This window comes from Streptomyces ipomoeae 91-03 (assembly GCF_000317595.1).
Lineage (GTDB): Bacteria > Actinomycetota > Actinomycetes > Streptomycetales > Streptomycetaceae > Streptomyces > Streptomyces ipomoeae.
The window spans coordinates 1-54940 of sequence record NZ_AEJC01000022.1 but is presented as its reverse complement, the minus strand read 5'-3'; the positions used below and the strand labels follow the sequence as shown (position 1 = coordinate 54940).

At 68.1% G+C, this 54940-nt stretch carries 59 protein-coding genes, 1 tRNA gene and 1 pseudogene (1 of these 61 cut by a window edge); 29 read left to right on the top strand and 32 right to left on the bottom strand.

Annotated elements, in window-relative coordinates; genetic code table 11:
- Together STRIP9103_RS01470 and STRIP9103_RS01465 are read right to left on the bottom strand one after the other, a co-directional pair.
- Positions 1-669, bottom strand: the 5' portion of a protein-coding gene (locus STRIP9103_RS01470) for a dienelactone hydrolase family protein (RefSeq protein ID WP_009294530.1). 117 nt of this gene lie to the left of the window's left edge; 669 of the gene's 786 nt are visible here — the first part of the coding sequence; the start codon lies at positions 667-669; the stop codon falls past the left edge of the window.
- Positions 670-751: 82 nt separating this feature from the next.
- Positions 752-1510, bottom strand: a complete 759-nt coding sequence (locus STRIP9103_RS01465; protein WP_009294496.1) for an NADPH-dependent F420 reductase — start codon at positions 1508-1510, stop codon at positions 752-754.
- A 102-nt stretch (positions 1511-1612) separates the two neighbouring features.
- Here STRIP9103_RS01465 and STRIP9103_RS01460 point away from each other — a divergent pair, with 102 nt between their 5' ends.
- The 4 genes from STRIP9103_RS01460 (at position 1613) to STRIP9103_RS01445 (ending at position 3644) form a co-directional block, all read left to right on the top strand.
- Positions 1613-2230 (top strand): TetR family transcriptional regulator, encoded by a 618-nt coding sequence (locus STRIP9103_RS01460; RefSeq protein WP_009294532.1) that lies wholly within the window; start codon positions 1613-1615, stop codon positions 2228-2230.
- Positions 2231-2492: 262 nt separating this feature from the next.
- Entirely contained in the window at positions 2493-2687 is a 195-nt protein-coding gene (locus STRIP9103_RS01455) for a hypothetical protein (protein WP_009294448.1), read from the top strand.
- A 170-nt stretch (positions 2688-2857) separates the two neighbouring features.
- Entirely contained in the window at positions 2858-3064 is a 207-nt protein-coding gene (locus STRIP9103_RS01450) for a hypothetical protein (RefSeq protein ID WP_009294524.1), read from the top strand.
- Positions 3065-3158: 94 nt separating this feature from the next.
- On the top strand, positions 3159-3644 hold the full coding sequence (locus STRIP9103_RS01445; protein WP_009294460.1) for a carboxymuconolactone decarboxylase family protein: 486 nt from the start codon (positions 3159-3161) through the stop codon (positions 3642-3644).
- Positions 3645-4001: 357 nt separating this feature from the next.
- Here the strand turns inward: STRIP9103_RS01445 and STRIP9103_RS01440 are convergent, their stop codons facing one another.
- The 6 genes from STRIP9103_RS01440 to STRIP9103_RS01415 form a co-directional block, all read right to left on the bottom strand.
- Positions 4002-4601: a 3'-5' exonuclease gene (locus tag STRIP9103_RS01440; RefSeq protein ID WP_009294504.1), complete on the bottom strand. Its 600-nt coding sequence runs from the start codon at positions 4599-4601 to the stop codon at positions 4002-4004.
- Between the two features lie 74 nt (positions 4602-4675).
- Positions 4676-6064 carry a serine hydrolase domain-containing protein gene (locus STRIP9103_RS01435; RefSeq protein ID WP_009294515.1) on the bottom strand — a complete coding sequence of 463 codons (1389 nt, stop codon included), beginning with the start codon at positions 6062-6064 and terminating at the stop codon, positions 4676-4678.
- 193 nt (positions 6065-6257) lie between these two features.
- A complete protein-coding gene (locus STRIP9103_RS01430; RefSeq protein ID WP_009294462.1) occupies positions 6258-6593 on the bottom strand; it encodes a GatB/YqeY domain-containing protein in 336 nt (111 codons plus the stop codon).
- A 188-nt stretch (positions 6594-6781) separates the two neighbouring features.
- Positions 6782-7804, bottom strand: a complete 1023-nt coding sequence (locus STRIP9103_RS01425; RefSeq protein WP_009294494.1) for a hypothetical protein — start codon at positions 7802-7804, stop codon at positions 6782-6784.
- Between the two features lie 115 nt (positions 7805-7919).
- Positions 7920-8474 (bottom strand): GNAT family N-acetyltransferase, encoded by a 555-nt coding sequence (locus STRIP9103_RS01420; protein ID WP_009294438.1) that lies wholly within the window; start codon positions 8472-8474, stop codon positions 7920-7922.
- Positions 8471-9265 (bottom strand): class I SAM-dependent methyltransferase, encoded by a 795-nt coding sequence (locus STRIP9103_RS01415; RefSeq protein ID WP_009294544.1) that lies wholly within the window; start codon positions 9263-9265, stop codon positions 8471-8473. The genes STRIP9103_RS01420 and STRIP9103_RS01415 overlap by 4 nt, the downstream gene beginning before the upstream one ends.
- A gap of 145 nt (positions 9266-9410) precedes the next feature.
- Between STRIP9103_RS01415 and STRIP9103_RS01410 the strand changes: the two genes are divergently transcribed.
- Both STRIP9103_RS01410 and STRIP9103_RS01405 read left to right on the top strand, forming a co-directional pair.
- Positions 9411-9890, top strand: a complete 480-nt coding sequence (locus STRIP9103_RS01410; RefSeq protein WP_048819496.1) for an Lrp/AsnC family transcriptional regulator — start codon at positions 9411-9413, stop codon at positions 9888-9890.
- A 382-nt stretch (positions 9891-10272) separates the two neighbouring features.
- Positions 10273-10695: a hypothetical protein gene (locus STRIP9103_RS01405; protein ID WP_141569528.1), complete on the top strand. Its 423-nt coding sequence runs from the start codon at positions 10273-10275 to the stop codon at positions 10693-10695.
- Positions 10696-10989: 294 nt separating this feature from the next.
- Here STRIP9103_RS01405 and STRIP9103_RS01395 read toward each other — a convergent pair whose 3' ends face one another.
- Positions 10990-11286: a GYD domain-containing protein gene (locus tag STRIP9103_RS01395; protein ID WP_009294503.1), complete on the bottom strand. Its 297-nt coding sequence runs from the start codon at positions 11284-11286 to the stop codon at positions 10990-10992.
- A 533-nt stretch (positions 11287-11819) separates the two neighbouring features.
- On the opposite strand from STRIP9103_RS01395, the gene STRIP9103_RS01390 reads away from it, so the two are divergent.
- Entirely contained in the window at positions 11820-12260 is a 441-nt protein-coding gene (locus STRIP9103_RS01390; RefSeq protein ID WP_009294523.1) for a hypothetical protein, read from the top strand.
- A gap of 463 nt (positions 12261-12723) precedes the next feature.
- On the opposite strand, the gene STRIP9103_RS01385 is transcribed toward STRIP9103_RS01390, so the two are convergent.
- Both STRIP9103_RS01385 and STRIP9103_RS01380 read right to left on the bottom strand, forming a co-directional pair.
- Positions 12724-13974 carry a transcriptional regulator gene (locus STRIP9103_RS01385; protein ID WP_234022083.1) on the bottom strand — a complete coding sequence of 417 codons (1251 nt, stop codon included), beginning with the start codon at positions 13972-13974 and terminating at the stop codon, positions 12724-12726.
- 10 nt (positions 13975-13984) lie between these two features.
- Positions 13985-15292 carry an RNA-guided endonuclease InsQ/TnpB family protein gene (locus tag STRIP9103_RS01380; protein WP_009294540.1) on the bottom strand — a complete coding sequence of 436 codons (1308 nt, stop codon included), beginning with the start codon at positions 15290-15292 and terminating at the stop codon, positions 13985-13987.
- 28 nt (positions 15293-15320) lie between these two features.
- Between STRIP9103_RS01380 and STRIP9103_RS45750 the strand changes: the two genes are divergently transcribed.
- The 3 genes from STRIP9103_RS45750 to STRIP9103_RS01370 all read left to right on the top strand — a co-directional run bounded on the left by STRIP9103_RS45750 (position 15321) and on the right by STRIP9103_RS01370 (position 16296).
- On the top strand, positions 15321-15524 hold the full coding sequence (locus STRIP9103_RS45750) for a toxin-antitoxin system HicB family antitoxin (protein WP_100243811.1): 204 nt from the start codon (positions 15321-15323) through the stop codon (positions 15522-15524).
- A gap of 140 nt (positions 15525-15664) precedes the next feature.
- Complete coding sequence (locus STRIP9103_RS01375) at positions 15665-15916, top strand: tetratricopeptide repeat protein (RefSeq protein WP_181800542.1); 252 nt, start codon at positions 15665-15667, stop codon at positions 15914-15916.
- A 14-nt stretch (positions 15917-15930) separates the two neighbouring features.
- On the top strand, positions 15931-16296 hold the full coding sequence (locus STRIP9103_RS01370) for a hypothetical protein (protein WP_009294486.1): 366 nt from the start codon (positions 15931-15933) through the stop codon (positions 16294-16296).
- 148 nt (positions 16297-16444) lie between these two features.
- On the opposite strand, the gene STRIP9103_RS01365 is transcribed toward STRIP9103_RS01370, so the two are convergent.
- On the bottom strand, positions 16445-16822 hold the full coding sequence (locus tag STRIP9103_RS01365; protein ID WP_048819489.1) for a beta/gamma crystallin domain-containing protein: 378 nt from the start codon (positions 16820-16822) through the stop codon (positions 16445-16447).
- 173 nt (positions 16823-16995) lie between these two features.
- The gene (locus STRIP9103_RS01360; protein ID WP_009294439.1) at positions 16996-17880 is read right to left on the bottom strand and encodes a DMT family transporter; all 885 of its coding nucleotides are present in this window, start codon (positions 17878-17880) and stop codon (positions 16996-16998) included.
- Positions 17881-18164: 284 nt separating this feature from the next.
- Between STRIP9103_RS01360 and STRIP9103_RS01355 the strand changes: the two genes are divergently transcribed.
- The 4 genes and pseudogenes from STRIP9103_RS01355 to STRIP9103_RS01340 all read left to right on the top strand — a co-directional run bounded on the left by STRIP9103_RS01355 (position 18165) and on the right by STRIP9103_RS01340 (position 26648).
- Complete coding sequence (locus tag STRIP9103_RS01355) at positions 18165-22067, top strand: glycoside hydrolase family 2 TIM barrel-domain containing protein (RefSeq protein WP_009294472.1); 3903 nt, start codon at positions 18165-18167, stop codon at positions 22065-22067.
- A 258-nt stretch (positions 22068-22325) separates the two neighbouring features.
- Positions 22326-23941 (top strand): annotated as a pseudogene (locus tag STRIP9103_RS01350) (subtype B tannase).
- A gap of 551 nt (positions 23942-24492) precedes the next feature.
- Complete coding sequence (locus STRIP9103_RS01345; protein ID WP_009294490.1) at positions 24493-25080, top strand: DUF485 domain-containing protein; 588 nt, start codon at positions 24493-24495, stop codon at positions 25078-25080.
- Positions 25077-26648 (top strand): sodium/solute symporter, encoded by a 1572-nt coding sequence (locus tag STRIP9103_RS01340; protein ID WP_009294507.1) that lies wholly within the window; start codon positions 25077-25079, stop codon positions 26646-26648. Before STRIP9103_RS01345 ends, STRIP9103_RS01340 begins: the two co-directional genes overlap by 4 nt.
- Positions 26649-26829: 181 nt before the next feature.
- Here the strand turns inward: STRIP9103_RS01340 and STRIP9103_RS01335 are convergent, their stop codons facing one another.
- Complete coding sequence (locus STRIP9103_RS01335) at positions 26830-27864, bottom strand: glycoside hydrolase family 5 protein (RefSeq protein ID WP_048819488.1); 1035 nt, start codon at positions 27862-27864, stop codon at positions 26830-26832.
- Positions 27865-28103: 239 nt separating this feature from the next.
- Here STRIP9103_RS01335 and STRIP9103_RS01330 point away from each other — a divergent pair, with 239 nt between their 5' ends.
- A complete protein-coding gene (locus STRIP9103_RS01330; RefSeq protein WP_009294475.1) occupies positions 28104-28553 on the top strand; it encodes a hypothetical protein in 450 nt (149 codons plus the stop codon).
- Between the two features lie 33 nt (positions 28554-28586).
- Here the strand turns inward: STRIP9103_RS01330 and STRIP9103_RS01325 are convergent, their stop codons facing one another.
- The 10 genes from STRIP9103_RS01325 to STRIP9103_RS01270 all read right to left on the bottom strand — a co-directional run bounded on the left by STRIP9103_RS01325 (position 28587) and on the right by STRIP9103_RS01270 (position 38755).
- Entirely contained in the window at positions 28587-29060 is a 474-nt protein-coding gene (locus STRIP9103_RS01325; RefSeq protein ID WP_009294488.1) for a DUF6174 domain-containing protein, read from the bottom strand.
- Positions 29061-29416: 356 nt separating this feature from the next.
- The gene (locus tag STRIP9103_RS01315) at positions 29417-30019 is read right to left on the bottom strand and encodes a hypothetical protein (RefSeq protein ID WP_009294458.1); all 603 of its coding nucleotides are present in this window, start codon (positions 30017-30019) and stop codon (positions 29417-29419) included.
- A gap of 170 nt (positions 30020-30189) precedes the next feature.
- The gene (locus tag STRIP9103_RS01310) at positions 30190-31635 is read right to left on the bottom strand and encodes a glycoside hydrolase family 43 protein (protein WP_009294436.1); all 1446 of its coding nucleotides are present in this window, start codon (positions 31633-31635) and stop codon (positions 30190-30192) included.
- Complete coding sequence (locus STRIP9103_RS01305; protein WP_009294484.1) at positions 31632-33641, bottom strand: RICIN domain-containing protein; 2010 nt, start codon at positions 33639-33641, stop codon at positions 31632-31634. Before STRIP9103_RS01305 ends, STRIP9103_RS01310 begins: the two co-directional genes overlap by 4 nt.
- Positions 33642-33979: 338 nt before the next feature.
- Entirely contained in the window at positions 33980-34483 is a 504-nt protein-coding gene (locus tag STRIP9103_RS51085; protein WP_009294526.1) for a putative lipoprotein, read from the bottom strand.
- A gap of 239 nt (positions 34484-34722) precedes the next feature.
- Positions 34723-35481, bottom strand: a complete 759-nt coding sequence (locus STRIP9103_RS01295; protein ID WP_009294450.1) for a hypothetical protein — start codon at positions 35479-35481, stop codon at positions 34723-34725.
- Complete coding sequence (locus STRIP9103_RS01290; protein ID WP_009294440.1) at positions 35478-36992, bottom strand: hypothetical protein; 1515 nt, start codon at positions 36990-36992, stop codon at positions 35478-35480. The genes STRIP9103_RS01295 and STRIP9103_RS01290 overlap by 4 nt, the downstream gene beginning before the upstream one ends.
- Before the next feature lie 8 nt (positions 36993-37000).
- The gene (locus tag STRIP9103_RS01285) at positions 37001-37465 is read right to left on the bottom strand and encodes a hypothetical protein (RefSeq protein ID WP_009294538.1); all 465 of its coding nucleotides are present in this window, start codon (positions 37463-37465) and stop codon (positions 37001-37003) included.
- A 601-nt stretch (positions 37466-38066) separates the two neighbouring features.
- Entirely contained in the window at positions 38067-38546 is a 480-nt protein-coding gene (locus tag STRIP9103_RS01275) for a hypothetical protein (protein WP_009294517.1), read from the bottom strand.
- The gene (locus tag STRIP9103_RS01270; protein WP_009294464.1) at positions 38543-38755 is read right to left on the bottom strand and encodes a hypothetical protein; all 213 of its coding nucleotides are present in this window, start codon (positions 38753-38755) and stop codon (positions 38543-38545) included. The genes STRIP9103_RS01275 and STRIP9103_RS01270 overlap by 4 nt, the downstream gene beginning before the upstream one ends.
- A 172-nt stretch (positions 38756-38927) precedes the next feature.
- Between STRIP9103_RS01270 and STRIP9103_RS01265 the strand changes: the two genes are divergently transcribed.
- The 3 genes from STRIP9103_RS01265 to STRIP9103_RS01255 all read left to right on the top strand — a co-directional run bounded on the left by STRIP9103_RS01265 (position 38928) and on the right by STRIP9103_RS01255 (position 41569).
- Positions 38928-39683, top strand: a complete 756-nt coding sequence (locus tag STRIP9103_RS01265) for a DUF6879 family protein (RefSeq protein ID WP_009294482.1) — start codon at positions 38928-38930, stop codon at positions 39681-39683.
- Between the two features lie 15 nt (positions 39684-39698).
- Positions 39699-40550 carry a helix-turn-helix domain-containing protein gene (locus STRIP9103_RS01260; protein ID WP_009294478.1) on the top strand — a complete coding sequence of 284 codons (852 nt, stop codon included), beginning with the start codon at positions 39699-39701 and terminating at the stop codon, positions 40548-40550.
- 248 nt (positions 40551-40798) lie between these two features.
- Complete coding sequence (locus tag STRIP9103_RS01255; protein ID WP_009294467.1) at positions 40799-41569, top strand: IS5/IS1182 family transposase; 771 nt, start codon at positions 40799-40801, stop codon at positions 41567-41569.
- Between the two features lie 108 nt (positions 41570-41677).
- On the opposite strand, the gene STRIP9103_RS01250 is transcribed toward STRIP9103_RS01255, so the two are convergent.
- Positions 41678-42091, bottom strand: a complete 414-nt coding sequence (locus tag STRIP9103_RS01250) for an NUDIX hydrolase (RefSeq protein ID WP_009294527.1) — start codon at positions 42089-42091, stop codon at positions 41678-41680.
- A 2-nt stretch (positions 42092-42093) separates the two neighbouring features.
- Positions 42094-42747 (bottom strand): NUDIX hydrolase, encoded by a 654-nt coding sequence (locus STRIP9103_RS01245; RefSeq protein WP_009294500.1) that lies wholly within the window; start codon positions 42745-42747, stop codon positions 42094-42096.
- Between the two features lie 408 nt (positions 42748-43155).
- On the opposite strand from STRIP9103_RS01245, the gene STRIP9103_RS01240 reads away from it, so the two are divergent.
- Positions 43156-43665 (top strand): nucleoside-diphosphate kinase, encoded by a 510-nt coding sequence (locus tag STRIP9103_RS01240; RefSeq protein ID WP_009294519.1) that lies wholly within the window; start codon positions 43156-43158, stop codon positions 43663-43665.
- A gap of 21 nt (positions 43666-43686) precedes the next feature.
- Here the strand turns inward: STRIP9103_RS01240 and STRIP9103_RS45740 are convergent.
- Positions 43687-44561 (bottom strand): IS5 family transposase gene (locus tag STRIP9103_RS45740; protein WP_374005668.1). Its coding sequence is split into 2 segments (ribosomal slippage): positions 43687-44169 and positions 44172-44561, totalling 873 coding nucleotides; the frame shifts between segments, so codons are not numbered across the junction.
- Between the two features lie 128 nt (positions 44562-44689).
- Between STRIP9103_RS45740 and STRIP9103_RS01225 the strand changes: the two genes are divergently transcribed.
- The 7 genes from STRIP9103_RS01225 (at position 44690) to STRIP9103_RS01195 (ending at position 49746) form a co-directional block, all read left to right on the top strand.
- Positions 44690-44989 carry a hypothetical protein gene (locus STRIP9103_RS01225; RefSeq protein ID WP_048819487.1) on the top strand — a complete coding sequence of 100 codons (300 nt, stop codon included), beginning with the start codon at positions 44690-44692 and terminating at the stop codon, positions 44987-44989.
- 158 nt (positions 44990-45147) lie between these two features.
- Positions 45148-45732 carry a CYTH domain-containing protein gene (locus tag STRIP9103_RS01220; RefSeq protein WP_009294513.1) on the top strand — a complete coding sequence of 195 codons (585 nt, stop codon included), beginning with the start codon at positions 45148-45150 and terminating at the stop codon, positions 45730-45732.
- A gap of 39 nt (positions 45733-45771) precedes the next feature.
- A complete protein-coding gene (locus tag STRIP9103_RS01215) occupies positions 45772-46536 on the top strand; it encodes an HD domain-containing protein (protein ID WP_009294470.1) in 765 nt (254 codons plus the stop codon).
- 2 nt (positions 46537-46538) lie between these two features.
- Positions 46539-47933 (top strand): hypothetical protein, encoded by a 1395-nt coding sequence (locus STRIP9103_RS01210; protein WP_009294477.1) that lies wholly within the window; start codon positions 46539-46541, stop codon positions 47931-47933.
- Positions 47934-47996: 63 nt separating this feature from the next.
- Positions 47997-48734, top strand: coding sequence for a class I SAM-dependent methyltransferase (locus STRIP9103_RS01205; protein WP_048819486.1), 738 nt, complete (start codon positions 47997-47999; stop codon positions 48732-48734).
- A 121-nt stretch (positions 48735-48855) separates the two neighbouring features.
- Entirely contained in the window at positions 48856-49383 is a 528-nt protein-coding gene (locus STRIP9103_RS01200; protein ID WP_009294446.1) for an ATP-binding protein, read from the top strand.
- Between the two features lie 289 nt (positions 49384-49672).
- A tRNA-Met gene (locus STRIP9103_RS01195) sits at positions 49673-49746 on the top strand.
- Between the two features lie 48 nt (positions 49747-49794).
- Here STRIP9103_RS01195 and STRIP9103_RS01190 read toward each other — a convergent pair.
- From STRIP9103_RS01190 to STRIP9103_RS01180, 3 genes are all read right to left on the bottom strand, one after another.
- Complete coding sequence (locus STRIP9103_RS01190) at positions 49795-50655, bottom strand: restriction endonuclease subunit S domain-containing protein (RefSeq protein WP_048819485.1); 861 nt, start codon at positions 50653-50655, stop codon at positions 49795-49797.
- Between the two features lie 128 nt (positions 50656-50783).
- Positions 50784-52454, bottom strand: a complete 1671-nt coding sequence (locus STRIP9103_RS01185; RefSeq protein WP_009294525.1) for a restriction endonuclease subunit M — start codon at positions 52452-52454, stop codon at positions 50784-50786.
- A gap of 184 nt (positions 52455-52638) precedes the next feature.
- Positions 52639-52872, bottom strand: coding sequence for a hypothetical protein (locus STRIP9103_RS01180; protein ID WP_009294452.1), 234 nt, complete (start codon positions 52870-52872; stop codon positions 52639-52641).
- Between the two features lie 73 nt (positions 52873-52945).
- On the opposite strand from STRIP9103_RS01180, the gene STRIP9103_RS50505 reads away from it, so the two are divergent.
- Positions 52946-53197 carry a hypothetical protein gene (locus STRIP9103_RS50505; protein ID WP_181800308.1) on the top strand — a complete coding sequence of 84 codons (252 nt, stop codon included), beginning with the start codon at positions 52946-52948 and terminating at the stop codon, positions 53195-53197.
- Positions 53198-53426: 229 nt separating this feature from the next.
- Here STRIP9103_RS50505 and STRIP9103_RS01170 read toward each other — a convergent pair whose 3' ends face one another.
- Positions 53427-53717: a hypothetical protein gene (locus tag STRIP9103_RS01170; protein ID WP_100243810.1), complete on the bottom strand. Its 291-nt coding sequence runs from the start codon at positions 53715-53717 to the stop codon at positions 53427-53429.
- A 50-nt stretch (positions 53718-53767) separates the two neighbouring features.
- Positions 53768-54070 carry a GntR family transcriptional regulator gene (locus tag STRIP9103_RS01165; protein ID WP_063747249.1) on the bottom strand — a complete coding sequence of 101 codons (303 nt, stop codon included), beginning with the start codon at positions 54068-54070 and terminating at the stop codon, positions 53768-53770.
- A 160-nt stretch (positions 54071-54230) separates the two neighbouring features.
- Here STRIP9103_RS01165 and STRIP9103_RS01160 point away from each other — a divergent pair, with 160 nt between their 5' ends.
- Both STRIP9103_RS01160 and STRIP9103_RS01155 read left to right on the top strand, forming a co-directional pair.
- Positions 54231-54548 carry a hypothetical protein gene (locus tag STRIP9103_RS01160; protein WP_009294506.1) on the top strand — a complete coding sequence of 106 codons (318 nt, stop codon included), beginning with the start codon at positions 54231-54233 and terminating at the stop codon, positions 54546-54548.
- Positions 54548-54856, top strand: a complete 309-nt coding sequence (locus STRIP9103_RS01155) for a hypothetical protein (RefSeq protein WP_009294505.1) — start codon at positions 54548-54550, stop codon at positions 54854-54856. Before STRIP9103_RS01160 ends, STRIP9103_RS01155 begins: the two co-directional genes overlap by 1 nt.
- Positions 54857-54940 lie beyond the last annotated feature (84 nt).

Sequence of the window (54940 nt, the reverse complement as noted above, 5' to 3'; positions counted from 1 at the left end):
GCCCCGGTGGCGGACGCCGGCCGCGGTGAGGGCCTTGTCGAGGCGGTCGATCTGCTCGGCGGGGTTGGTGGCGTCGTTGTCGGCGTGGCCGAAGTACAGCTCGGCGGTGATGCGGTCGGCGAGCAGATGGGGGCTGTCCGGCGCCTCGGTCGCGAGGTACGCCCCGTGGAACCCGGCCGCGGCGGCCACCCGCTCCGGATACGTCCCGGCCGTCCGCAGCGCCAGCCCCGCGCCCATGCAGTAACCGGTGATCCCCACCGGGCCGCCGTTCGTCAGCGGCGAGGCCTCCAGCCAGTCCAGATAGGCGCCGGCGTCCCGCATCGCCGCCTCCGGCGTCAGCTCCCGCATGATCGGACGGATCCGCTCGAATATCTCCGGCCGCTCCGCCGGGTTGATGAACTCGGGCAGCTCCACCAGCGGCGCACGACCGCTGCGGTACATCACGTTCGGCAGCAGTACGACATAACCGGCCGACGCCAGCCGCTCCGCCATCCCCTTCAGATGCGGCCGTACCCCGAAGGCGTCCATGTACATCAGCACGGCGGGACGCGGGACGCCGTCGGCGGGCCGGACGAGATGGGCGTCGACGGTTCCGTCCGGGGTGGGGATGTCCGTCGAGGACGCCTGCACGGGGAGGGGAGTGAGGGCCGGGTTCGAGGTCGAGGTCATGGGCTCGTTTCCTTGCGCGGGTGAGGGTGAGAGAGGGGGTGGGGGTGGCGGCGGGTCGGCCGGCGGGTGGGGAGCCTTCGGCTCAGTCGTCGGCGAGGCCCATGCGCGCGCTGCCCGCCGGGAGTCGGACGGCCGCGTCGATCAGCTCCTTCACCCGGGCGACGGGCAACGGCACCCCGGGCGTCTCGAAGAACCAGCGTCCGGCCTCCTCCTGGCTGAGCCCGGCGGGCCGTTCCGCCAGATACGGCTGGACGTACACCGGCGTACCGGGCTCGCTGCGCCAGCTGTCGGCGAGCGTGCCGAGGTCGACGGCGTCGTAGCCGAGGACGTCGAGGAGCCGGGTCACCTCCGCCTTGGCCGCCGCGTGGTCGCCCGCGATCGGCAGGGCACTGCGATCGGCGGCACCTGCGGGCCGGGCGCTGGTGAACAGCCGCCGGAAGTCGATGTTGTTGAACGCCTTGACCACGTACGACTCGGCCAGGTGCCGTTGCACCAAGGCGCTGGAGGTGAGGTCGCCCGCGTCCAGCTCGGCGAGGCGGCCGTCGCGGTCGGGGTAGTAGTTCATGGTGTCGATCACCGTCTTGCCGGCCAGATCGGCGGCGGACAACCGCTCGTACGCGTGCAGCGGGATCGTCGCCACGACCAGGTCACCGGTCCGGGCGGCCTCGGCGGGGGTGGCGGCGCGGGCGCGGTCGCCGAGTTCCTCGACCAGCTCGGCGAGGGTCTCCGGGCCGCGCGAGTTGCTCAGTACGACGTCCAGCCCGGCGGCGACGGCGAGCCGCGCCACAGCGCCGCCGATCATGCCGCTGCCGATGAGTCCGAGGGTCTGTGGCTTGGCCATGGTATGGGGGTCTCCATGAGAGGGAGTGCCGTATGTGAAACCAAGTGTCACGCTAGCCACTGAGATCCACGCCTGCAAGCCGCAGGGAGGTAGCATCACGGCGTGAGCGGAGCAGCACGGACGAGCGCGACGAGCGCGGCTCGGACGAACACCAGGGACATCGCACGGGCCGCCGTACGGGCCCAACTGGCTCAGGTGGCCTTCGAGTTGTTCCGCCGTGAGGGCTTCGACAAGGTCACCCTGGACGACCTGGCGGCAGCCGCCGGGGTGTCCCGGAGCACCTTCCTGCGCTACTTCGGCACCAAGGAGGACGCCGTCATCGGCGCCTTCGACGCCCACGGCAACCTGGTCGCCGACGCCCTGCTCACCCGCCCCGCCGACGAGGACGACTGGACCGCGCTGCGGCGCGCGCTCGACACGGTCATCGAGCGCTACCACCAGGACCCGGCCGGTTCCCTCGCCACCACCCGCCTGGTCCAGGAGACCCCGGCGCTGTGCGCACGCCAGCTGGAGAAGCAGAGCCGCTGGCGGCCCACCCTGGCCAGGGCCCTCGCCGAACGCCACGGCACGTCGGGGGAGCCGACGCTCGCCGAGTCCGTCCTGGCCGCCGCCGCCATCGACTGCCTCAGCATCGCCGTCGACCACTGGAGCGCCTCGGACGGCCACCTCGACCTCGTAGCCCTCCTGGACGAGGCCTTCGCGACGCTCGCGCCCCGCTGAACGGGGAGTGGGCGTCTGGGGAGTACGCCCTTCCGGGGTAGTAGCAGGCCGCGCCGAGAGCGGCGGGGTGTACCTGGCTACACCCCCGTTCCGGGAGAGCACTCCCTCGTGGCGGCGCCCGCCGAACGGGATCGTCGATGTCACGAGGTCACGCCGACCTCGCAGGTCAAGCGGCCACACGAGGCACGCAGGACCGCATCAGTCAGCGGCTCCCCCGCCGGGGAGGTCCATGGCTCCCCGATCCTCCCCGAAAGGAAACCCCATGAAGGCGCTGCTCGGTTCGAAGCCGGTCCTGTGGTTCCTGTTCCTGTTCAACCTCGCCGTCGCCGCGGTCGCCCCGTTCGTCGTCGACGGCAGCCAGGGCATGGCGACCGGCGTCGGCATGGGCGTCGTCTCCCTCGGCGCGGGCGTCAGCCTCCTCCGCGGCCGGAGCCAGGGCCGGACCCACCGGGCCTGACCCACCAGGCCGTACGCATCGGGCCTGACCCACCGCCGGGGACAGCGCACCCCGGCCCGCCCCGGCTCACCCCCGGCCCACCCCGGGCCCGGCGGCCGGACTCCCCCACGTCCGACCGCCGGGCCCGTTCGGCTCCCGCGTCACCCCCCGCAGAGGGGAAGATGACGAGCGTGATCACACCCATACTCGTCCTCGTCGGCATCCTCGTCCTGGTCATCGGCGGCTGCGTCTGCGTCTTCCTGGCCGCCCGGGGCAACGCCCCCCGCTGGGTACGCGCCGTCTCCACCGTCACCCTGACCGTCGGCGAACTGACCCGCATCGCCAGCCGCAGTTCCGGCAGGTCCGGCAGTTCCGGGCAGAGCGGTGACGACGGCTGAACGAGACGCAGGTCACATGCGGCGCTGTCACATCGCTCCGAGCCGTTCCGTCGTAGGTGTGTAGCCATCGACCACAACGGCAGAGGAACACACCATGACCACGGAAGCCCGTCTGAACCTCTTCGCCAACGCGACCGCCGGCAAGCTCATCAAGCACTTCAGCTCTGCCGGCAAGGTCATCACGGACTCGGCGCTGCCCCTCGCGACGCAGGAGTTGGTGAAGATCCGCGCGAGCCAGATCAACGGCTGCGGTTTCTGCCTCGACATGCACACCAAGGAGGCCGCCGCAGCCGGTGAGAGCCCGACGCGGCTCCACATGGTCGCGGCATGGCGTGAGGCCACGGTCTTCACCGAGGCCGAGCGCGCCGCCCTGGAGCTGACCGAGCAGGGCACCCGCATCGCCGACGCCTCCACCGGCGTCACGGACGAGGCCTGGGAGAACGCCGCCAAGCACTACGACGAGGACCAACTCGTCGCCCTGGTCTCCCTGATCGCCGTCATCAACGCCTTCAACCGCCTCAACGTCATCCTCCAGCAGCCGGCGGGCGACTACCAGCCCGGCCAGTTCGCCGCCATCTGACATGAACGGCATCTGACATGTCCGGCATAAAGGAGAGGCCCCGGACGTGTCCGGGGCCTCTGCGCCGCTGCCGGCCCGTCCGGGCTACCGAACACTTGCCCAGTGCTCCACCCTTCAGGGGGGAGGCGTAGGGCATCCTGCCCACAGCGGCCTGAAGGGCCGCAGCGGCACGGATAGAATCGCCTTGTCCGACAACGGAGTTGTCGGACCTACCGCCGGACGGGCGGGAAGTCAGGCCTGCGGAGGCCGTGTAAGACCGACCCTCACCGGTCGGCAGTGGCCAGTGAAACAGGAACCCAAGGGGGTACCGCGTAGCGGTACGGACCGGAATCTCCTGCTCTCGGGCAGGAGAGGACGTCAAAGCAGTCCCTTCGGCAACGTGACCCCCGCCCCGGCCAGATGCCTCAACACCGCCGCGATCGAGTGGCAGTCGAAGAGGGCCGAGTGTTCGCCGCCGGATCCGCCTGTGGGCCGGGGCAGGTCCAAGGCCTGCCACAGGCGGCCCGAGTTGATGGAGACCGTGGTCGGAGCAACGGTGTTCAGCCAGGGGCGGATGTTCAGGAAGGTGGGGGCCAACGGGTTGTTCTTGACTTCCTCGCCTCGGGACCGCGCCCAGCCGATGTTCTCGCCCAGGACGAGCATGTCGTTGCCGTAGGAGAGGACGGGGTCTTCCTGGCAGAAGCCCAGGAAGTCGCCCAGGGCCTGGGCCGGGGGGACGCCGTCGCGGTCCAGGGTCTGCTGGTCGATACCGGTGAGGGTCGTGAAGAAGGGGCTGAGGCGCGGATTGACCACCGGGTGGACCAGCGTCTCGTACCCCTCGATCACCGAGCAGTCCTCGGCCAGGCGCAACGCCCCGATCTGCACGATCTCGCGGAGCTGGCCGGGGGCGGACCAGTTCTGCTCGTACGCCCCCGGCCAGGTCGTGAATTCGAGGTCGAAGACAACGAAGGTGGACAAGACGGCACGCTCCCTGTGATGCGTCGGCGGTCGGCTCCAGCGGTTACAGGAGCGTTCTACCCACCGAGGGTTCGTCAGTTCGGGGTAATCGCACGGCTCCCGGTGGACAGGTCCACTCCGAGCAGGCCGTCGGGGAGGACCCGCCGGGCCTCCGCCGCTGCGGCCGTGTCTGCCGTCGCCTCGGCGGTCCGTAGCGACTCCGGTGACTTCGGCGTCTCCGGCGACGCCTCCGGTGTCGGACACAGCGCCTCGACGATGTGCGTGTTCAGGGCATCGTCGATCGGGCTCGGCTCCAGGGCCGTGCCGTCCTCGTTCAGGCGCTGGTACTTCATGAGGTTCCAGCCGATGGAGATCTGGCGGTCGCCGTCGGCGCGGGTGAGGCTGATCGTGCCGGCGCCGAAGACGGCTCCGTCGTGGCCCCAGAAACGTCCGCAGTCGGGGAGTTCGAGGGTGTAGATGCCGAGGCCGTAGTCGATCGTCGCGCCTCCGCCCGCGGCGACCGCGACCGGAACCGTGCGCTGCATCTCGGTCAGGGACGCCTCGCCGATCAGCTCACCGGCCAGCAGTCCGCGGTAGAAGCGGTTCAGGTCGTCCGTCGTGGAGACGATCGCGCCTGCGGTGTAGGCCCAGGACATGTCGTAGACGCTGTAGTCGCGGGGCGGGTCGATCAGGCCGTAGAAGGACTCGTACATCCTGGGGTGCGGGCCCTTGATGTACGGGGTCCTCGCGTACGTGGTGTGACGCAGGCCGGCGCGGTCGATGACGTTGCGGGTGATGTACGTCGACGCCTTCTGACCGGTGACCTTTTCGAGGAGGAGGCCGGCGATCACGTAGTTGGTGTTCGAGTACGAGCCGGGTTGTGCGCCGGGGCGGCCGGTGGCGGGGGCCGCGAGGCCGAGGCGTACGAGTTCCTCGGGGCCGATCGAGCGGAAGCGGTGCTCGTCGAGGCTGGAGGTGGAGTTCTGGGCCAGGGAGGGGAAGGCGCCGAGGATGTAGTCGCCGATGTGGCTGGTGTGGTTGAGCAGCATCCGTACGGTGATGGCGTCACCGCGGGCCCGGTCGGCTCCGGGCGCGGTCCCGTCGAAGAGGTCCGGGAGGTAGTCGGTGACCGGGGCGTCGAGGCTGATGCGACCGCGCTCCACCTGCTGGAGGATCGCCACCGACGTGAACGTCTTGCTGATGCTGCCCACCCGTTGACGCATGTTCGGCGTGACCTCGCGACCGGTGTCGACGTCGGCGAGCCCCGAGGCACCGGCCCAGCGGTCGCGGCCGTCGCGCACGGCGGAGTACGTGCCGTACATGCCCGCCGAGTGCACGGCGTCCAGGGTGGTGCGCAGGCCGGCCCGGTCTAAGGAGGTGGGGGCCGGAGCCTTGGCCCTGGGCGCGGCGGACGCCGTGGGCGCGGCGGCGACCAGCAGAAGTGAGGTGCCGAGTGCTACCCCGACAAGGCTCTTGATACGCACGACTTGTTCGTCCCTTCCTCGTGTCCGGTCAGGCGATTGTCACGAGGAATCGCTGCGCCTTACATCGTTCCCTTGGACGATCATGTTCACGGCGCGGCCATGACAGATGTCATGCGCCATGTGTCAGGTGTCATGCGCCAAGTGGCATGTGACATGTCTCAGGTCTCAGGTCTCAGGTCTCCGCCGAGGCGTCCTACGAGGTGCCGTCACCGTAGGCGCCGTCACCGTCGAGGAACCCGAGCAGCACCGCGGCCTCCGCGCGGAGCCGCGCGACGCGGTCGGCGTGTGCGGGTGCCGTCAACTTGGCGGCCACGTCGAGGCGTTCGGCGGCCTCCGCCCGCACGATGTCCACCACGCCGCGCTCGCTCAGCTCCCGCCGCGCCGCCTCGGTGGCACCGGCGCCGGCCGGCGACTGTTCGAGGGCCACGCCACGCAGCTCGGCTTCGCCGACGGGCACCGCCTCGGCGTTGTCGAGCGCGGCGAGCGTCGCGCGCAGGGCGCTCACCGCGGCCTGGTCGCGGGCGCGCATCGCTTCCGGCAGGGCCTGACGCATACGGACACGTAGGGACATGGGCCGGACCCTACGATCACGCGCCCGGCCCCACAACGGGATATCCCCGAACTCAGGGGGCCGCGGTCGGCCTCGTCGAGCGTGCTCGACCGCGGCCCTGTCGGACGGTGGACGGTGGACGGTGGACGGTGATCAGTGACCGGAGGTCAGAGCCCGTAGCGGTACTTCAAGTGGCGCCAGAAGTCCCGGAACATCCACTTGTCGAACTCGGTGATCTGGGCGGCGCTGCCGGCCTTCATGAGGAAGCAGCACTGGCCGGTCGGGGTCCAGTCGTAGAAGTCGTCGAGACCGAAGGTGTGGCCGACCTCGTGGAGGTAGATGTGGATGTTCTCCTGGCCGAGGGCACCGGTGAAGTACGCGCGGCCCATGCGCTGGCCCCAGTCGCCGCCGGCGCCGCCCTGGAAGCCCTCGGTGAGCCAGAGGGACTGGTCGTAGTGGCGGGCGGCGCCACCGGGACAGCGGGAGTAGTTGCCGTCCTGGTGGAAGAAGCGGCCGCAGTCCGGGGAGCACTGCGGGGCGCCGGCGCCGTCGAGGATGCCCGTGTAGATGTCGACGGAGTTGTCGGTCCACTGGAGGGTGGAGCGGTTCTTCACCGCCCAGCCGACGATGTTGACGGGGACGTTGGTGTACGGCCAGGCGTTGTGGCCCTGGCCGTTGTCGAGCATGGCCGCCATCCACTTGCCGAACTGCTTCTTCAGCGCGGCGTGGATCTGGTCGCGGAGCGCGGCGCTGACCGGGGTGTCCGACTCCCAGCGGACGCAGTAGTTGACGCTTCCGCGGTTGGCCATGATCTGGTCCCAGCCGTAGTTCCGGAAGCCGTACAGGTCGGGGTACGTGGACGAGACATGGTTCCAGACCTCGTTGAGCGGTTGGACGAGGTTGGAGGGCGGGTTCCAGACGTCGGCCGCGGTCGCCTTCGACGCCGCCGGGTCCGTGGCCACCGGAGTCATTCCTTCGGCGGCCTTCTCGACCGCCTGTTCCACGGCCGCCTCAGTCCTGGCCGCGTCGATCGCCGGCTGCGCCGAGGACGGGGTCGTCAGACCGGGGGCGAGGAGCAGTGCGGCGACCGCCGAGAAGACGGCCAGTAGTCGTACGAGGGGGCGTGCGAAGGGTCGCGCGAGGGGACGAGCGAGGGGCCGTACGAGGTGACCCCTGATGCGGGTGCGCATGGTGAACTCCCTGTGGGGGGGTGGGGGGCGGGATTTCACGTGCTGTGCTGTTTTTCTTACGCTCGTTTCGGTTACTGCACCCACTGGTTGCCGCCGGGGGCCCCGAAGGTTGCCGTCACTTCGGGGCGTGCGATACGGAGCTCGCCGTGTGCCAGGCGACGCGGAGTTTGGCGGGAGTGCCGTTGAGGCGTTCGGGATGGCCGCCGGGCGGGGACACCATCGTCTTCTCGACGCATCGACCGCCGTACGACTCGTAGAACTTCCGGGCGGCCGTGTTCTGTTCGAGGACCCAGAGGTACAGGGACGTGCCGTCGACCGCCCGCCCGGCGACCTCCTCGGCGGCCCGGGTCAGGAGCCGGCCGCCGACTCCGGTGCGTCGACGGTGGTGGCTGACATGGAGGTTGTCGACCAGACTGCCCCAAGCGGCATCCTCGTCGAGGACGACATGGACGAAGCCGAGCAGCTCACCGGCGACGTCCTCGGCGAGGATCGTGACACCCGCGTCCGGCTCGGCGAACCGCGCCGCCCACACCGCCTCGCGGTCCGCCACCACATCGCCGTCCAGGAAGGCGTCGGCGTACGCACCCCGGTAGTGGCGGCGCCAGCTGTCGGCATGCAGCCGCGCCACGCCCACGGCGTCGGCGGGCCCCGCGAGGCGCAGAGCGGTCACGCTGTCCTCCTGACCGCCACGGTCCGCATGCCCCCGGGGCCCACGTCCTCCCGTACGACATGCAGCCCGGCGGCGCGGAGTTGCCCCAGTACCCAGGTGTGGGAGAGCCGCAGCTTGCGATAACTGTGGGCAGTCATGACCCAGTTGTCGTGGTCGCCGCCGCCCTCGCGGGTGTGGATCAGGTCATGAACGACGACCGTGTAGTCGTCGTAGTCGTCCGGGTACTCCAGGAAGCAGGTCATGATGCGGTCCTCGGTGGCCCGGACCGGGAGGAAGCGGTCGGTGCCGGTGAGGGGGACCGTCAGATCGCGGTAGGCGAAGAGGGCCGTGCCGTCGAGCGAGAGCGCGGTGGCCACGGCGCCGAACAGGGCGGCCACGTCTCCCCTGGTCGACAGGTGGGTGAGCGTGTCGCCGAGGCATACGACCGCCGCGGCCGAGCCGGGTCGGACCAGCTCACGCAAGGCGGTGCGGACGTCGGCCCGCACCGGTCGTACGGCCGGTATGTCGACGGCGTACGCGGCCAGCTCGTCCAACAGCGGCCGGCTCAGATCGACGGCGAGCACGGAGTCGAAGCCCAACTCGGCCAGGGCCAGGCTGCCGTACCCCGGCCCGCACCCCAGATCCACGGCCAGGCTCCCGCCCGCCCCGCCTTGCCACCCCTCCCCCGGCACCACACCCCACTCCGCGAGCCCCGCCCGCTGCCCCGCGACCAGCGCGGCCGGATCACCCCCGAGCATCCAGGTGTAGTGCTCCGCGAGAAACCGGTCGTAGTGCTCGGCGACAGTGGTCATACGGCGATGCTCCCTTCGGATCCGGCGGACGCGGGCTTGCGCGGCAGCGCCCCTTGTGGCGGTGGGCGAGGCGAACCTAGTGCGAAATCCGGCGAGTTGGAGATCGGACCGAACCCAATTCGGTGAGTGCCCCAAAATGGCGGTCATGGACGGCATTGATTCGGCGATCCTCGGTCATCTGCAACGCGACGCACGGCTGACCAACCGGGAGTTGGCACGGCTGGTCGGGATCGCGCCCTCCACCTGCCTGGAACGGGTACGAGCGCTACGGGCACGCGGCGTGATCACCGGCTACCACGCGGTTGTACAACCCCGACTGCTCGGCCGCGCCCTCCAGGCCCTGGTCTTCGCCCGCCTCCGCCCGCTGAGCCGGGACGTGATCTCAGGCTTCGAGGCGTATCTCGCCGGGCTGCCCGAGGTGATCTCCGTGTTCGTGGTCTCCGGCGACGACGACTTCATCATCCACGTGGCCGTCTCCGACATCGAACGCCTCCACGCCTTCCTCATGGACCGCGTCAGCGCCCGCCGTGAGGTGGTGACCTTCCGCAGCTCGGTCATCTACCAGCAGACGAATGTCCAGGTACTCACACCGATGGGGGACGCGGAACATGAAGGGGCTACCTGAGGGACGTCGAGGCCGGTGCACGCCACGACCGGAGAAGGGAGCGACCGCCCAGCCCCAGCCGGACGTCCCTTACTTCCACCAGCGCCAATCCCGGCCTCCTGCCACACGCCGCAACGACGCGCACAGAAAAGCCGATCACGGCCACTGTCAACCATCAGCTGAGACGAACTGTCAACCATCTCCCGGGACCGGACACTCGGACCATGGCAGCTCCCGCCCAAAGTCTCTCCATGCCGACCTTCGCTGCCAGGCGCACGGACCGTAATCGCGAAGCGCGCCCCAGCCCCATTGACACCAGGACTTGAACACGTTCAAGATGATGTTCGCCGCTTCCTTGAGGCGTCGCTACCGAGCATGTGCGAGACACAAGGGGCAGGGCCGTATGGCTGCCAACCAGCATCAGCGGATACGACGTGCATTCATGGGCGCTGCGTTGGGATGTGCGGTGACATTTTTGTTGGCCTCCTGTTCCGACTACCCAGTCGAGGTCAACACCGTTGATCAACTGACGGGCGTGTGGTCGGACTGGACCGGGGCGACAGTTGAGTTCAAGGACGACGGCACGTTCACGGCCAAGGGCTTGGACAAGGCGGACGTCGTCGGCTGGGGGTGCTCCGGGTTCGCCGAACGGCAACATGGAACCTGGTCTCCCTCCGGAACGTATGGCACGGTCACCTTCGACGGCGTGGACTGCGAGGAGATGAAATTGGCCTTCTACGGCTCCCCGGATTCCTTCATCGCCTGTTTCACTCGGGACGTGACTGCCGGGGGGTGCACGAACGAATTCAGCCGGGAGAAAGGCTGATCCGAGTGGTCCTGGCCGCGCACCGACTACGTGATCGCCACGTCTCGGAAGAAGCGCAAGATGCGCAAGAAGCGCTGGCTCCAGCTGACATCCACGGGTGACATCAACAGCGCCGGACGCGGGCACCCATGCACGGGCTGGCGCGTCCGCCCCCACCACGCGCTGACGCCGCCGGGCCGGGCTTGGACCGAACTCCTAAAGCGGGTGTCGCAGGTTCGAATCCTGCCGGGGGCACCACGGAAGGCCCTGGACCTATCAAGGCCAGGGCCTTTGGCATATACGTCTCCCACGTCCTCAGCCGGCGGCCTTGGCGATGATGCGATCCATCTCCTCTCGGCCAAAGGCCCGCAGGGTCGTGGTACGGACGTTACCCACCCCGCCGAGCTGCAGGAGCGCGGCGGTGGCGGTTTCGTCGTCGGGCGCCTCAACAACGGCCACGAGGTCGTACGGACCGACGGTCCAGTAGAGGTTCAGGAGCTTCGCCCCGAGCTTCTGTACCGCTGAACCGAAGGCCTCGGCCCGCTTCGCGGTGTCCTTGTAGTTTCGGATCCCCTGATCGGTCCAGTTCAGCAACGTGACATACGTCGGCATGGTCTTTCACCTTCATGAGGGAACGCATCGCGAGTCCAATCCTGGATGCAATGGCGGAAACGCGCACAAGGTGCGCACCTGAACGAGTAATACGAGCGATCACAAGTTGTTGATCACGGTGGTGGAACCTCTCAGCGCCCAGCTGTACAGCAGGGAAGTACCGCAACCACAGCGACCGCAGCCGACATCCAACGACCCTCAACGGCAGGCTGACCAGCTCACCGGACCTCAATAACCACCAGCCGAGAGTTCGGGACGAAGAGGTCCGTGCCAGAGGCGTGCCAGATGCAGCGGGGAACCACGGGGAACGCCGGGGAATCGGGTGACGGCCAACCAGGCGCCGAAGCCGCTCAGTCGCAGGCCAGGACGAGCCCCACCTCTAAAGCACCCAAGCTTCCCAAGCTGAGAGCTTTTGCGCTGTCATCATGGGCTTCTGACCGTCGTGGCTGGCTATGGTCGGCTCCTGGCGGGGACACCCTGAGGAAGGGCTGGACACCCCTGCGGCCGGCCCACAGCGCATCAGGAGGCTGAGGATGGGCTCCGTCATCGTAGGCGTCATCGGGACCTTGCTGGGAGTGTTGATCGGCGGTGCCCTCCAGCAGGTACAGGCCTTGCACAGCCACAAGTGGCAACGTGAAGACGTCCTCAACGACGCGAAACGCAGGATCTACACCGAGTACCTGAGGTCGATCAGCGCAAGCTATAGCCAAGCGAGGTCGGGCGAGAGAAAGCGGTCTGAGGACGCAAGTCTTCGTGCCGCGACAGCAGAAATCACAATCCTCTCCGGCAACGAGATCCATAAACCGGCCGGAGACCTCACAGAAAGAGTCCTGGCTGTGCACTCCCGTATTGCCGCAGGCAGCGGCGTCACGGATGCAGAGGTTGACGATGTCGATCAGCAACGTCGCCGACTGATCGATCTCTTCAAGTCGGACCTTGGGGTCACAGACCATCCCAGGCGGTACAGCCGCTGACAACCGGACAGAAACCCTCTGTGCCCAGGAGGGCCCGGCGGCTCGCGGCTCCTGTCCGTCTCCGTTTCCGTCTCATTCAGCCCTGTTCACGGTCGTTCAGACGAGACACTGAGCCGTGCCAGCATCGTCGGCCAGCCGCGCATGAACCCAGGTGAACGGCCCCGTCCGAAGCCCTTGAGGCCACCAACAGACTTGGAAAGCGTGTTGGGGGGCTCAGGACGCCAAGGCGACGGGGTTGTCGGGCTGATGCCGGGTTCGTACCGGGCGCCTCCGCCTTCCGACGGCGCCCAGTACAGGTCGAGGCTGCTCATCGGCCGTCCGCCCTCTCCCCTGGTCCTGCCGGTCGTACGGTCCTGCTGTTGTTCTCAGTCCGGGTTCACACGTCCGTCCCTGCTGTCGTCCGTCCCCGGCAGCGAAGGGGATCGCGTAGCCGGGTCAGGGAGCGCTCGGTGCGTTCCGGTTTCTACGCGGCGGCGACCAACTCGCGGGCCCGTTCGCTGAAGTCCGCGACGAGGCGATGCCGCCCGAACGGCTGCATGCGCTTCTGCAGGTCCTGCACCGCCTCGACGGCCCGCGACGACTTCACCTGCCCCGTCAGTTTGAGGGTGCGGAGACCCGCCGAGTACGCGGCCTCAAGGTCACGCCGTTGCAGGTGGGACACGGCAAGCGCGGCCTGCGACATCGCGCCTCGCCGGGCCCGCTTCTGCATGGCCGCGTGGCTGATGGACCGGCGGGCGTGTTCCTCGGCCGCCTCGGGTTCGCCCAGGTCGCGGAAGGTGTTCGCGTGCTCTCCGTGCAGGTACGCGGGGTCGATGAACGCCGCCCAATCCGGTTCGTCGGCGAGGTCGACATTTTCGTACGCCCGTTCCGACTGGACGACGGCGTGCGCTGCCGCCGACTTCTCACCGAGCAACGCGAGCGCCCTCGCCTCAAGGCACCACAGGTCGGCCAGGCACGCGGGCGAGGTGGCCTTCGACAGCCCTTGACGGCCGGCCTGTGCCAGTCGGCGGCCCTCGGCCGGATTGCCGAGCAGTGACGCTTGGTCGGCCATCCCCGCGAGTACGTGCGCGCCGAGTGCCGGGTTTCGGGATTCTTCCGCGAGGCGCAAGGACTGGATCAAATAGCGCTGAGCGAAGCTGTGTTCGCCGTTGTCGTAGGCCATCCACCCGAGCAGGTACGTCTGTTCCGCCGCCGCCTCGCAGAGCGCGTGCCGTACGTCGTCGCCGTGGGCACGGCGCAGCAGCGGGTACACGTGCTGGTTCATGTACTCGGCCAGCACCAGCCGCCCCGAACCCCCGCCTTGGAAGATGTCCATGCGCTGGAAGGTCGTGAACATGTTCTTCACCGCGGTCACGTCCTCAATGCGTACCCGCGGGCCGGGTCGGGGTTCCTGATCGAGTGTGTTCAACAGCCAGTCGCGCGAGGGCCCGATCCCCGCGACGGCCGCAAACGGTGCGCCTGCAAGGAACTTTCGTCGGTCCACGTCAGCTCTCCCCAGGTCTGCGACGACTTCCACCGTAGTTGTGTACGAGGAGTTGTACACGAGTGCGACATCGGCCGACCCACTGTCGCCGAGCCCGAGATCGTACGTTGTGACCCGAAACCCGAAATGGTCAGAGAACACGCCCGCCAGGATCTCCGGCACCGGATCGCGCGGCGTATCACCTTCGAGCCAGTGGCGGATGCGTGACGCGTCTGGCGAGATGTTTGACATCCTCCCCCTCTTAAAAGAGGGGGATTCCAACCCAGGTGGGTTGAGGTTCACGGACGCTCGACCGCTGATTGGGCGGTGTCGTCCCTCCGGCACCGGCTGATCGCCGGGGGCGGGGAATCCCGCCCTGTCCTGCCGCGACGTTGGTTGCTGCGTTGGTGTCCGCGTTGCAGGTGAAGCCGCAGGATACGCAGACGAACTCGGCTTGGCTCTTGCGCGAGTTCTTCTCGATCCATCCGCAGGCACTGCACCGCAGACTCGTATACGGGGCGGGTACGTCTTCGACCCTGCCGGGGGCTTTGTGCTCGGTGCGCTGCCGGAGCCGTCCCCACCCTTGAGCGAGGATGCCCCGGTTCAACCCGGCCTTGGCCGCCCGTCCGTTCTTCAGGAACTGTCCGGGCTGCTCGGGGTCGGGCTTCGGCTTCACCGACGCCGTCATATTCTTGATGTTCAGCTTCTCGAACCGGACGAGGTCATAGGTGCGGGCGAGCATCGTGCTCGTCTTCTCGCACCAGTCCTTGCGCCGGTCGGCTTCGCGGGCCTTCAGGCGTGCGACCTTCGCGTACTCGGCCGCCTTCTTCTCGCTGCCCTTGGGAGCGCGGGCCGCCCTGCGCTGGTGCTTACGGATCTGCGCCCGCTCCTTGACGGTGAGCTGCGGGCAGTTCAGCTTCCGGCCGTCCGATAGGGCGGCGGTGATAGTCACGCCCCGGTCGATGCCGATCACCTCACCCGTGCCGGGCGCGTCGACCGGCTCGGGGATCACCGCGAACGCGATGTGCCACTGACCGTTGCGGAAGGTGATCCGGAACGTCTTGGCCCGAGGAAGCACACTACGGGTGAGGCGGAAGCGCACCCAGCCGCAGCCGGGAACCCTGACCTGAGCCCACCGGCGGTTGAGCTTCTGCACGATGACCGAACGGCCCACGACCTGCTTGCCGGTCTTCGCGTTCAGCTTCGCCGTGCCGTCCTCGTTGAACTCCGGAACCCGGTCGGTCCCGATGACACGGAAGCCCTCATGCCGGAACTTCTTGCGCCAGGTCGGCTCACCGAATCCGGAGGTGAAGCGGGCGTTCTTGGCCTTGGCGAAGTCCTTCAGTGCCTGCTGCTGCACGTCGGCGTTTCCAGCGCCGAGCCATTCGTTCTCGCGGCGGGCTTCGGTGAGCTGGCGGCACTGCTCGGCGAAGCCGGGCGCTGACTTGCGCCACCTGCACCAGTGCGAATGCTGTTCAACGGCGAGGTTCCACACGTACCTCGCGTGCGCGCAGTGCAGCAGCATCTGCTGCTCCTGCTCGCCTGTGGGGTACATGCGAAACCTTGCCATGGTCCCATTCTAGCTCAAGAATGGGACCATGAAGCATGTGAACCTGAGACTCCCCGACGATCTGCACGAACAGGCCGTGGCCGCTGCCGCTGCCGACGACCGCTCCCTGAATTCCTGGCTGGTCTCCGTCGTGCGACACGCTGTTGAGTCCGGCGAGACACCGAATCGCCCTGGCGGCGATTCGGCTTCCCCTGCCCCGCTGCGCGGGAGCGGGCATTCACCCCGGCCGTAAACGACCGGGCACCCTGCACGAATGGCGGGTGGCTCCGGTTCGACGGCACACGGCTGGCCGAGGAGCGCGGTGCGCGATACGTGCGGCTCGGCCGTCTTGATCTGGCGGAAGAGACCCTTGAACGGGCGTTGGACCAGACCGTGCCCGCTTCCGGACACTCGTACCGCCGAAGGGCCGCGGTGCTGGTCGACCTGGCCGTGATCGGGGCCAGGCGCCGCGACCCGGACCAAGTGATGGTGTACGCCCGTGAAGCGCTGGACCTGGCCCGCTCGTCCTCGTCGGGGTATGTCGCCCATAGACTCCGAACCCTGTGTGACGAGTTGGGCCCCTTGAGCCGGAATCGCAGGATAGCGGGGCTGGGGGCGGAGATCGCCACGCTGAAGACGCCGTGACGAGAGGGGCTGGCATGTCACAGACTGAAGGCGCGCGACTGTTCCGGGAAGCCTGGATCGCGGGGGTGCGTCGGCACTTCCCCGGCGAGCCGAAGGCCGGTTATGTGACCCCGTGGGACGACACACCCCAGTGGGAACGTGAGGCGGCCGGAGCCGTGTACGAGCAGGTCCGCCAGTTCGTCGGGATCAGCGGCGGGTGCACGGCGCGGCTGTCCCGTGAGCAGAAGAGCCGCTTCGTCGCCATCTGCTGGACCGCCCAGATGTTCAAGCACTTCGACGACCCGAAGCCGGGCTATGTGGCCGACTGGCCCGACCTGCCGTCCTGGCAGCAGGAGACGGACGCGGACATCTTCGAGGCCATCGAGAAGTCGCTGAGCTGATACCGAGCTGGCAGCCGTCGCCCCGTCGAGTACTGGGTGCTGACTCGACGGGGCGACGCGGGCCCCTCCGGCTCGCCAGGAAGACGGGCCCGGCGGACCCCCACGGTCCGCATGGCCCCCGCCCCCGCGTCCCGGAAAAGCGATGTCATCAGTAAATGGTGATCTGCTCGATCTTGTGGACCTTGCCAGTGGGGGAACCCGACGCGCGGCCGAGGTCGAAGGCGTAATACTTGGGGAGTCGGCCCGAGTCCCACTGTGGGCCGCCCAGGACCGTGCGGAACTTGAAGCTCACCTCGTTGTTGCCGGTGTTCATCCATCCCACGCCGTAAATGGCGACGTCTATGGTGCCGGCGTTGGCGAAGCAGGGATTGACGCCGTCGGTCTCGAAGTAGAGGAACTCACCGTAGTTGCCGCAGTCCACCCGGTTGATGGCGTGGGCGGGGAGGGAGGTCGCGAGGGTGGCCGCCAGCGCGGCACCGGTGACACCGACGAAACGCAGGGCGCGACGGACAGTCGAACGGTTCATCAAGGGCCTCTGATTCTCACGGTCGAGCCGAAGGGGAAGGGGCGTTCGGCCAGTGAGAGTCACTTGAATCCGAATAGGTTGCCAGGAAACGGCAAGGGCCATCGCGGTGTGCCCTTACGGGCAAGGGCAATTGCCCTCGCGTCGCCCCATCCCTCTTCATCCCCCATCCCCCTTCATCCCCCACCCCCCTTCGTCCCTCCATCGGCAGCCGTCGCCTCCTCCCCCACCGATCCCCCCGCCTCCCCGAACCGCGCCAACGCCACCGCCCCCGCCACACAGCACACGAACCCCAGTACCGCCGGCGCCCCGTACCCGTGCCGGGTCGTGTCGCCGAGCCACGCCACCCCGAACACCCCCGGCCACACGGTCTCGCAGATCACCATCGCCGCCGTGGCCGCCGTGACCGAGCCGGACTCCAGGGCCTGGACGAGGAGGAGGTAGCCGCCGAGTCCGGAGACGACGACGGCGTACGCGGCGGGGTTGGCGAAGACCGTCGGCACCGTCGTGTCGGGCAGCAGACGGACGGCGACCGCGGTCAGGCCGAAGCTGAGGCCGGCCGCGGCGCCGAGGACGACGGCACGTCCGCGCCGCAGCCGGCCGCCCAGCATCCAGCCGAGCGCCACCACCAGCAGCGACGCCCCCAGCATCGCCCCCCGCAGCGGTGTGTCGCCGTCGCCGGTTCCGTCGTGCCCGGCGGACACCGCGAGCGTCGCCAGCCCGAGGCATACGACGATGACCGCGCCCCACTCCGCACGCCGCAGCCGCAACCCCAGTACGGCCGTGCCGACCACGGCCGTGACCGCCAGCGAACCGGCGACGAACGCCTCCACCAGGAACAGCGGCACCAGCCGCAACGCCCCGACCTGCGCCACGAACCCGAGCGTGTCCAGCCCCGCCCCGGCGAGGAAGGGCCAGCCGCGCAGGGCCTTCGCCACGACCCGCCCCCGGCTGTGCTCCCCCTCCGCCGCCGCCGCCCGCCGCGCCCCCACCGCCTGCAACACCGTCGCCGTACCCATGCACACCGCGGCGCACAACGCCAGCACCACACCCGCCACCATGCGCGCACCGTAACGACGGGCCCCCGCCCCACACCCGCGACACCACCGGGACCCCACCCGCACGGCCGCCCTCACCAGCCACGCGCCCTCTCTCCCGCCCCCACGACCGCACGCACGACGGCACGCACGGCCGCCCGCACGACCGCACAAAGTCCGACAGATTCATTGCTTCAGTTCTGTTCGAAGTCCTAGGGTGTGCCGGGATTTCTCAACATCATCAGACAGCATCCGACGCTCCCTCTGTACGTGCACCACCAAATGTCGTCCCGAGGAAGGCCCCGGCAATGCACCACCCCCACCCGCGCCCCGTCGTAAGCCGCCGCCGTCTCCTGGAGGGCGGCGCCGCCGTCCTCGGCGCCCTCGCCCTCCCCGGCGGCTCCGCCCACGCGGTCCCCGGCATGGAGTCAAAGGCCGCCGCCACCCCCGAGTGGAACGGCAACATGGCCCTCTTCCGGGTCGGCGCCGAGCCCCCGCACACCACCCTCATGCCGTACGCCGACGTCAGACAGGCCCTCGACGGAGACCGCACGGACTCCCCGTACCGTGTGAGCCTCGACGGGAAGTGGAAGTTCGCGTACGCGGACCGCCCCGACGACCGCGACCCCGACTTCTACGGCACCGACGTCGACGACAGCGACTGGGACACCATCCCGGTGCCCTCCAACTGGCAGTTGCACGGCTACGACTTCCCGATCTACGTCAACATCACCTACCCGTGGTGGGGGCCGAACGGCAAGGGGGAGGACGCGCAGCCGCCGGCCGCGCCGACCCGGTACAACCCGGTGGGCCAGTACCGGCGGACGTTCACCGTGCCGCGCGACTGGGCCGGGCGCCGGACCTTCCTGCACTTCGAGGGTGTCAAGTCCGCGCACTACGTGTGGGTCAACGGGGAACTGGTCGGCTATTCCGAGGACTCGTACACACCCGCCGAGTACGACATCACCCCGCACCTCAAGCCGGGCCGCACCAACCACCTCGCCGTCGAGGTGTACCGCTACTCGGACGGCGACTGGCTGGAGGACCAGGACATGATCCGGCTGAGCGGGATCTTCCGCTCGGTCTACCTCTACTCCACCCCGGTCGTACACCTGCGCGACTTCAAGCTGGACACCCCGCTCGGCGACGACTACACGACGGCCGAGCTGTCCGTCACGGCGAGCGTGCGGGCGTACGCGGGCGGGCACGAGGGGTCGTACTCCGTGGAGACCCAGCTCTACGACGCCCGCGGACACGCCGTCTGGTCCCGGCCGCTCCAGCAGAGCGTCACCGTCGGCGGCGCGACGGGCGAGGACGTGACCGTACAGGCGGCCAGAGCCGTCCCCTCCCCTTCCCTCTGGTCGGCGGAGCACCCGTATCTCTACACCGCCGTACTCCGCCTCCGCGATCCGCGCGGCAAGGTCGTCGAGACGCTCTCGCACCGTGTCGGCCTGCGCGAATTCGCGCTCAAGGACGGGTTGATGCGGATCAACGGGAAGCCGGTCTCCCTGCGGGGCACCAACCGGCACGAGATGCACCCGGACCGGGGCATGGCCCTCACCCGCGCGGACCTGGTGAAGGACATCGGGATCATCAAGCGGATGAACATCAACACCGTCCGCACCTCCCACTACCCCAACAACCCGCTGTGGTACGAGCTGGCGGACGAGTACGGCCTCTACCTCGTCGACGAGACGAACCTGGAGACGCACGGCATCCGCGACCGCTACCCCGGCAACGACCCCGACTGGTCCGCCGCCTGCGTCGCCCGCGCGCAGAACATGGTCCACCGCGACAAGAACCACGCCTCCGTCGTCATCTGGTCGCTCGGCAACGAGGCCGGCGGCGGCAGCACGTTCGTCAACATGCGGAACTGGATCAAGTCGTACGACACGACCCGTGTCGTCCAGTACGAGGGCGACGACCGGCCGACGATCAGCGACATCCGCTCGGAGATGTACGACAGCCCGCAGCGGGTCGAGCAGCGGGCGAAGGACACCGCCGACACCCGGCCGTACGTGATGATCGAGTACGCGCACTCGATGGGCAACTCGACGGGCAACCTCACGAAGTACTGGGACCTCATACGCCGCTACGACGTCCTGCAGGGCGGCTGGATCTGGGACTTCGTCGACCAGTCGATCAGCACCCCGACCCCGACGCGGAAGCTGTTCACCGAGACCGGGCCGAACGCGCTGCGTGGCGAACTCCAGAATCCCGCCGGCACGTTCGACCGCGACAAGGGCGTCACCTACGCGACCGTCTTCGCACGCGACGACTCCCTCGACCTGACCGGCTCGCTCACGCTGGAAGCCTGGGTCACCCCGCACCACACGGGCTACCACCAGCCGATACTCGCCAAGGGCGACACCCAGTACGCGCTGAAGCAGTCGGGCAGCAGCCTGGAGTTCTTCATCTACGGCGGCGGGCAGTGGGTCTCCGCCAGTTGGGCCCTGCCGGCGGACGGCTGGACGGGCACCGAGCACCACATCGCCGGTGTCTTCGACTCCGCCTCCGGCGCCCTCACCCTCTACGTCGACGGCGAGGTGAAGGCCACCCGCACGACGACCCGCAGGCCCGCGGGCAACACCGCCCCCCTCGCCCTCGGCACGGACACCGACAACCCGACCCGCGAGTTCAGCGGGACCATCCGGCGCGCCCGGGTCTACGCCCGCGCTCTCACCGCCGCCGAACTGGCCTCCGACGCCCGGGGCCCGAAGGACGACGACGTACGTTTCTGGTTCGACGCGGCCACGGTCGGCTTCGAGGAGAAAAAGCCCCGCAAGCCGTACGACAAGACCTTCTTCGCGTACGGCGGCGACTGGGGCGACCACCCCAACGACGGGGCCTTCGTCGCCGACGGCATCGTCACCGCCGACCGCGGCCACACCGGCAAGGCCGCCGAGGTCAAGCGGGTCTACCAGGCGATCAACGTCACGGCCCGGTCGGGGGACTCCCCCGGCGCGGTCACCCTCGTCAACGAGTACCTGTTCACCAACCTCCGTGAGTTCGACGGCAGTTGGGCGCTCGTCGCCGACGGCGAGGTCGTACGACGCGGCAGGCTGACCCGCGCCCAGCTCGACGTGCCGCCGCTGTCCAGCAAGGACATCACGGTCCCGGTGAGGCTGCCGGCCGACCCCGCCCCCGGCACCGAGTACTTCCTGCACCTCTCCTTCACCACCAAGGAACGCACTCCGTGGGCGAAGGCCGGCTTCGAGGTCGCCGGACAGCAGCTCGCCCTCGACGCGGGCAGCCCGGCGGTGGCCCCGGTACCGCTGGCGAGGGTGCCGAGGCTGAGGTTCAAGGACGGCGAGGGCACGGTGACGATCACCGGCGACGACTTCTCCGTCACCGTCGACAAGAAGAGCGGAACCCTCACGTCGTACGTCGCGGGCGGCACCCGGCTCCTCGGCTCCGGGCCCGTGCCCAACTTCTGGCGGGCCCCGACCGACAACGACAACGGCAACGGGCAGCACGTCCGCAACCAGACCTGGCGGGACGCGGGCGCGCGGCGGAAGGTGACGGGCGTCGAGACGCGGGCACTGACCGACCGGGCCGTCGTCGTCACGGTGAAGGGCACTCTGCCGACGACCACCGAGTCCACGTACACGATGACGTACACCGTCTTCGGCAACGGTGAGATCAAGGTGGACCAGACCCTCCACCCGGGCGCCGCCTCACTGCCGTACATCCCGGAGGTGGGCACCCTCCTCTTCCTCCCTCGCCGCCTCGACCGTCTGCACTACTACGGCCGCGGCCCCGAGGAGAACCACTGGGACCGCAAGGACGGTACGGACGTGGGCCTGTACTCCGGGACCGTCGCCGAGCAGTGGACCCCGTACATCCGCCCCCAGGAGAACGGCAACAAGACGGACGTGCGCTGGGTCGCGCTCACCGGACGCGACGGCGAGGGGCTGCTGGTCTCCGCCGAGCCCGGCACCCTCCTGGAGTTCAACGCCTCGCACTTCACCCCCGAGGACCTGTCGAGGGGGGTCCGCCACGACTACCAGCTCACCCCGCGCGACGAGGTCGTCCTCCGCGTCAACCACCGCCAGATGGGCATCGGCGGCGACAACAGCTGGGGCGCCCACACCCACGACGAGTTCAAGCTCTTCGCGAGCCGCGACTACTCGTACACATACCGGCTCCGCCCGCTGACGGACGTGGACGAGGCGATGACGGCGTCGCGTCGGCCGACAGCTACGGAGTAGCACAGCGAACGCACAATCAGTGACGCGGCGCAGGTGAGAGCGGCCCTCGGAGGACTTCCTCCGGGGGCCGTTCCTTGTGCGTTCCCTGTGCCCCACTGTGTGTCGACGATGAATACGCCAGAATTGTTGACGATTTTGCGGACGCAGAATTACGTTCGCAGCAGAGAAGCGAGAGCAAGCCAAGAGCAGCATCGAGCGAACGACAGCGTCCTCAGGGAGAGAGCCGTGAAGCACCGGGCAGTGAAGCGCAGGAACGTCATGGTCGGACTCGGGGCCACGGCCGGGGTCGCGGCGATCGGCGGATTCGCGCTGAACGCGCAGGCGTCGGGCGAGAGCGCCGCGAAGGCCTCGGGGTCCACGGCCTCCGGCGCCCTGGCCTTTGACAAGGACGATTACACCGAGCTGACGACGACGATCACGACCGACGACGGTGACGTGGAGGTGAAGTACCACTTCTACAAGGCGATCACCTACGTCACCAAGCCGGTCGACGAGACGTACCAGTCGCTGAACATCAGCGTGCCGGTGGAGATCGACGGCAAGACGGTCGACGCCACGAACGCACCGATTCTGTTCGCGAACTCGGTCGGCGGTTACATGCCCTCCTCCGTCGCCGACGCGACCGGGATCGGCGGCGCCGCGATGACCGGGATGCCGGGGGAGGTGGCGCCGCCCCCAGCGCATCCGCCTCGACCGGCTCCGGGTCCGGCTCCGGCTCCGGCTCCGGCTCCGGCTCCGGTGAGGTCGAGTCCGGCGGCAACGGCCAGGTGAACCAGCAGGGCGAGATGGTCAGCAACGCCAAGCTGGCGCTCGCCGCCGGGTACGTCGTCGTCGAGCCCGGCGCGCGGGGTCGTACCCTCGTCGACTCGGACGGGAACTACTACGGCGTCGCCCCGGCCGCCATCGTGGACCTCAAGGCGACCGTACGGTACCTGCGGTTCAACAAGGGCCGCGTCCCCGGCAACACCGACCGGATCGTCTCCTCCGGCACCAGCGCCGGCGGCGCCCTGTCCGCCCTGCTGGGCGCGTCCGGCGACAGCCCGCTGTACGACTCGTATCTGAAGGAGATCGGCGCGGCCGACGCCAGCGACGCGATCTTCGCCAGCGGTGACTGGTGCCCGATCACCGATCTGGAGCACGCCGACATGGCGTACGAGTGGAACTGGGGCGCCAACAAGCTCGGTTCGGGTTCGCTCGTCGACCAGACGGTGTCGAAGGAGCTGAAGACGGCGTTCGCCGACTACCAGGCCTCCCTGAAGCTGAAGGCCAAGGGGCTCGGCACGCTGACCGTGCGCAACCTCGACGAGTACCTGGTCAAGACGTTCCTGGAGCCGTCCGCCACCAAGTACCTGGCCGCCCTGTCCGACTCCGACCGGACGACCTATCTGGCGAGCAACACCTTCATCACCTGGAAGAACAACAAGGCGACCTTCTCCTGGGAGGACTTCCTCACCCACGTCGGCGCCCGCAAGAAGGACACCCCCGCCTTCGACGCCTTCGACCTGTCCACCGGCGAGAACAACCTCTTCGGCAAGGGCACCACCAAGGCCCGCCACTTCACGCTCTACAGCCTCCGCCACGAGGGCAGCTCCAGCGCCCGCCTCGACAGCGACCTGCCCGAGACGCTGACGCTGATGAACCCGATGCCGTTCCTCGCGAAGGCCAACCCCAAGCGCGCCAAGCACTGGTGGATCCGCGTCGGCACGAAGGACAGCGACACCTCCCTCACCGTCGTCGGCAACCTCGCCGCCAAGCTGGAGAACCTCGGCGACGACGTCGACGCCGCCATGTACTGGGACGCCGGCCACGGCGCCAACGAGGACGCCGCCGACTTCATCAAGTGGATCGCCCAGGTGACGGGTTACAAGAAGTGACCCCGGCCCGCCGCGGGGCACGGCCTCCCGGCCGTTGACGCCCCCGCTCCCCCGGACTCGGCGTGTCTGTGTTCCCGTCATAAAACCGGCCGCCGAAGCACACGGCGCCGAACCCGACCCCGGGTTCGGCGCCGTTGTGCCGTACCGACCGGTGCCACGGCCGGCACCGACTCGGCGGCCGGCACCGTCGCGATGGCCCGCACCGTCGCGGTGGCCCGCACCGACTGTGCGTCGAAGCGCGCCTCTTTGACCTGCTCTTTTTCCACGCGGCAAGTCCGTGTGCCGCAGAGTGGCACACGCGCTATGAGCCACGGGTCACATGCTGTGTGATGTGCGGCGCGACGCAACCATGCGTCACGGCACCCTTACGCGGAGTTCGGCGGTATCTGCCGCGCTGCTTCGCGAGGGACGAGCTGGAGGGCCCGCCGCACCCAGGGCCCCCGGCCCGGCATCCACGCAACCGACCACACGAAGAGCCGTTCATGTATCCCCAGAAGAGACGTCCCCAGCAACCCCCGCAACCGCAACACCCTCCTCGGCCCCAGGACCCCTTGCAGGACCCGCTCGCGGCCGTGCTCCTGTACCTGAGCCCCCTCGACCACGGACTCCTGTACTCCGAGAGCGACTTGGGCCGGGCGATCAAGGAATGCCACCTGTCGTACGGGAGCCCGGCCGACCTCGGCACCTGGTACACACAGTCGCTGAGCACGGCGGGGACCACGAAGACCGCGGCCACCATCCATGAACGGCGGGCATGGGCCCTGCGCATCGCCGCCGACCTGGCTCACCGCCATCCCCACGACCGCTCCCTGCCCTGGGTCTCGGGCGTCACGCTGTCCGAGGCCCTCCAGTCGGTGGACGTCCAGCACACGGCACGGGGTGCGCACCGCCACGCGTTCCTCGTCGCCGCCCCCCTCATCGCCCTGTACCTGGTGATCAGCTGTCTGGCGGAGGCGGCGAAGGGCGTCATGGCCCTGTCGGTGGCCGGCCCGTTGAATGTGGGTCTCCTGCTCGGCGTGGTCCAGCTCGTCGCCGTCGCGGCATGGGTCCAGTGGTACGCCCGGTACCGCAGAACCTCGGTCGCCCCGCTCGTCGAGAGCCCGGGAACGCCCGGCGAGGGACTGGGGCACCGGCCATGACGAGGGACTACATCACAGCCGATCTGCCGGTCTTCTTCGTCTTCCTCGTCTGCGCCCTGTTCCTCGTGATGTGGGCCGGCCCCCAGCGGGGGACGGTGACCGAGTTCTACGTCAGCGACGGCACCCTCAAGCCCGCCCACAACGGCGTCGCCCTCTTCGGGGATGTCATGTCTGCGGCAGCCCTCCTGGGCAGTCCCGGTCTGATCGCGCTCACCGGGTACGACGGCACGCTCTCCGTTCTGGGACCCGCCGTTTCGTGGATCGTCATCCTCCTCCTGGTGGTGGACCGCTACCACAGCACGACCGAGTTCACCATCGGCGACCGCCTCGCGCGTCGTCTGCGGTCCCGTCCGGTGCATCTGGCAGCGGGCGTCGCGACGCTCCTCGTCTGCCTGCTCTACCTGATCGCCCAGCTCGTCGGGGCGAGTGCGCTCACGGTGGGAATCCTGGGCTCGGCCGGGGAGGGCATGGAACAGGCCGTCTCCGTGGGTCTCGGCGCGCTCATGATCCTCTACATCGTCCTGGGAGGGATGCGAGCGGCCACACTGGTCCAGACGATCAAAGCGGTCCTGTTGGTGGGCGGCGGCCTCGCCCTGGCGCTGCTCGTACTGGCCAGGTTCGAGTTCAACCCCGGCGCCCTGCTGAGCGCCGCCGCCAACGGAAGCGGCCACGGCGACGACTTCCTGAGCCCGGGGCTCCGCTTCGGCGAGGGCGGATCGGTGAAGCTGGACTCCTTGAGCGAGCAGCTGGCCCTGCTGATCGGTGCCGCCGGTCTGCCGCATCTGCTGATGCGGATCAGTACGGTGTCCACCCCGAGCGCCGCACGCCGATCGGTCCAGTACGCGGCCCAGCTGACGTGCGTGTTCTATCTGGCCGCCATGGTGCTCGGCTTCGGGGCGGCGGCACTCGTCGGCACGGACGCGATCGCCGCGAACAACCCCTCCGGCAACACGGCCGTGCTCCTTCTCGCGGCGAAGATCGGTGGTTCGCTCCTGCTCACCCTTGTCGCCTGTCTGGCGTTCGCCACCGTCCTGGCCGTCGTGGCGGGTGTCACGCTCGCCGCCGCGACCTCGCTGGCCCACGACATCTACGGTGCCTTCATCACCCGTGGCACGGCGTCCGGGGAGCGCGAGCTGTTCGTCGCGCGCGTGGCGGCCGTGGTGGTCGGCACGACCGCCACGATGCTGGCCGTGTTCGCGCGCAGCCTCAATGTCTCCTTCCTCATCGGACTGGCGTTCGCCCTGGCCGGCTCGGCGATCGTTCCCGCCCTGCTGTACAGCATGTTCTGGAAGGGCTTCACCACCCGGGGCGCGACATGGAGCATCTACGGCGGTCTGGTGACCTCCGTGGCGCTGATGTGCCTGTCGCCCCAGGTCTCCGGGAGCCCGACCGCCCTGCTGCCCGACCTGGACTTCTCGGTGTTCCCGCTGCGCAACCCGGCGCTCGTCTCGATCCCGGTCGGATTCCTCCTCGGCTGGCTCGGCTCCGTACTCTCCGGATCGGCCGAACGGACCGATGCCGTGCCGAGTCCGCGGACCGCGTCGGAAGACATCGCGTGGCACCGGTGAGGTGACGAGGCGACGACACGCCACCGGCGGCTGACAGCGCAAGGTACCCGCACCCGGGCGCCGTCAGCGTCCGGAGCCCCGGTGCCCCGGTGCCCGGCTCACGGTCCGGGCCACCGTTCGCTTCCCGCACGCCAAAGCGCCCTCGTGGTTCCGTCACGAGGGCGCTCCTGGGGCATGCCGGTTACTTCCGCCAGGCCCAGTGCAGACGGTCCAGGCCGCTCTGGTTGTTCAGCTTCAGGGTGAGGTCGGTGCCTGTGCCCTGGAGGGTGGTGAGGGAGTAGGTGTCTCCGTTGCGCAGGCCGGGCCAGTAGACCGAGCCGAGGCCCAGCTCACGGACGGTGTCGGTCGCCGCCTGGATGTAGGCGATCTCGCTGGAGCCGTTGATCGGCCCGTTGTAGTTCAGGCCGGAGGTCATGGTGGCGCCGAACTCGTCCAGGATGGTGCGCGAGGCGCAGTCGCCGATGCGCTGCTTGAAGTCCTGCTTCCACTGGTCGTAGCTGGTCCAGTCGGTGTGCCAGAAGCCGTAGTTGTGCAGGGCCAGCCGGGTGCCGTTCAGCCGGCTGTCGGCGCACACGGGCTTGACGTCCTCGCTGTACTTGACGCCTCCGATGAGGATCCGGTCGCGGGGCACGGCGCGGTGGGTCGTCACCCAGCGGGCGGCGATGTCGCGCCACTCCTGGGAGGTGTAGCCGAACGGCTCGTTCATCGGCTCGAAGTACACCTTGGAGTCGCGGGCGTAGGCGGAGGTGATCCGCGCCCACATCTGGTCGTAGGCGGCCTGGTTGTCGATCTTGCCGTCCTTGGCGTTGTCGGCCTCCCAGTAGCCCAGGATGACCTTGAACCCCTTGTCGGTGGCGGCGTCGATCGCGCCCCGGTACGACTTCCAGAACGGGCCGTTCACCGAGGTCGGGTTGACCGGGAGGCGGACGGTGTTGGCGCCCAGCTTGGCGAACCCGCCGATGATCGCACGGGACTTGGCGTAGGTGGTGGCGTAGCTGTCGGACGTGGACAGGCCCGAGGGCACGACCGCGTCATCGGCGTAGTTGTCGCGCGGGTCGGCCCAGTTGACCCCGTGGAAGTCGCTGACGGGCGGCACCGCCGCGCGGGCGGATGCGGGGGAGGCGGACGCGGGGGAGGCGAGCGCTCCCCCGAATGCCGTGACACCGGCCAGCAAGGCACTGAGGCAAGCTGTCCGGCGGTGGTTCTTTCGTGACACGACATCCCCTTCTGAGCAGTTGCGTTCGCGAAAACTCGCAGACACAGACCGGCGGCTCGATGGCTCCCGCAAACTAGAAGATGATCTGAACAGAGGTCAACACATCTGCACACAAAGTTTCATTCAGGTGTCCCCCGTCAGGTTCCCGAGGCCGGGTCTGAGCGTTCCGTGGCCTTCACACGTACCTCTTGTCGAGTGCACTCGGTACGTGCGTAGTCGGAGCGAACGGAGGACAGGACGTGGTGAGGAAGCTGACGCGTGGCGCCGCGCTGGCTGTGACTCTGGCGGTCCTGCCCCTGATGGCGGCGTGCAGCGGCGGCGGTGCGGACGACAAGGCCGACAAGGCCGCGGACAAGTCGGCGGACGACGGGTCCAGCCCCGTCGCGGCGGTCGTGGCGCCGGCCAAGGTCGAGGTGCTTGCCCAGCTCACGGGGTGCAAGGTCAAGATCCGGACCGAGGCGGAGGAGCTTCGGGAAGGGGTGTGTCATACGGCGGCCGGTGACTACCTCATCACCACCTTCCCCAAGGAGCAGCTGAAACTGACCTGGCTGGAGACCGCCGCCGTCTACGGGGGCAAGTACCTCGTCGGGCCGCGTTGGGCCATCTCCGCCGAGGAGAAGATGCTGAAGCCCATGCAGGCCGAGGTCGGCGGGGAGATCCAGGACGTGAGCGTCTACAACACGAAGTAGCCGAAGTAGCCGAAGTGGCTCCCCGCTCGCCGGTCAGTCCGCCGGGGCATAGCCGCTGATCACATACAGGGCCTCGTCGTCGATCGCGTTCTTCTCCCAGTCCAGGGAGATACGGGTCGGGTGGCCGTCGGCCGCGTAGTCGATGTCCACGGTGTCGGCGTCGTCCTCGCGGGCCGCTTCCGCCTCGGCCAGCAGATCGCCGATGGTGGGGACTTCGGCGGGGAGGTCCTTCACCACGCGGCGCGCGCTGTCGTCGAGGCCGTTGGCCTTCGTCACCTTGCCGTTCTCCACGGTCACTTCGAAGGTGCCGATCAGCGAGCGTTCGCCCTCGCTGGAGTTGAGCGTGTAGGTGTACGAGGCGGGCTCCTGCCAGGCGGGTTCGCCGGGCTTCGCCGTCATGGTCGGGGAGTCGTTCCCGCAGGCGGCTGTCGCCCACATCAGGGTCGCCGTCATGGTGGCGAGGGCCAGGGTGCGGTGGGCGCGTACGGCGGCGGTGGTGGTGGTCATGAGGTTCCCTTCGGCGCCGGCTGCCGGCCGATGGCCGCCGGCGGTCACATCTGTGACGGCGTACGGCCAGGGAACGTTCGCCCCCTCGCGGAACCTCTTACGCGATCCCTCGCGCTCCTCGCGCACAACGCATGAACCCCATTCCGCGATCGCGGAATGGGGTTCATGTACTGGAGCGCCGGGCAGGCCTTGCACCTGCATCTCCCCGCAGGAAGCGGGACGTCTTTCCTTGGACCACCAACGCATTGAGTGCTTTCCGGAGTTCCGGTGAGCGGCTCGTGATCAATCATAGGGGATCTTCGGCGTTCCACCAACTCGCGCACGGCGATCAACCGCTCGGCGCCACGACTGCCCGTTCACAGCAACTCCGCCTGGGGCGCGTACTCCACCCTGAGGTACTTGGCGTTGCGCTCGCCCACGGCCTTCCTCAGGATCGGCTCGGCGGTGCCCGGGTCGTCGACGCCGATGTGGACGTGTCCCGTGCCGTCGAGGCCGACCTCGCGGAGCTGGAAGGTGCCGTCCCAGCGGGTCATGTCCTCGCTGATGAGGTCGGACAGGGCGTTGAGGTCCTTCTCGTTGATGTCCCTGTCGTACAGGCGGACCGTCACGCCCTTCTCGGCGGCGCCGCACACGGCCGCGTCGAAGTCCGCGGCGGGGATGCGGTAGACCTCCGCCGCCCGGCCGTCCTCGTCGACGACCAGCCCGGTGAAGACGTCGGCGTGGCGGCCGTACGCCAGCTCGTCCACGTACGCCAGTGTCCGGTCCAGCGGGGTGTCCTCCGGCACCCCGTGCCCGGCGAGACTGCCCTCGGCCCCCGTGCCGACGCACACCTTGGCCGGGGACGACACGTCCTCCACGGTCTGCGTGCCGGCGCTCGCCCCCTGAAGGCCCCCGAGCGCCAGCACCGTGACCGCCACGACCGCCCCCGTACCGACCCTCGCCCGCGTCCGCCTGTCCATGCGCGCCCCCTTCCATCCACTCCCCGCGCGGCCCTCGGCCGCACCCCGATCGGTACTGAGACGCCGGAGGCCGCCGATGCGTTCGATCGGGTCGATGTCGTGGAACGGGCCCTGGTCCGGAGCCGGGGCTCCGGGCCAGGGCCCGGGTTCTTCAGGGGCGGGCCCGGGTGTCAGTAACCCACCCGGAACGTCGCGTCCGCCCGGTCCGTCGCCGTCGAGATCGGGTCGATGCGCAGCGCGAAGTCGCTGTGCCTGATGTAACGGGTCGGGTTGTTGTACGAGCGGAAGGACGACCAGGTCGAGTCCGCCAGGCCGGCCGTGCGGACGAACGTGGCGTCCGCCGCGAACGTCGACGTGCCGTCGTTCACGTCCAGCCGCAGGTTGTAGCTGTAGTGGCGGAGGTAGCGAGTCGGGTAGTTGACCGACTGGAAGGAGACCGCCGAGGAGTCCGCCAGGCCGGGGACCAGCTTCCACTGGGAGTCCGGGTACGGGTCGAAGGGGTACTCGTCTATGCGGCCCGCGAAGCTGCTGTGGCGGACGTAGCGGGCGGGGTAGTTGTAGGACTTGAGGCGGTTCCACGTGGGGGTGCCCCACTTGGCGATCAGGTTGTTGTACTCGGTCGACGTGATCGGGTGGATGCCGCAGTGCTTGGAGTTGAGGGGCTGGGTGTAGAGCTTCTGGTCCAGTGCCGTCCAGGTGCCGGAGGCCAGGTCGCTCGTCTGCCAGACGTAGAAGACGCCGTTGGGCGTGTATGTGTCGCCCCAGAGGTACCAGGTGTTCGATGTCAGGGACTTCACCACCGTCGGCGCCTCGGTGCCGCCGTGGTTCACCGCCGTGCTGAACGCGGTGAAGCTGCCTGGGTTGAGGGTCGTCGAGCGGGCGCCGACGAGGGTGCCGTTCCTCTTGAAGTAGAGGTAGTTGACGCCGTTCACACCGATGGTGAGGTTGCCGTCGATCACGTCGTAGCCGGGGTCGAAGAAGACCTGGGGACTGTTGGTCGTACGGAAGTCGGTGGTGTAGCTGACCATGATGACGTTGTGGCCGCTGCTGTTCACCGAGGAGTAGAGGATGCCGTACTGGCCTCGGGAGGCGTCCCAGTAGGCCTCGGGTGCCCAGCTGTGGGTGTTGGTCATGTCGTGCAGCTTCAGCAGGCGGTAGCCGGTGAAGGTGCGCAGGTCGGTGGAGTCCCAGACGTGGATGTTGACGCTGGTGCGGGTCCAGTCCGTGCCGCTCAGGTCCGTGGCCAGGACGACGAAGGTGCCGTCCTGCTTGCGCATCACGAAGGGGTCGCGGAGGCCGCCGGAGCCGAGGGTGGGGGTGGCGACGGGGGCGTTCTGGTTGAGCGGGGTCCAGTTCAGTCCGTCCTGGCTGACGGCCAGGTGGAGGTTGTAGTCGGCCTCCAGCATGGTGTTGGACTCGGTGAAGTAGACCATCGCGTACGCCGAGTCGGCGGCGTGGGCGGTGCCGGCGCCGAGGGTCAGTACGCCGGTCGCGGCCAGGGGAGCGGTGGCCGCCGCGCCGAGGAAGAGACGGCGGGAGAGACCGCGGCCGTTCACCGGGGTGGCGTTCACCGAAGTGGCGTCCGCGGACGGAGCGTCGTGGTTCTCGTGGTTCATGTCAGGCTCCACTTCTGGTTGTTCTGGCCGTTGCAGGACCACAGCACGAGCTTGGTGCCGTTGGTGGTCGCGGCTCCGTAGGCGTCGAGGCAGAGCCCGGCGTTGACGTTGGTGATGGTGCCGTCGCTGTTGACGTTCCACTGCTGGTTGGTGCCGCCGGTGCAGTCCCAGATGACGACACGGGTGCCGTTGGTGGTGCCGCGGTCGTACGCGTCCAGGCACTTGTTGCCGTAGACCACCAGCTCCTTGCGGGTGCTGTTGTACTGCCAGACCTGGTTCTGGCCTCCGGTGCAGTCCCACAGCTGGGCGTCGGTGCCGTTGCTGATCGTGTTGTTGTTGATGTCGGCGCAGCGGCCGGACCCGGTGCCGGTGATGAGCGTGCCGTTCTTGCCGGGCAGCGGCCGTACGACGATGCCTTCGAGGGTGGGGGCGCCGGAGAAGGAGATCGTGTTGGCGCTGCCCTGCTTCAGCGACATGGCGACGGAGATGTTGCCGGGGGACGAGCCGGTCGGCGGAAAGGAGACCTTCGTCGACGTCTGGCCGTTCACCGTGAGGGTGGCCTTGACGGGGGCGGAGGTGTTGTTGGTGTAGGAGACGTCGACCGTCTTCAGGCCCGCGCTGCCGGCGACCACACCGGAGAAGCTCGCCGTGCCGTTGTACGTGCTCGCCGACTGCTCGGTGCCGCCCTTGACCGTGAGGATCACCGAGCTGTTCGCGGGGACGCCGGTGATGTAACTGGTGCCGGTGGTGGCGACGTTCGTACGTGCCCACAGGTCCCGCACCGTCGCCGTAGCGTTCGTCAGGCCCAGGTCGGACCAGCGGACGGTCATGTTCTGCGTCGTGGACGTGCGGTTGAGGAGGACGACCGCGCGGTTGCCGCTGCCGGACAGGACCTTGCCGTAGACCTGCAGGCCCCTCGTGTCCTCGGCGACCTTGACGCCCTGGAGGCCACGCGGGTCCTGGTCGACGGCGATGACCTCGGGGTTGGTGAGGATGTTCGTCGTCTCGGTGGTGAGGGTGGTGAGGTCGAGACCGGCGAGCAGCGGGGCACCGGAGATCGCCCACAGGTTCATGTGGGAGCGGTTCTGGGCGGCGGTCAGACCGTTCATCCCGACGACCATCATGTCGGGGTCGTTGTAGTAGCCGGTGTGCTGGGCCGTGGGGTGGATGTTGCGGTCGAAGGCGGTCAGGACATTGCTGTACGACGGTGTGTTGCCGTGGAAGAAGATGTCCGTGTTGGTCCGCCACATCGGGCCCATGCCCGGCGCCCAGTTCCAGGGGTTGGAGTAGCCCCAGTTGCACAGCGAGAGGGCGAGCGGGCGGCCGGTGGTCGCGGTCGCGGCGGTCACGGCGTCGCTGATCGCCTGGTACGTCGTCTTCGGGTCGAGGCCCTCGGCGTCACCGCCGCACCAGTCGACCTTCACGAAGTCGAAGCCCCACTTCGAGAACTGCGTCATGTCCTGCTCGTAGTGGCCCTCGCTGCCACTGCCGGGCGCGGCCGGGCGGCCGGTGGGGAAGTAGTAGCCGCAGCCGTCCTTGCCGGCGTCGGTGTAGATGCCCGCCTTCAGGCCCTTGCTGTGGATGTAGTCGGCGATCGCCTTCATACCGCCGGGCCACTCGGACTCGTCGACGGTGATGTTGCCCGCGCTGTCGCGGGTGCCCTGCCACCAGCCCTCGTCGATGTTGATGTACTCGTAGCCGGCCTGCGGCAGTCCCGCCGCGACGAACGCGTCGACCTGCTTCTTGATGACCTCGTAGTTCACGACCGCCGCGAACGCGTTCCAGGAGGCCCAGCCCATGGGCGCCTCGGGAACGGCGATCTGACGGTCGGTCACCGCGACGGGGGAGGCGTCGAGTTCGGTCGTGCCGGACGCCGAGGGCTGCTGGCCCGGCTGGGCGAGGAGGAGGGCGGCGGTCGCGGCGGTGGCCAGCGCGAGGGCTTGTACGCCTGCGGCTTTCAAACGGCGTCTGAAGCCTGGCGCTTCGGATGCGGAAGCGGGGGACATGCGGCTCCTACGGATATCCGGGGGGTCGATATCTCGAACAAGGATCGACTCGCCGAACGTATCGGCGCGCCGAAACTAGAGCTGCGGGGGGTGGAAGTCAACGGATGTGACACATGTGATTTCCCTGTCAGGTCCTGCGAGCCGGTCGCTGTACGGAGCGCCGAACGAGCGTCGGGCAGAGCGCCGAACAGAGCAGCGGCTGCGCGGGGGCGCCGGTGCGCCCGCAGCCACCGGAAGCCGCCCGCAGCCGTCGGAAGCCGTCCGCCAGCCGCCCGCAGCCGTCGGAAGCCGTTCTCTCTCTCGGCGCCTTGCGCCTCGCGTCCCGGTGCGCCGGAGGCTCAGTCGCCCGAGCGTGTCCACGGCTTGCAGCCGGACGTCTTGAAGAACTCGCCTTCTTCCAAGGTGACGGTCGCCCGTCCCGAGGAGAGGTCGTCGGCGATGACGGAAGCGGCCTGGCCGGACGCGTCCCGCATGCGCGCCCAGGAGCAGTCGGAGGACTGCCCGGCCGGGCCCTTCGTGGTGTAGGTACCCGGCGCGATGTACTCGTCGTCGAGCGCCAGCGAGGGGTCTTCGTAGTCGGGCTGGGACTTGGTGATCTCGTAGGTGCCGTCCTGGACTCCGGTGGTTTCGCCGAGCGCCCTTTCGAGTTCGTCCAGTGTCTTGTCGACGTCCTCTTCGGCTTCCTTGGCCGCGTCGTCATCGGAGGTGGCCGATTCCTCTACGGCGGGCGTGGTGGCCGCGTCGGACGAGGCCGAAGGTTCGGCGGCCTTCTCGCTGCCGCCGGTACAGGCGGTGAGCAGCAGGCCGGCGGCCAGTACAGCGGTGATGACGGTGCGGCGCATGGTCCCCCCGAGGGTGTGTGCGGTGGAGAGAGCATCATCGGCCCGGTGTGGGGGGTGGGCGGCTGGTATAGCCGTGTTGTGACATGGCCGGGTCATTCCGTGACCACGTGCCCCCGCCCTCAGGAACTCGTGGGCGGGGTGCGGGGGCAGGCGGGAGTCGTCGGACGGGGGCCGCGTGGGGCGCGGCGGTCATGCTCGGCGGTTGCCGGCCTGGGGCCGCGCGGGCGCGGCGGCGGTCCTCAGCGCGCCGATGCCGATTCCGATTCCGATTCCGATGTCGATGTCGATGTCGAGGAGGACGGGGTCGCGGGCAGTGGGCTGATGCCGGGTTCGAAGTGGGCGCGGAGGTAGATGCGGGTGCGGTTCGGTGAGTACTCGTGTGCGTACAGACGGACACAGCTCTCGTCGGAGGTGTCGTACGCGTCGGACATGCCGAACGGGTCGTCAGGGGTGCCGGAGGCGCCGGGAGCCTCGGTGGTCTCGGCGGCCCCGGGGCAGACGTAGCCGTAGCGCATGCCGTCCTTGAACGTCTCCGGTTCCGGGAGCCCGAGGTGCGCGAAGTCATGAGGAGCGACGTCGGCCTGCGCCGATGTCGGCTCCAGCCACTTGCCCTCCGGGGGATGCTCCTTGAGGTAGGCCTCCGCCTCGGACCTCGTCAGTGTGAAGGTGAGCAGACCGGTGTCGAAGCGGGACGTGACTTCGTACGCGGCCTGGGGCGACCGGGCCGTGACCGGGACGTCGAGGCCCATCTGCTCGCTCATCCACTCCGGCGTGACCCCCTCGGCCCACCTCGCGTCCGCGGCCTGTTCCGCCGCACGGCCACCGGCGCTGTCGCCGCCCTGGCCGACGAGGAGCCACCCCGCCGCGGTCACGACCCCCGAGAGGGCCAGCACGCCGACGGCCACACCTGTGACGAGCCACCAGCGGCGCCCGCCACGACCGCCGTCGCCGCCCCCTCCGTCTTCCTCGGGTGCCCGGTACGCGTAGACATCGTTCATCGTCCGTCCGCTCTCCCCGCCGCCCTGTCGGTCGTACGGTCCTGCTGTTGCTCTCGGCCGGGATTCAAGCGTCCGTCCCTGCTCTCGTCGGGACCCGGTAGCGGGTCGTCGTTGGGCTCCGAGGAGCCGAGGTCGTAGTGGTTGACGCTGCTGCTGCCCGACATGTCGAACTCCTGGGCGAGGCCCACACGGTGCAGCTTGGCCATCTCCCCGTCGGGGATGTCCAGCGGACCGACGTTGACGCCCTTGCCCTCGTCCCAGTTGTAGCGGTCCCAGACGTTCGCCTGGTAGTCGATGCTGATCCTGGGGTTGCCGTTCGCATCCGGAACGGCCGTCACCACACCGGTGACGTTGGTGTTGGCGCCACCCACCGCGTAGAACCAGTTGGGGTCGGCCTGCTGGGTGAAGTAGAAGCCCTCGGGCTGTTTCGCCTCGACGGGGAAGGCGACCGGCTTTCCGCCGTTCTTGCGGAACTCGTCGAGGGCCTGCTTGCGCCAGTCGTCCTGGTTCAGCCGGACTATGTCGTCGACGTACGTCTTGAAGGCGGGGACGTCCGTCATCATCTTGTCCACGGGCAGGTTCATGGGACTGCCGCTGTTCCCCAGGTAGTGCGCCATGTGACGGGACGCGTCCGTCATGCCCTTCCAGTCGGCGCCCTCCGTCAGCAGTTCCATCTTCTGCTTGGTGACCCACTCGTCGAAGCCCGGCGACTCGGAGGCGTGCCTTCCCGAGCCCGCGTCCGGCGCGATCTGCGGCATGGTGGGGCTGAGGATCCCCGCTGCCATCAGGTCGTCCTTCTGGGACAGCCAGAGCTGTGCCCTTGCCTCGGGGCTCAGGGACTCCCACAGCCGCCGGAGTTCGGCCCGCTGCTGCGGGTTCGCGTCGCCGCCGAGCCCGGCCAGCTCCTTCGCGCGGGGCAGTTGTTCCTCGTCGAGGGAGGTGTATCTGGCGTGGCCCGCGTTGTACGGGTCGTTGCCGTGGCTCTTGCGCAGCGCGCGTACGGCCGCCGCGTCGACCTCGGCGGCGTGCTGGACGATCCCGGTGAGGGTGTCCGCGTACCACTGCATGCGGTCCTTGGTGCGCTGGTCGGGGCCCTCGGGGGTGCACATCGTCTCCGTGACGCGGACCGTGCCGCCCGGACCGTCGAAGACGAGCAGTCCGGGGTCCGGCGGATTGTGGTTCGGATCACCCTTGCGTGCCGAGTCGGTGAGGCTCTGCGCCTGCTTCTGGTATCGCGTCAGCTCGGCGTGCGCGTCGGTGAGGACGCCTGCGATGCTCTCGGCCTCCGTCTGGAGGTCCGTGAACTCCTTGGCCGTCTTGCGCACGAAGTCCTTGGTCACGGTGGCGTTGACGCCCTTCCAGCGGGCTCCGTCGGACTTCTTCGTCAAGCCGTCGTGTACGTCGGTCGTGAGCTTGGCCAGTTCGCCGGCCATGGTTCTCCAGTCGGAGGCGGCCGTGCCCAGCTTGGTGAGGTCCAGGGCCATGAGGTCCGAGTACGAGAAATCTCCCATGGCGCTTCCTACTTGAAGTAGTCGTTCAGTACCGAGACGGGCAGCGGTCCCGTGCGGCCACCGATTTCGGCGGCGATCCTGGCGTCCTCCTGGGCGTGCAGTTTCTTGCTGTAGTCGAGGTGGTTGGAGATGTGCGCGCAGGCCTGCAGAACGTGCTTCACCTGCGAGGTCCAGATCTCGACGGTCGACTCCAGCTCCGAACCGAGCCCGAGGTTGTGGCTCTTGAGCACGGCGGCGGCCTGCATGGTGGACCCCGATCCGTTCTTGTCCACGCCCGTCCCGGCGATGTCGGCCTTCTTCTTCAGCTCGCCGTGGAGGATGAACGCCTCGTGACCGACGGCCCCGAGGTCGTCCTGGTGCACCACGAGATCCGCGTCATCCGCGGCTCCCGGACCGGCCTGATTCAGCTGCATCCGGGCGGCCAGGCTCTCCGACGCCGCGGCCTTGGCCCTCTCCCACTCTTCCCAAGCCAATTCGTTCCCCCGTCCGATCCCCGTCGTCCTGCGACGGGCCCTGCAGTGACTGGAACCCATCGCTCACGCAAATCTATCAACCACCTGTTTTTGGCCAGCACTTCAGTTCGCCCGAACCTCAACCCGGCTGGACGGACCTCACTCCCTGAGGAGGGCTGATGGCAGCGGGGTTGTGGGAGGGGGCGCGAAGATCCGAAGCGTTGGTGCGGCGGGAGTGGCGGGGGAGGCCGACCCGGTCGGCGCGGTCGGCGCCAAGCGAACACGTGGAGGCGTACTCCTGCCCTCGACACACGCAAGTGATGATGCGCGGCCGGCGCCGACAGGTTTGCCTCCCGGCCATCGACACCCCCCCCCGACCGCTGGTCGGGCCGCCGGGACCTCCCGCCCACCTATTCGGTTCACCAGCGCCTCAGCTCTCGACGTACCGGGTGATGGCTGCGAATCAGAACGTTGAAGTCCGAGACACGGGACATGTCGCCCCGCTTGGCGGCCTCCGTTCGCTGCCGGACCAGCTCCGCGCAGACTTCGCAGTCGGTAGGCGCCTCGGGGTCAGGGCGGGGGAGGCTGAGCACGGGAGGCTCGTCCATGGTCGTTGGCCTCTTCACCGGTATGCCTCCGCGGGAAGTTTGTAGCCGTTGCCGGGGCCGAGTGCGGCGGCCAGCAGGGTGGGGTCGTTGAGGGTGCCGGAGCCGTCGGGGCGGTGCAGCCACTTCCGGCCGCACTGATACCAGCCCGTGGGCGGGCAGTGCAGGGGCTCCCCCTTCGGCTGGACAATGGCCTGCTTGATGCCAACCAGTTCGTCAGCCGTGTCGGGGGGTATCAGCCACCACGTCAGGTCAAGGCCCGGGTCGGCGAGGACCGGGCCCAGCTGCGGGGTGCCGATCCGCTTCATGGCCCGAACCGTGGCGACGAACGCGACTTCGACGGCCAGCCACTTCTCGCCGGTGGCGATGGGGGCGAGGGCTTCCAGGATCCATGCCTGGCGCACGAGGTCCGGGTGCGGGGAGCAGCCGGCCAGCCAGGAGTCCCCGGCTTCGTACATCTCGGCGAACCGCAGGTGCCGGTGGACGGGGTGGCTCATGTCTCGGCTCCTCCGCGCTGGAGTGCGTGTGCCAGTCGTATGGCCACGTCCGCGCGAATCCGCCCGAGGTCCACGAGCCGGAGGTCAGGCGATGTCGGCTCCACGGCGAGGGAGGGGAACACGATCCCGGCCTGGTCGAGGGCGGCACGGAGAGACTCCACGGCGGTGAACGGGTCGACGGCGTCCTGAGACGTGGGTGCAGAGGCCATGAACCGGACGTTAGGGACGCCTGCTTGGGGGGCACCATCGGAGTTGCGCGAAGTTGCGCACCTGCCTCCCCCTGTTGCGGAAGGTTGCGGAAAAGGCTCGGAAGAACCACGGTCAGACGGCATCCGCCTCGTGGACGCTTGGGTCCCACCGATACGGCGAAGGGAAGCAGCCATGGCGCGTCGACTGCGCTTCAACGGCACAGGCAGCGGAGTCAACGGGTGCCCGTCCATCCACGAGGACCTGGACACCGGTGAAGTGGTCGTGCACGGGCCACCGCTCTCCGACCCCGACGACGTCGCCCGGCTCCGTCACCTGGGCGAGGACGAGGTGCCCATCGTGGTGCCGCGGGAACTGCTCGTCGACTTCGGCCCCAAGGAGGTCAACCGCGTGCCGGACATCATCGGCCTGGACGAGTTCGACCAGCTGTTCACCCGGTTCGAGCACACCGCCTGGCGGCTGGAGACCCGACGCCGCTACGCCTCGGACGAGATCACCAGCACATACGCGCAGTTCACCCGAGGCGAGCCCGTGAACTGGGACGGAGTCGACGCGGCATGGTGCGCTGAACGCCGCGAGCAGACCGCACTGGGCAAGAGGTTCGAGCGTGTCCGCGTCGTGGACGCCCCACCCACTATCGGCCAGCTCTACCTGCTCGACAACGCGCGCCGCAACAGCACCGTGGGCGAGACCATCTTCACCCTCCGCCGTGCGGACGCCGACCGGGTGGGGCTGCCCCAAGAGGACTTCTGGATCTTCGACTCCAGGCTGGTCGCGCTGCTCAACTTCGACGACGCCGACAACCTCGTCAACGTCGAGCTCATCAGGGAGCCGGCCGCGGTGCTGCGGTACGCCATGGCCCGCGACGCGGCGATGCATCACGCCGTCCCTTACGACGAGTTCGCGGCAGAGCTGACCGCGGAAGAGTAGGCAGGGGGTGCACCGGTGAGCACGGACTACCAGCAGGCACGAGAGGCCCTCGGAGTACGGCTCCGTGAACTCCGGCTCTCAGCCCCTGGCGGCCGGCTCACCGGTGCCCAGCTCGCCCAGCGGCACGGGTGGAACAAGTCGAAGGTCAGCCGCCTGGAGAACGGCAAGCAGACCCCCACGCCCGAGGACCTGCGCTGCTGGGCCGAGGCGACCGGCCAACCCGCCGCCTATGACGAACTGCTCGCCAGACTCCGGGGCTTCGAGTCCCACATCCGCTCGTGGCGGCGGCAACTGGCCTCCGGGCACAAGGCCGTGCAGGACACACACCTGAGCGCCCACGCCGATGCCACAGTGCTCCGGGGCTGGGAGTCCTCCATGATCTTCGGGATCCTCCAGACCCCGGACTACGCCCGGCACATCTTCACCAGATACGCCGAGCTGCAGCGCACGCCGCGCGACACCGAGGAGGCCGTCCGCTCCCGCATGAAGCGGCAGGACGCGCTGTACGACTCCTCGAAGCGGTTCCACCTCCTGCTCTGGGAACCCGCGCTGCACACCCTGGTCTGCCCGCCCTCAGTTCTCGCGGCCCAACTGGACCGCCTGGCCGGAACCATCGGGCTCGACACGGTGGAATTGGGCATCATCCCGTTGTCCGCGTCGGTCAAGATCCCTCCCGCCACGGCCTTCTGGCTCTACGACGACCGGCAGGTGATCGTCGAGAACTGGCACGCAGAACTATGGATCGATGACCAGGTCAGCGTCGACACCTACCTCCGCACATGGACGACGTTGCGGCAGTCGGCGGTATACGGAGCCGACGCGCAAAACGTGATCAGCCGGGCTCGACGCGCCCTGAGCCCACGCTGACCTCGAACAAGATCCCAGACCCGTGCCAGATCGTGCGGGGACCCCCGGGGAACACCGGGTATTCAATCGTCCGGAACCCGAACGCTGCCGCCACTCCGCCCCAGGTCAGCCAGGCCCGCGCGACCCTAGACGATCACGAGCGCATGTCGGGTCCCAGGTGATGCCTGACGTTCTGGTCTCAGGTGATGCTTGACGGTGGGCCTAAGGGTTGTCCCGTAACTGCTGGTCACGGGTGAGATGATCTTGGTGTGGCTGGTGTGATCACGGCGTCGGAGCCGTCTTGGATAGCCCCGTTCACCGGGCTGAGTCCGCGTCAGTTCAGCAAGCTGATCACCGCCTTGCGGCGGGAGGGCGCGGATCCGGTCCGTAAGGGCCGGCCCTGGAGCCTGCCGCTGGAGGACCGGGTCCTGCTGGTCGCCGCGTACTGGCGCACGAACCTCACCCTGCGCCAGCTCGCCCTGTTGTTCGGGGTATCGAAGTCGGCGGCCGACCGCATCATCGACCACCTCGGGCCGTCGCTCGCGCTCCAGCAGCGCAAACGGTTCCGCAAGGACACCGTGCTGATCGCGGACGGAACCCTGGTGCCGACCCGCGACCACAGCATCGCCGAGCAGTCGAAGAACTACCGGTACTCCACCAACCACCAGGTCGTCATCGACGCCGACACCCGGCTCGTCGTCGCCGTCGGCCGGCCACTGCCGGGCAACCGCAACGATTGCAAGGCGTGGGAACTGTCCGGCGCAAAGGACGCCGTCGGAAAGACGACCGTGATCGCGGACGGCGGCTACCGGGGCACCGGCCTGGTCATCCCGCACCGCCGCGAACGCGGCCAGGCCGAACTCCCGGCCTGGCAGGAAGAGCACAACGCCTCCCACCGCAAGGTCCGCGCCCGCGTCGAGCACGTATTCGCCCGGATGAAGAGCTGGAAGATCCTGCGCGACTGCCGCCTGAAAGGCGACGGCGTCCACCACGCCATGCTCGGTATCGCCCGCCTGCACAACCTCACCCTCGCCGAGTGACGGGAAACAAGCAGGTCAACCAGCATGCCGTAGATCATTTACGAGACAGCCCTTAGCCTTGACAACGACAACGGCTCCCCAGCGCTCGCGGCCGTGTCCCGAGGCCGTTCAGGAAAGCAGAGCCGCGTCGAGGTAGTCCTGCACCGGCTCGAACAGCCCATACGGCACGTACTCCGGGATCTCGCCATGGGCGACCCAAGCCAGTTCGGCCAGTTCCTCGGTGTCCGCGACGTGGGCCGTGCCGCCCAACACCTCGCAGGCTGTGTACGACATCAGCCGGCCCGTCTTCGGGTGGACGCGCTCGCCGAGCAGCTTCACAGCCGCCACGGTCAGCCCGGTCTCCTCCTGAGTCTCCCGTACGGCGGCGTCCTCGCGGGCCTCGCCGGGCTCGACCTCTCCGGCAGGGAACTGCCAGGAGAGCTGTCCCTCGCTGACCCGGCGACGCACCATCAGTACACGCCCTTCCTTCACGACGATGGCAGCCGCGATGCCTGGCCGCTCGTCCGTGTTCTGCTGTGTCACGTCTACTCCTCCAGGACGGCCAGGATGGGTGGGAAGATCGTATCGATGGGGATGAACCGGGGAACCGCGTTTCTGGGGACCCACATGACGTCGATGTTCTCGGCCGCGTCGCTGTTGGTGGCCTCGCCAGCCAGGTACTCGCACTGGAAGTACTCGCACAACACGCCGGTCACGGGGTGAAGCCGGTTCCCGAGGTGCTGTCGGACCGCGCAGTGGACACCGGTCTCGTCCAGGGTTTCCCGCACGGTGGTGGTCTCCGCCTTGCCTCCCGGCTTGATGACCCCGGCCGGGAACTGCCACGTGATTCCGGCGGTGTCGACGTCCCGCCGACACACCAGAAGGACATCGCTGTCACGGATCACCACCGCGATGGCCACCCGCAGCGCCTGCGCGCCTGGCGGCATTGAATCCGCTGGGGCCCGTTCCTTCGCCAGCAGGAGCGCGAAGCGCTGTCGCGCGGCCGGAGGAGCCTGCTCATAAGCCGTGTCGAGGAGCTGCTGCATCTCCCTGCGAGGCACGACAGACGCATCAGAGTGCCAGGTGGCCACGGTTCTCACGGCGATGCCCAGGTGGGCGGCGAACTGCTCATTGCCGAGCCGTAGGGCGGACTGCAGTAGGCAGGCGTACCGGCCGCTCCAGCGCTCGATCACGTCCACAAGACTGCCCCCTCGTCGCCGCCCCTGTGCAGGACTCCGCGCGCCGAAAGTGCACTCCCACTGCACTGGCACTTCATGGTCACGCGGGAAGAGCCCCGGAAGAATCGGAGTCACCAGGGGCCAAGGAATCACCCGCCGAAGGCTCAGTCCCTGGGAGGCGCATGAGAGGCGCTAAGGCGCCAAGACGACCACAGGGAGATTTTAGGTGCGTTACCCCAGCGGATAGCGGAGAAGGAGAAGTTGGCCGGATCGGGCCTCTCGGTCGGCAGATCGGTCAGGTCCTGGCCGGCGTTCGCCCGTCCAGGGCATTGCCCGTGCGCCCCAACCGCCCTGCCAGCGCCAGTAACCTCAACGGATGACGGCTGATCGTCCGTCATGTTCCGTTGCTGGAAAGGCGAAAGGAAGCCAATGGCCGAGGTTCAGGCACACACCGTCGAGCGCACGCTCGTCCTGCTCAAGCCCGATGCGCTGGCGCGTGGCCTGGCAGGAAGGATCATCACGCGATTCGAGGATGCCGCGCTGAAGATCGTCGGCACCAAGATGAAGTGGATGGACGAGGAGTTCACCCGCAAGCACTATTTCGACCTGGAAGAGCGGCTCGGGTCGGAGGTCTACAACGTCACGGCGACGTTCATGCAGCAGGGGCCGGTCATCGCTCTGGTGCTGGAGGGCTTCGACGCCATCGCAACGGTCCGCAAGATCGTCGGTAGCACGTACCCGAACCAGGCTCCGGCTGGCACGGTGCGCGGCGACTTCTCGCACTACAGCGCGGCGGCCAGCATCGCCTCGGGCAAGGCGGTCGCCAACCTCGTGCACGCCTCCGGTAACGCGGAGGAGGCCAAGCAGGAGATCGAGCTGTGGTTCGACAAGGACGAGCTGCAGGACTACAAGACGCTGGCCGAGATCTACACGTACTAGGGTGCGTTTTGAAAGTGCTGGTCACAGCCACTCGTTGATGGCTGCGACCAGCACGGTCGCCTCGTAGCGAACTGCCAACTTGTCGTATCTCGTGGCGACAGCGCGGTGCCGCTTGAGGCGATTGATTCCGCACTCGACCGCGTGGCGCTCCTTGTAGTCGGCCTTGTCGAACTTAGGTGGCCGGCCGCCGTGGGAGCCGCGGTTCTTGCGGTTGGCGATCTGGTCGCGCTTCTCCGGGATCGTGCAGCGGATACCGCGCTTGCGCAGGTAGGCACGGTTCGCGCGGGAGCCGTACGCCTTGTCGGCACGCACCTTGTCCGGCCGGGTGCGCGGGCGGCCCGACCCGAGCCGGGGCACCCGGATGCGGCCCAAGACCACCTGGAACTGCGGGGAATCACCGCGCTGTCCTGCCGTGATGACCAGCGACATCGGTTTCTGGGCCTGCTCGACCGCCAGGTGGAGCTTGGTTGTCAGCCCGCCCCGGGAGCGTCCGAGCCCGTGGTCGTCGGGCTCGATGAACACACCGCCTGGCGGCTCGATCTGCAGATCCCCTTTTTGCGGGCGCCGGCCGCATGCTGGTGGGCGCGGGCGATGGTCGAGTCCACCGAGACGTCCCAGGTGATCAGTCCCTCGGCGTCGGCCTGGGCCTGCAGCTGTTCGAAGATGCGGTGCCAGGTGCCGTCCCGCTGCCAGCGGCGGAACAGGCCGTAGACCGTCTCCCACGGGCCATAGCGCTCGGGCACGTCCCGCCAGGGAGCACCGGCGCGGGTGCGCCACCGTATGCCGTCTATCAGTTGCCGCTTGGTGTGCACCGGTGGCCGTCCAGGCTTCTTGCCGACCGGGAGCAGGGGCTCCAGCTTCGCCCACTGTGTATTCGTCAGATCATGCCGCCCCACGAAGTGGGATCTTGACACATCAAGATCCACATATGAAACGCACCCTAGCAGCGGGTCACGGCGTCACCGCGGGGACGCCGGAGCGTTGATCACCACGGGGGCATGACCGTTTGAACCGAGAGGGCACCATGACCAACCAGACCCGCCTGGCCTCCACCGACGAGCTGGAATCGATCTTCCAGCGCGAGCTGGCGACCGACCGGTGGGCGGCCACTGAGACTGCGTACGCCCTGGCCGTGCGCCACCGCGACCTGGGCGACTGGCCCGCATCGCGCGAGTGGGCCGAGCAGTGCCTGCGCCTGTTGGAGGGCTTCCCCAGCGAGACGGAAGAGCAGGTCGCCACCGGCCGTACGTCGGTGGGAGGCGTTCAGCTGCCGACCTACCTGCACTCGGGGGTCATCGAGGAGCGCTTCGGCACCCTCGGCTGACACCCGCCGATTTACCGGGGTGATGCAGCCGACACCCGCATCGGCCGCTTCACCCCGCGTTCGACCACCAACCTCTTAGCGATCGCCCGACCGGACAGCCCTCGCGCGGCAGGGTTCGGCTGGCTTCGCCATGCCTGAAACGAGGAGGCAACAGCCCCGTGGCCATCGAGATCGAGATGCGCGCCCGCTTCACCAAGGGAGTCCACGACCAGCTTGTCACCCGTCTGAAGGCGGACGGGGAGGACCTGGGCCCCGACGACAAGCACATCTACTTCTACGTCCTCCCCGACCAACTCCTGAAGGTCACCGACAACACCGCCGCCGGCACCGCCAAGATCACCCTCAAGGGGAGCAAGATCGGGCAGGGAGCCGCCTTCGCGGAGACCGAGTTCGCCATCGCCCCCGATGACGTTCCCGCCGCGGTAAAAGTGTTCAACGCCCTCGGGTTCGAGACGGCGATGCACGAGGCGTTCAACTTCCGTCACAACTTCCGCCTCGACGGCGTCGAGATCGCCGTCAAGTGGAGTGAGGCGTGGGGCTACCACGCCGAGTTCGAGGTCCTGCTGGAGGACGACGCCTCGGACGCCGCCCGCGCCGAGGCCGAAGCCAAGATCACCGATGTCGCCACGGCGCTCGGCGTGACTCTGATGACGGAGCAGGAGCTGGCCGACTTCACCGCCGCCTTCGAGGCCGCCGAGAAGGAACGCAAGGAGCGCGAGCAGCAGGCCGCGCCGATCCGGTAGGAAACACCACCGCGGAGACCACCAAGGGGGTGGGCACGAGTGAGCACGACCCCGTTGACCGCAAGCCTGATCAACCTGGCTGCCCGAGGGCAGCTCCCTCTGCACCAGCACATGGACCACGCCACCATCGCGTGGATCAGCGAACACAGGCCCGACCTCCCGCAGGGACCGCGGCCAGCCTTGCGCCCGCAGTCGAAGGAGCTGCTCGCGCACGGCGGACTGCCCACCCAGTGGTGGGCCGACCCCCGCCTGCACACCTCGCTCCACGGCATCCGGCACGCCATGAGGACGGCGGCGCTCGCCGCCGTCCTCGCCGAGACGAACGGCCTCGACGACGCCGACGCCTCCACGGCCATCATCGCCGCCGCCGTACACGACTGCCAGCGGCGCCACGACCAGGACGACCGTGGGCATGGCACACGCGCGGCCATCTGGCTCGCCGCGAACGCCAACACCGTCTGGAGCCACTTCGGCCTGATCGCCAGCCCCCGGCGAACTGTGCAGGCGGCCACCGCCGTCCGCCTGCACGACGTCCCGTACGAGGCGTTCACCGCCGACGACAAGAACGACCACGCCCGGGCCCAGCGCATCACCGACGTGGTCAAGGCCGCCGATGCCCTGGACCGCTACCGGCTGCCGAAGCTGAAGTGGTGGCCGGACGCCCGGTACATCCGCGAGCTCGCCTTCGACCGACTGCGTGGACTCGCCTTCGACCTGGTCCTCGTCTCCGAGCGGGCCTACCTCGCCGGGGCAAGCGGCACTGCGGCCGTGCGCTACGCGCTCGCCGAGAAGGGCCTGCTCTGACCATGGACTTCATCGACGCCTACCACCTGTGGGCCGACGCCCACGCCTTCTTCGACTCCGCCCTGATTTCCAGCCCCGCCGATCACACCGACCCGCTCGCCACCCAGGCCGCGGGCTGGGACCGACGCCTCGCCGAGGACACCCCGAACGGCCACCTGCTGCGGCAGAACGCCCTCTTCGAAGCCCTGAGCGGAAACGGCAAGCTGCACCTGCTGCACGTCACCCACGCTCTGGAAGAGATCAGCCGCCAAGGAGTGCTCTACCCGTCGGGCGGCTGCCTCGTCGGAAGCATCTACTGCGCGCCGCTCACCGCGACCGACCAGGGCTTCCGCATGCACAACCTCGGCGCCTACGTCCTGGCCAAGGAAGCGCCGACCTTCCTGGCCAAGCTGGGCTTCACCGATCGCGTCCCCACCCCGCTGATCTTCGAGATCGACACCCCACCGCAGGCGTACCGCGGGCTCGCCGGCGTGGACTACCTGCGACTGGGCCTCATCCACCTGCAGATCTACACCCACCTCGAATACCTGCTGAGCAAGAGCGAACGGCACCAGCTGCGCGAGACCGTTGTCAGCCGCGTCAAGAACTCGGCCGCCTTCCTCGCCACCGCTGCCGCCGTCGCCTACCAGGACACCTCGGTCGAGGCCGAGCCGTTCCTCAAGCTGCTCGACGAGACGGTCCCCCGCCTGCCGATCCTCGGCTACCTGTACTTCGAAGCCGTCGCCGAGTACCTGATGCTCCACTCGACCTCCCACCACACCCGGCGCCTGGCCGAACTCGGCGAGCTGAACAACTGGCTGTACAAGGAGATGCTGTTCGCTTCCTTCCCCGCCATGGCCGGCAAGTTCGACCTCGCGAGGTTCCGTCCCCGCCCGAAGCAGCTGAGCGCGCTCATCCACCGAGTCGACCCGACCATCGACACCAGCCACGCGAGCACGTACCTGGTCGAGCGGATCAGCTACCTCGTCGCCGCCCGCCTCTTCGCGCCAGGCGACGCCCCCGAAGCCTGGCATCACACGCGCTGGGAATTCGACTCCCTCGCCGCCCAGCTCGGACCGCTCCTCGGCCACCTCATCCACCGGGAACTGCGTACCTTCGGCCGCTACCCCGACTTCTACTTCTACTTCGACCAGCACAAGGCGCTGCAAGCCTGGAACTACTGGAACCACATGGACATCGTCGCCCCGTTCAACGGCACGATGCCCAAGGGCGAGATCGGCATCAACCCGGCCTACCCCAACCTCGACTACCGCGTCTGGCGCGCCGAGCAGGACGACACCGGCCACCTCCACCCGGCCGAAGAGCTCGCGCTGACCATCGCCCCGCGGCTGGTGGACATCAAGTACACCCTCATGCGCAACAACCAGTGGACCGCCCTCGCGCCCAGCGCCGCCTGATCACCGCCGCCGCCATCCGCGGCCCACCCCACCCCGAGCAACCTCACACGCAGGAGATCCGTGATGAGTTCCTCCGGCATGCCCTCCGTCGACCTCCTCGGCGAGCAGATCGCCTCCGTCCTCGCCGACCCCGCCACCACCCACGGCCTCGCCCGCACCCTCCGGGCCGCCGCCAAGGAGATCGAGCTCCACCGCTACCACCACGCCAGCCGGCGCGCGTGGCCCAACGGGCAGATCGACGACAAACCCGCCAAGGTCCAGATCGGCGGCGGAGCCCACCGCATCGACGGCTTCCTCAACATCGACCTCGTCCCGCCGGCCGACCTCCTCTGGGACATCCGCGAGGGCATCCCCCTCCAGGACGACAGCACCGACGAGATCTTCTCCGAGCACTTCCTGGAGCACATCGACTACCCGCGCTCCGCCAAGCACTACGTCCGCGAGGCCCACCGCGTCCTCGTGCCGGGTGGCCGGATCATCACCGGCGTCCCCGACGCCGCCTTCGCCCTGAGCCAGTACCCAGGGCCCATAGACACCTCTGACGAAACGATCGAGCGCTGGTACGCCAAGCGCGACTGCCGCGGCCACATCAACACGCGGCTCGACCTCGTGAACCTCGTCTTCCGCGACCAGGACGACGACCCCACGTACACCCCGCACCTGTGGGCGTACGACTACGAGAAGCTCGTCCAGCTCTTCACCGAGGCCGGCTTCACCACCGTCGATCCATGGACCTTCGACCCCACCATGGCCAACCCGAAGCGCCGCTGGGGCAGCGTCTACGTCGTCGCCGCGAAGTAGGCCTCTCAAGCAGCCCGCGAGTCCGGGGTGCCCCGTCCCTCACCGTCTCGGACTCGCGGGCCTCCACCGACGCCACAGCGCCCCTCACCCGCCCGGCCACGCCGCCGAGGGAGCCATCCGCATGTACCAGATCCCCCCGCCCATCAGCGAACTGACCCTCGCCGCCACCCCCAACGCCGTCGCCTGGGCCCGACGCCACACCGTCGACATCCTTCAGCGCTGGCGCTTCCCCGACGAGGGCATCGAAGTCGCCCGGCTCCTCGTATCGGAGTTGGCAACCAACGCGATCCAGCACGCACGCCCCACGAAGACGTCTGAAGCAGCCGCTCATTCCGTCGGTATCGGCACGATCGTGCTCATGCTCTGGCCCACCGACGGCGGCATCATCCTCGCGGTCAGTGACCCCGACCCGCGACCGCCGGCACCTCGCGCCAGTGACGCCAGCGCCACCGGGGGCCGCGGACTCGTCCTCATCCAGACGATGGCCAACCGCTGGGGCTACTCCCCCACGCAACCACACCCCGGGAAGATCGTCTGGGCAGAGGTTCCCGCTCGTCCCAGCAGCGCCCTGGGTGAGCCAGGCTTCGGCGGCCAGCGGGCTGCCCCGATGCTCATCGGGCGAGTCCTGACCGGCCTCCGCGAGCTGTAATCGAGCCCACCGACCGACTGCTCTTGCGAGATGCGAACCCGGCTTGGAGTAGGAGTGCGTTCAGGCTCTGCGTCCCGAGGCACCAGGCCGGTCAACGGGCGCCGACGCCACTGCGCCGTCCAGAGGACAGCATAGAAGTGGACCGCAAAGCGCCGTCGGGTCTCGGGCGAGACCCCTATCAGACCTGGCGAGGATCTGACCGTGCGCGTCATGGGAAGGGCGCCGCCAGGTCAGCTCTCATCCATAAGGGCAGGCATGCGGTCGGGTGCTGTACGCTTGCGTGCGACGACGCGGGGTGGAGCAGCTCGGTAGCTCGCTGGGCTCATAACCCAGAGGTCGCAGGTTCAAATCCTGTCCCCGCTACTGTAATCGAGTCGCCTGACAGAGTACTGTCGGGCGACTCGATCTTTTCTATGCTATTTCCTCTTCCTCTTGCGTCTCGATGTCCCCCTCCGAGTCCGATACGAAGAAGTGGTGATCGCCGGAATCTGCGAGATATTGGCCCAGGCTCGTCCGAGCCTTCGCCACTGTCTGGTAGTAGCTACGGAACGGCTGCGAGACCTTGGCCGCTGTCACGGGATCGTTGGGCACCGGGATTTCGATCTCCAGGAACCGATCACCCACGTCCTCGCGATTGGTCTGCATGAAGATGACGCGCTTCCACTGCTCACGCACAATCTTAAGCGTCATCGCCCAAAGCAGATAGAACGAGTCGAACTCCGCTCGCTCTCCCGGGCGAATCACAATGATTTCCTTGGTCAGAAGCAGTTGCTCCTGGCCCGGCATCAAGACGCAGAAGTCGCCGATATTCTTGCTGGTGCGTTCCGGGCAGAGAATGTCGAAGGCTTGGAGTCGAGAGCTGGGCCCTTTCCAGAATTCTTCGGCGATGGACCGGGGTACCCGATTCGTGGGGTTGATGTTCACGAACCCGGCCCGCAGATCAGACACCTTGATGTAGGGCACGTTTCCGATCCGCTGGCCGGAAGAGGGGGATCCGTGACCGCCGCGAATGGTAATGATTCCACTCTTTGCCAGTTCGGCAAGAGTGGCACTGCGGAACCCCTGGAAGCGTTCCGTTTGCATCTCGGCGATAAAGCGCTCGTGATACCGGCGGTCGTAATACACGGGAACGCGGGTTCGCGGCAGGACGTCTGAGGCAGGAATGTCGCGCATGGTGCTAGTCCGCTCTCCGCGCTGGAGAGCGAGTGCATCACTGAGAAGTACGTCGTTGATGGCAGTGACTGACTCACCCGTCTCAGGATCGGTCGTCATGACGCGAGCCCCGGTCCTGGGATTGAGAAGTGGGAGGAGCCGCCCGCCCTTCGTCAAACCACACGTCGGTGCCGTTGAGACTGTAACCGTCTCCTCAGAGAACCAGGACGGCGCATTGATCGCGGGCATCAGGCTTCGCTCTCCTCTGTAAGTTCTTCCTGCACCATTCCTTCCGGCCCGTTTCCAATCTTCTCGAAGACGTAGAAGTTGGTCTTTGCCCGGCAGAACTCCTCGAAGGCTTCCATGGCAATGTTGAACATCCCGCGAAGCGCGAATCTCCCCTCCATCCATGAAGGGAGCCACCGGTACTTATAGGAGAAGAAGTAGGTTTCCGGGAGGATAATTCCAACTCGACCACCCACCTGCAGGAGACGGTGAGCCAACTCCAAGTACATCAGGCCGATTTCCAAGTCGACGTACTCTTTACGCCCGCTGGCAGCCGCCTTAGAAATCGTGTATCCGGCGGCGCGAGCATCTGACGCCTTAACCTTTAGGTCCTCACCGAAAGGCGGGTTGGTGAGAACGACCGTGAATGATTCCGCCACGAAGCTGTTGCTATCTCCACCCAGCTCTTCCTTCAAGCGGGGGAACTTGGCCGGCCACGTATGCTGCCGAACAGCGTCTCCCAAAAGGACGTGTGTGGATCCATCGCGCATGGCGATCATCATTGCCCGAGCGAGCTTGACGTTGAGCGGGTCGAGGTCCACGCCATACAGATTGTCGTTGGCGAACTTTACCAATCTCCACGTCTCATCGTCGCCAGGGAACTCTCGCTCCTGAACCTGCCGCAAAGCTTCGACGATGAATCCGCCCGTGCCGCAAGCGGGGTCGATCACCTTGTCACGAGAGGTGATCTCCATGATGGATACGCACGGCCGGATGACGCGCTGCGGCGTGAGGAATTGCCCCTCTCCCGACTTCAGCGCCTTGGTCCGGAAGATCTGGAAAGCCTTGGACAGCAGGTCGACCTGATCGCCCAGAATTCGCCACGGGGACAGTATGTCGACGACGGCGAAGATAGTTTCCTCCCTGAGGAGGATTTCGTCGCGATCATCCGGGTTGAAGACTCGGTTCTTCTGCCGCGCGAAATAGCTCCTGAACTGCTGCTGGATCTGATCGGCTGTCACATGAAGCATGGACGCCTTGTCGCCGTAGATCCTGAAGGGGACCGGCTTGTCCTGGTTGGCCGAGCTCGATGACCAGGCGTCCGACTCAACCTTGACCAGGATGACGTGCAGCAGCTCCCGCAGTTGATCCTCGCGGCGGGTCGAACGCGAGTCGCTTACCACCACTGTGGCCACGAGGCGGCGCAAGGCGGCCGACAACTGGGCTTCGGTGGGGACCACCAAGTCGTTCCAAGTGGGCGGGGTGGCCGGCGGTGCGGTCAGATCCTCGCCCGGGTGGGGCAGAGGAGCGTTCTTTTGCTCGATCCAGTCGTTGGTATGCGACTTGTAGACCGCCAGGCTCTCGTTGCCGTTGGTCCAGTACCCCATGCGGACCACTGGCTCGGAGGCCATGTAGCGCATGAGCTGCTCTTTACCCTCAGAGATCGAGGGCGCCTTGAACTCGAAGAGAACCTGGAGCGCGTGCGATTCGCCCGAGTCGTCTGCGAAGGCGGCCAGATCAGCCCGACCGCAGGCATCGAAGGATTGCCCGCGCTCCCGCTTCGTCAGGTCGTGCGGCGTGTCCGGTACACGCCACTCCTTCTGCAGCCGGGTTTCCTTCCAACCCAACTTCTTGAGGTCGGCAAGTACGCGTTGGCGTACAGCCTCCTCCGGGGCGCTGTTCTTGGCACTCAAGACCGAGATGTCCTTCCTCTACCGTTGTGCCCGGTATCAAAGGGTGGGTGCCGCAACTCTAGCTCAAAATGAGCTGCTCTTTTTCGGCGGCTGGGCGCGGAGGAGGCGCCGCCTGGAGAGCCGCCCGTGTGACCAGGCCGCAGGGGGGTGCGTTGCTTCTTGGGCGATGGGTGGGTGGCTGCGGTCACGCCGCGAGGGCGAGTTGTCCCTGGTAGCGGAGTGCGTGGGTGTGCAGGTGGTCGAGTTCGGTGAAGTAGCGCCAGTACCGCTCGAAGTCGCCGTTGTCGATGACGGCGCGCAGGAGGAGGACCACCTCGGCGCCGGTCAGGCTCCATCTCGCCCCGGTCGCGTCCAGGCGGTCCTTGACGAGGAAGCGGCAACTTCCCTCGATCACCCCGGTCGCGATGGGCCAGCCCATGGCGAGGGCGAGGTGGGCGCAGGTAGGGCTCCTTGGCCTGCAGGTAGGCGGAGGTGCGGGCGATGGCGGGCAGTTGCTTCGCGTCATCTGGGCGGGTGCGCAAGTGCTGGCGCAGTGCGGCGACGACGCGGGGGCTGTGCCCGTCCAGCACGGTGCGGGCGGCGTCGGCGACCCAGGCCGCGCGCGCTGCGTGGACTGGGTGGAGGTCCTCGGCGGCCCGCCACAAATATTCGATCACATGCACGATCGTGTCGACATGGACGCCGTGGGCGGCCGCTTCCCTTGCGAAGCCGACGAGCCGACGCCGCCGGCCGGGAATGACTGACCGCTCGGTCAAGGACTGTGCGCAGTCACTGGCCACCGCGACCGCCACACCACAAACGCACCATATCGAGCGGGGGACCAGCGGGGGCATCACGGGGAACGCGACCGGCTCTGACGAAGCCGCAGACCAACCGTTCTCCCAGGTCAGCGCCCTAACCGGCCCAAAGTGCCGCAGCCGCCCAAGCTGAGGTCACTGGCTCCCACTCCCCAGCGGAGGCGCCGGGAGCATCTCAGGATGCTGCGGCCTCACGGGCTTCAGGTCGTCGCACAGGCCGAGTCAGGAGGTGGCGGCTCAGCCAGACGTACGTGGCCATGGCCAGCGAGGCGCGTGCCATGAAGTCGGCCCAGAGAGGGAGGGTCCGGGTGACGGGGCCGGCCTCCAGGACTCCCCACAGCAGAGCAGCCGTGAGCACACCCGCCACCGCCAGCACGAACACGTAAGTGACCCCGGCCGTGCGGTTCCGGCCGAGCCAGGTGCCCAGCAGCCCTGCGGGGATCTGCACCATCACGTGGAAACTCATACTGCTTCTGCCGCCGCCCTGCGGGCTGCGCGGCTGTTGCAGCGGGGGGCTCACTTACTGGTGGACTCGTCGCCTTCAGCGGCAGCTTGGACGGGCGGCTGCTCGACAACGAACGAGCCCTTTCCGCGCACGGTGACCACGAGCCCGCGCTCGCGGAGTTCCTGGGTTGCACGGCGGGCGGTGAGCCTTGCTACGCCGTACTCGTCGGCGAGGTGGTTCTCCGAAGGGATCGGCCGGTCGGGGGCCAGTTCTCCCGACGCGATCTTGCGCTCGATGATGTCGGCCAGTTGGACGTAGAGCGGTCGGGCGCTCATGGGGTCCAGAGGCTTCTCAGACTCCTCTGTATCGCTCATATGTCCAACGTAGACAATGCTCATCCTACCCATTCGAGTGGATCCCTCTGTACTTGTATACAGAGGGCTGCACCTCTCGCTATGTTCAAAGAGGACGAAAACCCCGGCGAGGTTGTGGGACCTCCCGGGGCGCGGCCAACGCTGACAAGGAGCGATGACAATGCATGACCTTAGCCGTCGTATCGCGGCGTGGGTGCGGCTTCTGTTCAGTCCCGGTACGGGCCGGCGACGACGGGCCGGGGCCCGCCCCCTCGTCGTACCGCCCCCGGCCGCGTGGACGGATCCGGCCCCCACCCCGCTCCCGGCGCATCGGTCCCCCTACGGGCTCGACGAGATCTTCGACGGCGCCGCCACCGTCGCCGTACGGCCCTACGTCACCGCCCACGAACAACGTCAGCGGCGGCGGGAGTTGGCCATGGCGGCGATGGGGTTGGACGTACCCGGGCCGTACTGGATCCATGGGATGGAGGTCGCCTGATGGGAGCGGAGGACGAGGTGTCCCCGTCGGGCGGTCCACTACGGCTGTTGCCCTGGGTCGGTGCCGAGGGCAAGCCCTGTTATCTGATCGCCGACGACGACGGTGGGCCGGTGTCCCGGCTCGCCGATGCCACGGAGTCCATTCAGCTCGGCATGGGAGCCGAACTGCTCGTCCATGCTCGCGCGATCCTGCCGGAGGCTCCGCATGGTGAACTGCGGTTTCTTGCCGAGCGGTTGAGTGAGGCGCTCGGCGACGCGTTGCGCGTGGCCGAGAGTCGGGGGCAGCGGCTGAAGCGTCACCTCAGCTGACGGCGACGTAGACGGAGGCGCGAGAGACGAGAGGCGAGAGGCGAGATGCGGCAAAGGGCGGGGCCCCCGGAGGCTTCACTCCGA

Excerpts from the sequence above, each read along its gene's own strand:
- STRIP9103_RS01465 (WP_009294496.1), bottom strand. The coding sequence starts at position 1,510 with ATGGCCAAGCCACAGACCCTCGGACTCATCGGCAGCGGCATGATCGGC.
- STRIP9103_RS01455 (WP_009294448.1), top strand. The coding sequence starts at position 2,493 with ATGAAGGCGCTGCTCGGTTCGAAGCCGGTCCTGTGGTTCCTGTTCCTG.
- STRIP9103_RS01445 (WP_009294460.1), top strand. The coding sequence starts at position 3,159 with ATGACCACGGAAGCCCGTCTGAACCTCTTCGCCAACGCGACCGCCGGC.
- STRIP9103_RS01430 (WP_009294462.1), bottom strand. The coding sequence starts at position 6,593 with ATGCGCGCCCGCGACCAGGCCGCGGTGAGCGCCCTGCGCGCGACGCTC.
- STRIP9103_RS01425 (WP_009294494.1), bottom strand. The coding sequence starts at position 7,804 with ATGCGCACCCGCATCAGGGGTCACCTCGTACGGCCCCTCGCTCGTCCC.
- STRIP9103_RS01415 (WP_009294544.1), bottom strand. The coding sequence starts at position 9,265 with ATGACCACTGTCGCCGAGCACTACGACCGGTTTCTCGCGGAGCACTAC.
- STRIP9103_RS01410 (WP_048819496.1), top strand. The coding sequence starts at position 9,411 with ATGGACGGCATTGATTCGGCGATCCTCGGTCATCTGCAACGCGACGCA.
- STRIP9103_RS01405 (WP_141569528.1), top strand. The coding sequence starts at position 10,273 with ATGGCTGCCAACCAGCATCAGCGGATACGACGTGCATTCATGGGCGCT.
- STRIP9103_RS01395 (WP_009294503.1), bottom strand. The coding sequence starts at position 11,286 with ATGCCGACGTATGTCACGTTGCTGAACTGGACCGATCAGGGGATCCGA.
- STRIP9103_RS01390 (WP_009294523.1), top strand. The coding sequence starts at position 11,820 with ATGGGCTCCGTCATCGTAGGCGTCATCGGGACCTTGCTGGGAGTGTTG.
- STRIP9103_RS01385 (WP_234022083.1), bottom strand. The coding sequence starts at position 13,974 with ATGTCAAACATCTCGCCAGACGCGTCACGCATCCGCCACTGGCTCGAA.
- STRIP9103_RS01380 (WP_009294540.1), bottom strand. The coding sequence starts at position 15,292 with ATGGCAAGGTTTCGCATGTACCCCACAGGCGAGCAGGAGCAGCAGATG.
- STRIP9103_RS45750 (WP_100243811.1), top strand. The coding sequence starts at position 15,321 with ATGAAGCATGTGAACCTGAGACTCCCCGACGATCTGCACGAACAGGCC.
- STRIP9103_RS01370 (WP_009294486.1), top strand. The coding sequence starts at position 15,931 with ATGTCACAGACTGAAGGCGCGCGACTGTTCCGGGAAGCCTGGATCGCG.
- STRIP9103_RS01365 (WP_048819489.1), bottom strand. The coding sequence starts at position 16,822 with ATGAACCGTTCGACTGTCCGTCGCGCCCTGCGTTTCGTCGGTGTCACC.
- STRIP9103_RS01360 (WP_009294439.1), bottom strand. The coding sequence starts at position 17,880 with ATGGTGGCGGGTGTGGTGCTGGCGTTGTGCGCCGCGGTGTGCATGGGT.
- STRIP9103_RS01355 (WP_009294472.1), top strand. The coding sequence starts at position 18,165 with ATGCACCACCCCCACCCGCGCCCCGTCGTAAGCCGCCGCCGTCTCCTG.
- STRIP9103_RS01340 (WP_009294507.1), top strand. The coding sequence starts at position 25,077 with ATGACGAGGGACTACATCACAGCCGATCTGCCGGTCTTCTTCGTCTTC.
- STRIP9103_RS01325 (WP_009294488.1), bottom strand. The coding sequence starts at position 29,060 with ATGACCACCACCACCGCCGCCGTACGCGCCCACCGCACCCTGGCCCTC.
- STRIP9103_RS01315 (WP_009294458.1), bottom strand. The coding sequence starts at position 30,019 with ATGGACAGGCGGACGCGGGCGAGGGTCGGTACGGGGGCGGTCGTGGCG.
- STRIP9103_RS01310 (WP_009294436.1), bottom strand. The coding sequence starts at position 31,635 with ATGAACCACGAGAACCACGACGCTCCGTCCGCGGACGCCACTTCGGTG.
- STRIP9103_RS01305 (WP_009294484.1), bottom strand. The coding sequence starts at position 33,641 with ATGTCCCCCGCTTCCGCATCCGAAGCGCCAGGCTTCAGACGCCGTTTG.
- STRIP9103_RS51085 (WP_009294526.1), bottom strand. The coding sequence starts at position 34,483 with ATGCGCCGCACCGTCATCACCGCTGTACTGGCCGCCGGCCTGCTGCTC.
- STRIP9103_RS01295 (WP_009294450.1), bottom strand. The coding sequence starts at position 35,481 with ATGAACGATGTCTACGCGTACCGGGCACCCGAGGAAGACGGAGGGGGC.
- STRIP9103_RS01290 (WP_009294440.1), bottom strand. The coding sequence starts at position 36,992 with ATGGGAGATTTCTCGTACTCGGACCTCATGGCCCTGGACCTCACCAAG.
- STRIP9103_RS01275 (WP_009294517.1), bottom strand. The coding sequence starts at position 38,546 with ATGAGCCACCCCGTCCACCGGCACCTGCGGTTCGCCGAGATGTACGAA.
- STRIP9103_RS01270 (WP_009294464.1), bottom strand. The coding sequence starts at position 38,755 with ATGGCCTCTGCACCCACGTCTCAGGACGCCGTCGACCCGTTCACCGCC.
- STRIP9103_RS01265 (WP_009294482.1), top strand. The coding sequence starts at position 38,928 with ATGGCGCGTCGACTGCGCTTCAACGGCACAGGCAGCGGAGTCAACGGG.
- STRIP9103_RS01240 (WP_009294519.1), top strand. The coding sequence starts at position 43,156 with ATGGCCGAGGTTCAGGCACACACCGTCGAGCGCACGCTCGTCCTGCTC.
- STRIP9103_RS01225 (WP_048819487.1), top strand. The coding sequence starts at position 44,690 with ATGACCAACCAGACCCGCCTGGCCTCCACCGACGAGCTGGAATCGATC.
- STRIP9103_RS01210 (WP_009294477.1), top strand. The coding sequence starts at position 46,539 with ATGGACTTCATCGACGCCTACCACCTGTGGGCCGACGCCCACGCCTTC.
- STRIP9103_RS01205 (WP_048819486.1), top strand. The coding sequence starts at position 47,997 with ATGAGTTCCTCCGGCATGCCCTCCGTCGACCTCCTCGGCGAGCAGATC.
- STRIP9103_RS01200 (WP_009294446.1), top strand. The coding sequence starts at position 48,856 with ATGTACCAGATCCCCCCGCCCATCAGCGAACTGACCCTCGCCGCCACC.
- STRIP9103_RS01190 (WP_048819485.1), bottom strand. The coding sequence starts at position 50,655 with ATGACGACCGATCCTGAGACGGGTGAGTCAGTCACTGCCATCAACGAC.
- STRIP9103_RS01180 (WP_009294452.1), bottom strand. The coding sequence starts at position 52,872 with ATGGGCTGGCCCATCGCGACCGGGGTGATCGAGGGAAGTTGCCGCTTC.
- STRIP9103_RS01170 (WP_100243810.1), bottom strand. The coding sequence starts at position 53,717 with ATGAGTTTCCACGTGATGGTGCAGATCCCCGCAGGGCTGCTGGGCACC.
- STRIP9103_RS01165 (WP_063747249.1), bottom strand. The coding sequence starts at position 54,070 with ATGAGCGATACAGAGGAGTCTGAGAAGCCTCTGGACCCCATGAGCGCC.
- STRIP9103_RS01160 (WP_009294506.1), top strand. The coding sequence starts at position 54,231 with ATGCATGACCTTAGCCGTCGTATCGCGGCGTGGGTGCGGCTTCTGTTC.
- STRIP9103_RS01155 (WP_009294505.1), top strand. The coding sequence starts at position 54,548 with ATGGGAGCGGAGGACGAGGTGTCCCCGTCGGGCGGTCCACTACGGCTG.